This window comes from Actinomadura rayongensis, from assembly GCF_009831215.1.
Lineage (GTDB): Bacteria > Actinomycetota > Actinomycetes > Streptosporangiales > Streptosporangiaceae > Spirillospora > Spirillospora rayongensis.
Genome location: NZ_WUTW01000002.1, coordinates 1,581,821 through 1,639,491, shown reverse-complemented (window position 1 = coordinate 1,639,491; position 57,671 = coordinate 1,581,821). Strand labels below are relative to the sequence as shown.

The following is a 57,671-nucleotide window of genomic DNA, read 5'->3' as shown; positions in this document are numbered from 1 at the left end:
GGTTCGACATCTAGCCGGTCGGAGTCCTCGATCGACCGGTAGTAGCTGATGTGCGCGTTGATGAGCTGCATCCAGACCTCCGTGAGGATCGTGCCTGGCGCATGCGGGGGCGCGAACAGGCCGGAGGGCTCGGCTGAATGCCTCGGGATATGGTCTGGATGCGGATCAAGACGGACCCCGATGCTCGCGCTATCCCGCATACGTCGGGGCCTCGCGTTCAGAAGGGCAGCATACTCCAACCAAGGGACGATTTCGAGAGCGCTACCGCTATCCAGACACGCGCACCGAGCTGGTCCACATGGGCATCAAGTTGGGCAACCTGGGCAGGATCATTCTTGCGGGCTCGGCCCACAACGCTTTAGATCCATTTGAACCCCTAGGTCCGATTCGAGTTCGGACGCCGTGGGCATCCGCCGGATCTTCGGATGCGGTGCAACAGCACCTACCTGTTGCCGACGGGCTAGCGAAGGCGGCGACGGCGGTGGCTGACGGACGGTTGATATCGCGGGAGCGCAGCGAGCCGTGATCGGATTGATTTTTGAGGTCAAGTCCGGTGTGGCGTCGAGCGGCCAGTTCGGCCGGACGAGTATGGTCAGGGACAGGAGTGGGACTCCCGGCGCTGCGGACGCCGTTCCTGCGGCCTTCCCGGTGGAGGCCACCGTACAGGTGAAAGGGGTTTAACCACCCCGACCGCATAAGGCCGACTTATGTCGATCAGAAACGTCATGCCGATGCTTCGAACTGCGCTGACCGGGCGGCGCGTGATTCGGAGATGTCCATGTCCAAAGACAGACTCGCCGTACGCCGCAGCCGCTACACCCTCCAGCACTACGGGCACGCGAAGGAATCACTCCTGCGCGACGGCCGTCACCTCGGAGCCGTCCCGCGCGCGACCCCGCACCAGGCGTTCCTCGAAGCGCACGTACTGGAGCGCATCGGGGACTGGAACCCCGCCCTGTGGCGGCCCGACATCCTGGGGTTCGGACTCGTCTGGGTCGACCCCGCGCCCAACGCTATCGAACTCGGCATCCCGACCCGTTTCCTGCCCGATATCGCGGCCACGCTCATCCCGATGTGCATACGCGACGAACTCGCCGACGCCACCGACAGCGGTCCCGCCGAGGTCTACGGGCTACCAGGGCTGCGGTATCGGCTCGACGGCGACGCCGTCGTCCTCCACATCCCCGGAATCAGCGGCAGGATCACCATCCCCCTGGCCAGCCCCGACCTGTGGGAGAAAGCACTCCTCATCGCCCGGGCCGAGTGGGACGACACCGTCGTCATCCTCTGGGACCTCCGCCCCGACACCTGGCACCCCGCCGAACGCGCCTGCACCGCGCGCTGGCCTGACCGGTACGCCCTCGGCGGCCTCTACTACCAGACCAGCCGGCTTGCCTCCGACGTCCTGCGGCGTCTCCCCGGCCTCTGCAAGCCGTACGCCACCCACGACATGTGGTTCAACTTCGGCCGGGACGAGGGCTACCACATCGAGTTCGAGTGGCAGAACAGCGGCCCGCCCCGCGACGTTCTCGACCTCCTCCTCGACCGCAAGGACGGTCTCAACGTCAGCCTCGACACCTGTCCGCACAGCAAACCCGTCAGCTACCTCTACAGCGACGACTGCACCTGCGTCCGCTTGCTCAGCAGCACCGGCGGTCTGCTCGACCTGCGCCACCTCCGCTATTCCCCAGCCACCCGCGAAGCCGTGAAGAACGCCGAGCCCCCACGACGAAGCCACACGATCGAACGGCGCCTGGAGCTGGAACGCAAGTACGACTACCCATCCTCGGAGAAGTTTATCGAGCCCTGAGCCGGAATCACGACCGCACCCGGAATCAGGCGTCCTTGAACATCGCGAACCCTCGCGACGACCCTGTTTGTGAAAATGCGTCAGCCGGGGCCGACCGCTGGCCCCGGCTGACACGCCTCACCAATCCAGCGACGCCAGACTGGGCTGCCGGTAGATCGTCGCGAACGCGGGAGTTCCCTCACCCACGAAAGCCCCCGCCACGTTCATCTCCATCATCTCGTGGGCTTCGATCTCATCCATGCCGTCCTCGACAAGGATTTGAACGCACTTTCCGTAGTCGTAGAGGATCACTTCCCTGTGGACGTTACCGGCCCACCAGCCCGACACGACGCCCAAAATCGCTTCGGAAAATCCGTCGGCTAGAAGGAACCCGTCTGCGGGATCGAACGAGTCGATTAGCTCTTGGGCCGTCGTGAGACGCCGAGCATTACCGCGTACATCGCTGCGCGGTTCGTTCGCTTCGTGCTGGACTCGCGTCAATTTAGACCCCCAAGTTTAACCAAGTACGGAAACATGCACGTGGTCGAAATGATTTTGGGTGATGCTTCCGCGGTCTTCCATGTGGCGCCAGCATTTGCAGATGCTGGGGTTCCAGATTCGCTGTTGCCAGATGACGTACTTGACTTGCAGTCTCTGATAGTTCGCGATGACATAGTCAGCCGTCCGGTTTCCCAAGGCTTCCCCACTGCCACTGGGCGCTCGGCCTCCGGAGCTCAGCATCAGGTCTGCGGCATGCCCGGTCCCGTGGTCTTGCGGGTCGCCAGGCCGGGCGCACCCGATCGTCGTGTACGGCCCCAGCACCGTGTCCACCTCGTCGATCAGGGCTCGGGTCACCTGCTTGCAACCCGAGACCCCCACGCGAGGACTGCGGCGCTTGAAGGAGCCCGGAGGAGCGCGCTTTCCCGCCTGATCGCTGGGAGTGCAGATCGCCTCTAGCGGCCTGGAACCCTTCGCATCCCGGCCGTATTTGTTCGCCCACGACAGTACGAGACTGACGTACGAGTCCAGATGGTTGTACGCGTAGATTGCCTTCCTCAGGTCTGTCGGCGCACCGGAGGCGCGCAAGTAGTTCGCCGCGCTCGGAATGGCGTCCTCTGGGTCGTACCTGATCTTCCTTCCGTCGTGGTTTCCATCGACTCCGTACTGCTCCCAGGTGTCTTTGAGAAACTGCATGGGGCCGCCCGCTCCCGCGTAGTTCTCGCCTGCGTGGACACCCTTCATATTGCTCCGTCCGTGATCGCTTTCGATTTTGCCGATTCCGGCGATCACGGTCCAGGGGATCCCATAGTCCTCGCCGGCCTCACGGTAAAGCTTCAAGTAGGGAGTGGGGATCTGCTGGGATTCCTGGGTCGTCGACGGCTGCTCTAGTGTCGAACAGCCCGAGGATGTCGGCTGCGGGGTGGCGATGAGCGACAGTGGGACGAGTATCACGACGACGAATACAAGGATGATTCCGCCAGCGAGCGCGACGAAGACGAAGCCGCCAGCGCCTTTTCCTTGGCTCACTAGTCCGCGATCCAGAGATCGTCGGCTTCCGCGTCGTCAACGGGCTCGATGTCCGACACACGCCAAACGTCGGATCTGAGCAGCCAGACCGCGTAGTCGTGGACGTAGGTCCGCCGGGTCGAAGTCGTCACGACCTGATCGACCCGGACCGTGACCATCAGTGCCCGACGACCCACCGACTGCAGGGCACGCACGTTGGCGTGACCCACCGCGACCTCATGCACCATCACCCGCGCGACAAGCAGCCCCTGCGTACTCGCGGACTTGGCCAACAGCGAGAGCAGATCCGCCGTGCAGTAGCGCTTCAGCCGCCCGAGGTATGCAGTCGAGCTTTCGTCATAGCGCCAGGTTTCGTACGCCCCGGCGAACGCCCCGGCGACGTTGACGGCCTCGGCGAGCTCGTGCTGGTCGAGCGGTAGCACCCGCTCTAGCTTGAGCTCCGAGGCTGCGGGCGAACGGGCGCCGACGGCTGGCGCCCCGGAGCATCCGGCCGACCCCAGCATCGTGGCGCCCACCAGCCAGACCCATCTCTTGCGCATGCTCTCTCCCGTTCGACATGAGGCGTCGAACAGGCGAAGACCGATTCGCTGGAGAACGTGACCGAACGGCCCCTTGCCCGCGGCGGCGTAAGGGGCCGCGCTCCGAAGGCGTTCTTCGTCACACCCAGCGCGGAAGCCGCTGGCCCGCCGAGGGCTGCGATCGGAAGGGCGTCCGTCTCGGCAACAGCGTGCCTGGACGAGATCGTCGTCGTGTCTCCGCCGGGCCAACCGATGAGCACGCGAGACGCAGAACGCCCATGCCGCGCGAGCCTGCGGAAGATCGTCTCCAGGCCAGGCGTAGGCCGGCGCCAGAGCACGCGCGGACGCAGGCCGACGGGATCACCGCCTCGTGGCCGAGCGCGGAGATGCGCGTTGACCAGCAGCCCCAAACAGCCACGAACTACACCAGTCGGTAACAAAGTTCCCAAGAAGGATTGAATGCCACATAGCTGGTCAATACGATCGTCGCCCCAGGTCAAGCGGGCTGAGCGGGGACTGAGAGGCGTGAACGCGCCTCGGAAACCAGTCCGCGATGCCTACTGCCCATCGTGAGCAGCCGGGCGGGTTCTCCGGTACCAGGGGCGTGCTCTTCGGTAGCGCCGCCCCTGCACCGTCCCCGTCCGCTCGCGCGGCAGAGGGTCAGGCCGTGAACGAGTTCGTCCTCGCGAGCAGTAGGAGGTTTGTCTTGGCCCGCGCGACCACGGCGTCGAAAGACCGGATCGAGACGGGTGGGTTGGGTGCTGCTGCGGTTGTGCCCGCGTTGCCCCGCCAGCGCAGCAACCGAGTGCTTTTCCTCGGGGTCGCACTCGCCGGGCTCGGCGCTCTCGTCGGCTGGTTCGCGTTCACGAGCGTGAACAAGCAGGTTCCGGTGGTCGTCGCCGTGCGGGATGTTCCGTTGGGCACCGTCCTGACCTCCAACGACCTGGGAACGTCGCTCGTCTCCGCCGATGCCAAGGTCGCGACCGTTCCGGGCAGGCAGCTCAAGGCGCTGGTGGGTACGGTGGCGGCGACCGATCTACGCAAGGGCGCTCTGCTCGTCCCCTCGCAGGTGACGACGGCTTTGAGACCGGCGACCGGGCAGGCGCTCGTCGCCGTGGCGCTGAAGTCGACGCAGTTGCCCGCACGCGGTCTTCGGAGCGGCGACCGCGTTCTGGTCGTCCCGACGCCCGGTCAGGGCGGGCAGGGAGATGCCGCAGCTGGCGACAAGCCGGCGCTGGCCGCACCGGTCACCGCGACCGTGGATCGGACGAGTGCCGTCGGAACGCAGGGCACCGTCGTTGTCGATCTGATCGTCGACTCCACTGCAAGCGTGTCGGTGAGCCAACAGGCGTCCACCGGGCGAATCGCTCTGATCCTCCAGCCCAGGACGTCCTGATGGCGATGATCGCCGTGACTTCGCCCGGCGGAGCGCCAGGGGCGACAACCACCGCACTCGCCTGGACCCTCGCCTGGCCGCGGGAAGCATTGCTCGTCGAGTGCTCACCCGGCGGCGGGACGATCGTCCCGGGATTCTTCCGAGGCCAGCTTCCGCGCGACCTGGCGCAGCGCGGCTTGTGGAACGTGAACCTTGCCGTAGTCGAGAACGGTCTTGCAGGCGCAAGCCACACGTTCGGCGAACAAGTCGTGGAGTTGCACGCGCAGCCTCAACGGCTCCTCCTACCCGGCCTCACCGACCCGTTCCTCGCACCGCAGCTGTCCCCGAGCTGGCCAATGCTCTCCAAGCTGTTCAAGGGACTGCCGTACGACGTCCTGGTCGACGTCGGTCCCCTCGGACCGCAAGCACCGTTCAGCCTTCTGGCCGACGCGGATCTGGTGATGCTCGTGATGCGGCCGACGCTGGCGCAGACCGCGGCAGCGGTCCCACGCCTGGAAAATCTGCGGCGAGCACTCGGCCCGACGGCTGACCTTGGCCTGTGCGTGATCGGATCAGCCAACCCTCACGTGCGCGACGCGCTGAACTACAGCGTGGAGGACGTGCGCCGCCAACTGGGCGAGATCGGCGTGACCCTGACGGTCGCCGATGATCCCAAATCGGCTGGCAGGCTGTCTGATGGTCTAGCCGGCCCGCGGAACATCGAGCTCGCGCCGCTGATGCGAGACGTTCGACGCACCGTCGACATCCTCGACAAGCACGTCGCCACGAAGATGCGGCAGCTCGCGGTCTCCTCACGCGACGACACCGCTCGGCGAGTTCCCTCCGACCTTGCCCAGGGTGGTGCGCGGTGAGCTGGAACACCGGCTGGCCGACCCAGCATGGCGGGACGTTCGGCGGCTGGCCCAGCGCACCGACCGTTCCCGCGAGTCCGCCGTCCGCCGCCGTCCCGAAGCCGATCGGGACGGCGGACGCAGACATCAACGGCTTGGACGCGGCCGTGCAACGGCGAGCCGTCAGAGAGATCAACGCGGCGATCGACGAGCAGATCAGCCAGGGCGCGAATCCCGACGACGCCGTCGAGATGATCGACGCCGCGGTCCGCACCTGGATCAACTCGGCGGCAGGGTCGGGAGACTTCGCCCTGACGCCCATGCTGCACCGGCAGCTCGCCGTCGCCGTCCACAATGAGCGCTACGGGCTCGGCCGCCTCCAGCCGCTGGTCGACGATCCCGAAGTCGAGAACATCGACGCCAACGGCTTCGACCAGGTGTGGGTCAGCTACTCCGACGGCCGCGTCGAGCAAGCGGCGCCGATCGCGGACAACGACGTGCATCTCATCGAGATGATCCGGCGCTGGTCGGCGTTCCTGGGGCAGAGCTCTCGCGAGTTCTCCAGCGCCAACCCCAAAGTCCGGCTGACCCTCCCCGACGGTTCTCGCATGACGGCCGTCATGGGCGTGACCCCTCGTCCCCACCTCGCCGTCCGCAAACACCGGATGGTCGACGTCACGCTGGACGACCTGGTCCAGAGCGGCACCATCGACCTGACGATGCGCGCGTTCCTGGGCGCGGCCGTCCGAGCCAAGAAGAACGTCATCGTGTCGGGCGGCATGGGCAGCGGCAAGACCACGATGCTCCGCGCGCTCGCCGCCGAGCTCCCCGTCGATGAGCGCATCGTCACCATCGAGTCGGAGTACGAACTCGGGCTCCACACGGTCCCGCACCGCCACTCGAACGTCGTCCCGATGGAGAGCCGGCCCGCGAACGCCGAAGGCTTCGGGGCCGTCAGCCTCGAAGAGCTGATCGAACTGGCCTTCCGGCTGAACGCCCGGCGGATCATCGTCGGCGAAGTCTTGGGCGCTGAGCTGCTGCCGATGTTGACGGCGATGAAGCACGGCGGGGAAGGCAGCCTCTGCACGCTGCACGCCAACGAGGCCGCCGAAGTCTTCAGCCGGATGCTGATCTTGGCCAACTCCGGGACGCCAACCGGCCTGTCCCGCCCGGAAACGCTCTACAGCCTCGTGGGTACCGCAGTGGACTTCGTCGTCCAGCTGGGCCATCGGACCGTGAGCGAGGGGGGCGAACGGGTCAACCAGCGATTCGTCACCGAGGTCCTCGAAGTGCTCCCACCCGGTGAAGGGACGGAACCGGCTCGCACCCAAGTGTTCGCTCCGGGCCCGGACGGACGGGCCGTCCCGCGCTTCATGCCTTCGTGCATCGACGATCTGGTGTCCGTCGGCGGGCTCGATGGGAGACTGCCCGCGCAACTGTGGGCGTACTCCACCACGCCGGACGGTGTGCGGTGAGCACCGCGTTGGCCGGTGCGCTGGCCGGCTGCTGCGTGATCGTCGGCTTGTTCATCGCCGTGGGCGGTGTCCGAGGCACGCTGGTCCTTCCGGCGAGAAGACGACGCGCCGGATCCCGGTGGCTCTCCGACCGCCGACTCCAAGGGCGGTTGGTGGCGGCCATCGTCGCTGGGCTGGCCGTCCTCCTCCTGGTCGGGTGGCCGGTCGCCGGTCTCGTGGCCGGGCTCGCGACGTACTTCCTTCCGGGGATGCTGTCCGGACGGACGGCCAAGGAGCGCATCGCCCGGCTCGCGGGAATCGAGACCTGGATCCGGCAGATCGGCGACGGTCTCTCGGGCAACGCGAGCCTGGAGGAAGCGCTGCTGTCCTCCGCCGAGCATCCCCCGCCCGTTCTCGCGGCCGAGGTTCGCGCGCTCGCCCGTCGCCTGCGCATGGGCGTTCCGGTCGCGGACGCGCTGCAAGCTTTCGCCGATGACGTCGACCACGAGGTCGGTGACATGGCCGTCGGTGCGCTGACTTTCGCCGCCGAGGCGCGCGGCGGCGGGCTGCGCCAGGTTCTGACCGACCTCGCGCGGACGGTGGCCCGCACCGTCGAGACGGAACAGCAGATCGACGCGGAGCGGGCCACGCACCGAGTCACCGCGCGCGGCGTCATCGTCGCGCTGTGCGCGTTCAGCGCGTTCGCCCTGCTCAACACCGACTACGTGGCGCCCTTCGGGAGCCCGTCCGGCCAGGTGATGCTCGGGTTCGTCGGCGCGCTGTGGGCCGTGGCGGTCCGCTGGATCCACAAGCTGGCCAACCCAGGACCCGGCTACCGGTTCCTGCGAGACGGGAGGCGGAAATGACCGGGATGCTGCTGGCCGGGTTGCTGGTCGGGCTCGGAGCGTACCTGATCATCCGGCAGACGCTGCCCGCTCAGCCGTCACTGGACGCGGCCCTGAAGCGCATATCGAGCCCGGAGTTGCCCGCACCCGAAGGAACCAACGATTGGCGAACCCGTGCTGCGCATCGGCTCGCCGCCCGGATCGACGGCAGCGCGCTGGACGTGCGGATTCCGCGCAAAGATCTGGCCATCCTCGATCGGACCGTCGAGTCGTACCTCGTCCAGAAAATCACGTTGGTCCTGGCCGGGCTGCTGTTCCCCTCGCTTCTCTGCCTCCTCGTGCAGGCGCCGCTGCCGGTCTCGGTGCTGGCGACGCTCGTGTTCACCGCGTACCTGTTCGTCATCCCTGACGCCGCCATCAAGAGCCAGGCCAAGGACGCCCGGCACGAGTTTCGGGTCGCGCTGACCTCTTACCTCGAACTGATCGGCCTGGCCTCATCAGCCGGGAAAGGGCCGACGGAAGCGCTCGAAGCTCCCGCCCAGATCGGACACGGCTGGGTGTTCGCGCGCTTGGCGTCCGTCCTGGACCCCGCTCGCCGGGGAACTCGCGACACCTGGAGCGAACTCGAACGGCTCGCCGACGAGATCGGCGTCCAGGAACTCGCCGACATCGCCGTGATCTCGCGCCGCGCCGGCGCTCAAGGAGCTCGCGTGCTCGACAGCATCCGCGCCAAGGCGGCCTCCCTCCGCGCTGACCAGCACGCCATCGCCCTCACCAAGGCCAAGAGCGCCACCGAGACCATGACTGTGCCGATGGTCCTCATCGTCATCGGCTTCATGATCCTCATCGGATTTCCCGCATTCAGCCGCATCGGCGGATGAACAGACCCATGAAAGGCCATCTCATGCGCATCTTCGTTCTCGCCGGTTGGGTGTCCGACCTGTTGCGTGCTCGGCGCGACGCGCTCCTCAACGGGGCCAACGACAAGGGCGGGCTGAGCCTTGAATGGCTGCTCGTCGTCGGCTTCCTGGTCGTCGCGGCCGGCGTCGTCGCGGTCGCCTACGGCGGCCGGATCCGCGAACTCCTCGCCAACCTCGGGGGCTAGCGGCGTGACCATCCGACGGCAGGATCCGGGGAGCAAAGGAACTCGGGCACGGGATCGGGGCGCGATGAGCCTCGAATTCCTGATCGTCTTCCCCTCCGTGCTCTTGGCCGTCCTGGTCGCGCTCAACGCGGGGCTGTGGTTCCACGCGAGGAACATCGCTCTGTCGGCTGCCGAAGAAGGCGTTCGGGTCGCCCGCACCCATGCGGAGCCGGGCGACGGTGTCCAAGCCGCGCGAAGGTTCGCGATCGAGTCGGGTGACGGCATCCTCATCCAGCCGAAGGCGACGCTCGGCGGGAACGCCGACACGGTCGAGATCACGGTGACCGGCGAGGCGGTCTCCCTCGTCCCCGGTCTGACCCTGTCCATCAGCCAGACCGCTCGCGCACCGCGCGAGCGCTTCACCGTTCCGGGCGCTCCATGAGCGGCCGGACGAAGAACTCCGACCGGGGGTCGATGGCGCTCGAAACCGTCATCCTCGCGCCGGTCACGCTGCTGGGCATCGTCCTCGTCGTCGCCTTCGGCCGGGCGACGATCGCCCACGGCGCGGTAGAAGCCGCTGCCCGCGACGCAGCACGGCAGGCGTCGCTCTCGCGCACCGTTGACGACGCCCAGAACTCCGCCCGCACCAGTGCCTTGGCCGCGTTGCGGCGCGGCGACCTCCGTTGCGCTCCCCAGGTCGACGTCAACGCCGACGGCCTGAACCGAGAACCGGGAGAACGCGCGGTCGTGACCGTCACCGTCGTCTGCACGGTCGACCTGGCCGACATCGCGCTTCCAGGCGTTCCCGGCTCGACAACCCTGCGAGCCACCTTCACCTCGCCCATCGACCCCTACCGGGCCTAGAACATGATCAACTTTCTGCGGTACCGAACGGCGCTCATGGCGGACAACGACCGGGGCGGTATCAGCCTCTTCGTGATCACCACCGCCATCGCGATCATCCTCGCGGCTGGCCTCGTCGCAGACGGCGGGCGCAAACTGCGCGCCGCCAGCGAAGCAACCGCCGTCGCCGAAGAAGCAGCACGAGCAGGCGCCGGCCAGCTCGACACCGATCAACTGCGGGCGAACGGTGCCTGGCGGGTCAGCGCCGACGACGCAATCGCCGCCGCCAACCACTACCTCACGAGCGGCGGATACACCGGGACCGCCGCTGTCGTGGACGACGGCCAAAGCGTCCGCGTCACGGTCACCATCACCAGACCCACCCTCATCATCCAGGCGATCGGGATCGACAACGTCACCGTCACCAAGACCGCCGAAGCCGACCTGGTCCACGGCGTGAACGGAGAAGGCCAATGACCTCCACATCCCAACGTCCCGCAAGGTCAGCCGGAATCATTCTCCGCGGCGCGCTCGCCCTGCTGCTCTTGGGGACGCTTCTCATAGGCATCCCGCTGGCATTGCTTCTCCTGGCCGGGTCTCCCGTGCCGGATCATGTACCGACAGTCGACGGGGTTGCCTCGGGCCTGACCAGCCGCGATGACGGTTCGTTGTTCATCGGCGCGGTCGAGATCATCACCTGGCTCGCCTGGGGCGCGTTCGCGTTGAGCTGCCTGACGGAGCTTGCTGCGTTCCTTCGAGGTCGGCAGGCCCCCTCTCTGCCCGCGTTGAACGGGACTCAGCGCCTTGCTGCGTATCTGATCGCCTCGATCGCGATGGCGTTCACCGCTGCTTCGGCTCAGGCGGCAACCGCTGCGACCTCCCCTGCGCACGCCGCAGAAAGGGCGCCGTCGACAGAGGCGCCCGCTCCACAGGCAGCTGACCAGAAGAACCACGATCTCCCGACGATCCATGTCGTGAGGCCGGGCGAAAGCCTTTGGGGGATCGCAGAGGAAGAGCTCGGTGACGGAGATCGCTACAAGGAAGTCTTCAACGCCAGCAGGGATATCAAGCAGCCGAGGGGCATACCCAAGCTGACGAACCCCCGCCTCATCCACCCCGGCGAAAGGCTCGCGATTCCACGAGACGAGCCGGTCAAAAAGAAGCCCGCACCCCACGGCGAGCACGGACAAAAAAAGACGAAATCTTCGGGGCACCAGAGCACGACGGACAGAGGCGAACACCCGGCAGACACACCCACGCCACACGCATCACCACCTGCGCCCACGCCCAACCCGCCAACAGATGCACCCACTCCACCAGCAGCCGCGCCCGCCTCTCCGGAGGTGAAGGCGGTCCCGGCAGAGCAAACCGATTCGACGGTTCCCGCCGCGATGCTCTACAGCGGCCTGGCGGCTTCCGGCCTCGTCGGGCTCCTTGCGATGAAGCGATTGATCCAGCAACGGCGACGCAAGCCCGGACAACGCATCCGGATGCCCGAGGCCATGAGCGACAGCGAATGGACCATCCGGACGAGCGAAACCCCAGACGTCGCCGAGCTCTTGGACCGGTCCCTGCGGACCCTGGGCAAGCACGTCTGCGAGGCCGGCGGCGCTCTTCCCCGGATTCGGGGGATCAAGCTTCACGACCGGGACATCGAACTCTTCCTCTCGGACGACATCCCCGCCGCGCTACCCACCTCGCCGTTTCAGAGCGCGGGCGAAGGGACACTGGTCCTGGATCCGGAACAGGTCCTGCCCGCCGACGAGCTCGGCGAAGGCCCGGCTCCCTATCCGACGCTGGTCACGCTAGGTTCGGCCGGAGACCGTTCCGCGGTGCTCGTCGACTTGGAGGTCGTCGGCACCATCGGCCTGGTCGGAAGCCCGGAGGACACCGTAGAGGTCCTGACCGCCGCGGCCGTCGAACTGGCAACGAGCCGGCTGGCCGATCACCTGGACATCCTCGTCGTCGGATTCGTGCCCGAACTGCCCGCCGTCCTCTCCAGCGGACGACTCAAGTACATGAGCACGGTTGCCGACGCGCTTGCCCACCTGGAGAACCACGCCCGCGACGTTGCGGAAAGCCTTGCCGACGCCGAGCTGAGCCAGGCCCGGCACGCACGCGCCACCGCCGTCGCGGAAGGAGCCTGGAACCCCGTGGTTCTACTTTCCGTGGTGGCCTTCGACAACGACCAGTTCGCCGCACTTCAAGCGCTGATCCCCGGTCAAGGCGCGCTGGGCGCCATGGTCCGCGTGCCCGGCGAAGGAACGGCCACCACCGCCGGACTCGTCCTTCCAGCGGCGTCCGGCGAGCTCGTCAACCTGCCTGGCGTCGCGCCGATCGCCCTGCACCGCGTCACCTCGCCGTCCTACGAGGAACTCCTCGACGACTTCACCGCCGCGAGCGACGTCGAAAGCATCCCCGACCCTCGGTGGCGCGACGTCCCACCCGAGCCGGACGACCACAGCGAACACCCCGAGACGCACGCCTCTCGACCTGCACTCGTCCTCCTCCCCGCACTGCAATCCTCGAAAGAGCCGGCCCTCCCTCAAAACTCGGCGACTTCGACCCCAGCCGAACCCGCAAAGACGCCAGAGACCAGCGAGCTCACCGAGTCCTCGCAGGAGAACGAGGCCACCGAGCCGTCGCAGGACGCCACGGCAACGCCGTACATCCGAGTGCTCGGCCGCATCGAAGTCCAGGGACGGGACGTCAACGACCTGGAGCCCGGCAAGCGGGGACTCCTGGTCGAACTGGCGGTATTCCTTCGCCTCGGCGAGAACCCCAGCGGCGAACAGCTCAGCCGTGCCCTGGGCGGAGCACGCGGCGCATGGTCGGCCTCGACGCGCGTATCCAACGTCTCCCGACTCCGCGCCTGGCTCGGGAAGGATTCCGATGGCAACAACTACGTGCCGACCCAACGCAACCGGCAGATCTACTCGATCGAGAACATCGGCTGCGACTGGACCGACTTCGAGAACCTGGCCACCCGGGGCCTACGCGCTCTCGCCAAGGGCAACGCTGAAGTCGGCGAACACGACCTGCAACGAGCTTTCGCCCTCGTCAAGGGACGGCCGTTCGCCTCGGCCGGACCGGACCGCTACGTCTGGGCCGAGCACATCAAGCAAGAGATGATCGCCGGAATCGTGGACGTCGCCCACGTCCTCGCACTCATAAACCTCGACGCCGGACGCTACGCCGCCGCCCGCACAGTCGTCACCAAGGGCCTCGACATCGAACCCGGATCCGAGCTGCTCTACCGAGACTGGTTCCGCGCCGAGCACCAAGCCGGCAACCGCCAGGGCCTCAACGACGCCGCCGAACGACTCCTCCGCAGCCTCCACGACCTCGGCCTCGAAATGGAACCCGAGACAGCAGAACTCCTCGACCGCTACCTAAACAATCCCTTCCAAGAACGCAAGTCTTCAAGACCCACAAGTCTGTAATCAAATATGCAAACAATGAGCACAGGTCCGCACTCTATGGAGTCCGCGATCCACAATTCTTTGCGCATCCACCCTTGGCAGCCAAAGAAAGTGCGACAGCTGCGGATCTGGCGCGAAGAGCACCGTGACCGCCTGGCCGATCTTCGCCGACCCGACCGATTTACCACGTACCGGCTCGGATTGGACCGCGGTCGCCGCCGCATCCCGGCTACGCTCTCGCCGTGGACCGCTACGCCTGGATACCCGAACACCAGCAGCATGCCGCCTACAGCCTCGCGCATGCCGACAACCTGATCGAACGCGCTGGCCGCCTCGTGCTCGAACACACTCGTAAAGGGACGGTGACCTTGGACGACGTCGTCTCCGGCACCACCGTCGCCCTGACGGTGACCGGGGTGGCTCCCCTCCCGCAGGCCGTGGCGCGGTTGACCTCGGACGCGCTCAACCAACTGCGGTCAACCCTGGAACATGTCCTGTACGCCGAGGTCGAGCACCGGGTCGAGGTACCGCTGACCAACGAGCAGGCTCGCAGCCTGGAGATACCCGCCACGCTGGCCGCCGACAAGCTCCGCGACTGGGCGACGAGGAAGCCAAGGAAGGAGATTGCGGTCCTACAGCCCGAGACGGATCTGTACCGGCGGATCGCTCATTTGCAGCCGTTCCAGCGCAGGGACTCCGACGCCCACCCGCTGAAGGTTCTGGCCGAGTACACTAACCACTCCAAGCACCGTGCGCCAGCGGTCGCGGCCGTCCAGGTCGGCGCCACGATTCCCGACCAACCCTCCGATGGATTTCAAGTTGTTGAGCCTCCCGGCCACCCCATCCAAGTCGGCGATATTTTGGCTAGAGGTCCGGTCGGCCGCATCTCCACAGGGAGTCTGTTTCCTAAAGTTTCGATCTTGCGTCCCCATTCTCGTACGTGGCACATCCTGATCCACGAACTGCGCGACCTTGAATCCTGGGTTCGCCGGATCGCCCTGCCCATGCTGATCACCGGCACAACCGAGGTCGATCCGCTGCCGCCCCACTTGGACATCACAGTCGGCCATGCCGATTTCGGCACTGCGCTCGCGGCAGCGGACCCTGTTCCCGCCGCAGACCGCCTCGACGAAATCCTTAAAGCTGGGATCGCCCGCGAGGCGCTCCCTGACCTCCTGCGCACGCACCCCGACGGCGCACAGCACGGCCAGGCTCTCAGCGCATGGGCCGCCTCACTGAGCGACGACGAAGCCGTTCAGAAACTCGAACGTTTGAAAAACTGCGACCCACGCACCCTCAACACCGTCGTCCGTACCATGATCGATGAGGCGCTGAAAGTCTGATCGGCTGGCGCGCAGGGTGCCTGCCATGTTCGAACATTGGCGCCCCGTAAGGGCTACCCGTCCCCGGCACCGGTTCACCAGACGGCAGTCGGAAAATCGCCGTCCGACCGATGGCCTCGCCGCTACGGTGCCGGACGTGGATCCCATCGCCGTCACCGGCCTCAGCGCATCTTTCATCAGCACCGGCATCAGCATCTTGGCCTGGAGGGCGGCGCACCGCTCGTCGACGGCTGACCAGGCGACGAGCCGGATCGAAGCGGACCGTCGGCACGGCGAACTGACTCCGCGCTTCACCGTCGTCGCACGGCCGGGCAACCTAGACCATGTCGATCTGTGGGTCGAGCTGTCCGGGCCGGTCGAGCTAGGCGGTCTTGACGGCATCACCATCAGCGTTCGCGACGACATTCCCGGGCGCACGCCGGTATCCCCAGCCGGACCGACCGCCGAAGAGATCGCGGCACAGGTCTGGGCAACCCACCAGTTCGTCCACGGTGGAGACGGCGCCGATGAGCACGGCCGCAGCGTCAATTGCGGCCCCCTTCGAGTCGGCCAGCGCCGCCAGTTCGTCCTGAAGCCCACTCGGCCGGCCCACTGGATGTCCGAGTCCGTGTCCGCCGAATCATGGCAGGCCGAGCGCGCAGAGCATCCTTTCGTGCTTGAGTTGGTCTGCCGCAAGGAAGGCTCGCCGGACTGGACCGTGCCGATCAAGGTGGAGCTGCCATAGGCGATGGACGGCACCTAATTTTGGCGACGACTGACGGTGGCTACGGTCCGGCGATGGCGGCGGCATTGTAGTGCGCGCGGGCCTCGGCCTGGAGGATCTCACGGTCGCGGGGGTGCTGGTCGGCAAGCTCGTCGCGTGCGTCAGCGACGCAAAGCAGTCCGCTGCGATCTGCTGGCGGGTGATGCCGATCACGGGCCGTCAGTGAACCTTTCTCAGACGGCGTGCGGGGCGCGTTCGCGGAGAGGTGGTGATCGAATTCGTCGCACAGGCGGGTCTAGCGTTCGTTGCTTGGTCAGATCTCCGCCCCAGGCTGCCACACCATGGAAACCTGGGCAGGACGAGCCCCCGGACTTCCTCCAGTTCCACTTGAAAAACCGTTGGCCGTGCTCAGCCAATGCTCTTGCAATTCGATGAGTCGGCCATGCGTGGCTTCGGCCTGTTCAATCACGTGGAGGGCTTGCCCACGGGCGCGGTCGGCTTCGTTGATGGTCTCCATAAGCCTGACGATCTGGCGTAGCAGCCCGATCTGGCCGCCGCTCCTTCCAGCTCCAGCTGATGCAGTGCTGATGACCACGGCGACACCCCGTAGATCGAAGCGCTCGTCCTTCCGGCGGCTCTGGCGGCCGATGCCGTGCCCGTGACCTGGATGGGAAAGGACATCGGCGTCTGCTTGGGCGAACTGCGCCGAACGGGCAAGCACGTCGGCAGCGCGGGCAAGCGTACGCGGCCGGTTGCGTTCCACCTGGACGGACCACATCGACAGCACACCGGCCGCCTCGCGCGCTGCAAGCGCCCACAATGCGGGCTGATCTACCGGAACCGTGATCAGCAGGGCGCGGACCTCGGAGAGCACGGCAACGGTCTGTCTCCACGTCCCGGCGTTGTAGCCCCCGGTAGGAAGGACCTTGCCTGGGCTAGCGCCGGCCCACGCCGCACGAGTTTCGGGGTTCTGCTCGGGCTTCTGCTCGGGCCAATGGTCTTGGCGGAGTCGAATGAGGGTGAGTTCGCGGTGGAGCCGACCGCCGCCGAACCAGATCGTCTTCTGGCCGGGTTTCGGCCTGAACGCGACGGAGTAGCCGACCACCTGGTTCCGTCCACCTACGGCATACCGGGGACGCACGAGGATGCCGAGCTCCCGCAGACTCCGAACGAACTCGGCTTCGTCCCGGGCAACCGCGAGAGCCGCCCGGACGTAGCGCGCGAGCTGGATCTGGTCCGGTTCGGCCTTGCCTTCCCTGCGAGAATGTTCGATCTGCGCCCGGGACACATCGGGCTTGCCCACGCTGGCGCGGTTCTTGCCCAACCTGCCCCCGACCTTGCCCAGCCCATAGCGCTCGGTGTTCTCGACCTCGGCGCACAGCTCGGAGAGCTTGCGCAGCTCATGGGGCCGGCGCGCGGTGCTGCCGTCTTCGCGGACGAGGTTGACGACCAGGTGGACGTGTTCATTGCCCCGCACCGATTGGCCGTGGTGGACCGCCAGCCACCGGCACGGGGCCTGGTCTCCGTAGTCGAAGCCCATCTTCTTCATCGTTGCCCGGGCGATCTCGGCCCACGCCGCATCGCTCAGACGCCGCGCCAGCGTCGATTCCTCAGGGCGAAGGGACAGCGTGCAATGCCAGATATGGCCCTGCGGCAAAGTGATCCCCATCGCCCGGCGATGTGTGTCCAGCGACAGGCCCAGCGCCTTGATCTCTGCGCTCTGGGTCAGATGGTGCAGGCGAGCCCCGTCCGGAACCTCCAACGTCTCCGACGCGGCGATCACCCTCTGGTTGGTGTGCTCAATGAACCGGCCCGGCCCGAACAGGTACACCACCAGCCCGACCGGCTTCTTACCGAAGACTCGCCTGCCGCCCCGCTTCTTAATGTCGACGTTCGCGATCACGACGGCGCCAACTCCGACGCTGCTCGCTCCAGACGGTCTAGGACGCGCTCTACCGCCTCCAGGGTCGCGGGGAGCTGATCGGGGACCTCTCCGGTCGCGTGGGCGATCCTCGCCAGCTGGTTGAGGTTATTCCCCATCGCAGCGACGAGCCGGCGCGTCCCCAGCAGCTCGATCACGATCGCCCGACGTTCGGTCGCGGTCCTCGCGCTACCCGCCAGAGCCGCCTCAACCAGCAGCCGGGAAATGCTCACCCCGGAAGCGTCGGCTCTCCGAGACACCTTCGCCCGCTGTTCATCGGTGAGCCGGACCTTCAGCTCATGCTTTCGGCCACCCGGCTGCTTCGCTAGTCGCTTCTCTGCCACCCCTGGCCTCTTCCCTGTGACCAACCTGTGTCGCAGAAAAGAAGAGCTCACAGCCCACGGCTGTGACAGAGCCAGCGCAGCGACCCCGAAGGGGACCCAGGGCCGCCCACGGCCGTCCGCAATACAGGGCCCTGTATTGCACATCTTGCTCCTGCAAGGCAAGCCACGTCGCATAGCCTCCGCCGCGAGCGATCAGAGCATGATCGAAATGCGTTCACCAGCGGAACCGTGGAAGCACGCGATCGAGTCCAGCGAACCCGCCTGAAAGAGCGTGTCGGTCGCCTCGTCGACGTTCCTCCCGTTCCTGCGTCATGAAGGAGCGCCGACTGCTAAGAACCGTCCTCTTCAGGAACGACGCGGCTTACGTTCGGCCACACGTGCAGCGATGGTTCAGATGGCTCCTTAGTTGAGTGCCTGTCCCTCGGCGACTCTGACCGGGAGCGTGGCGGACCGCGCGATGTCGGGCAGGGGCGTTGGTGTGGTGGGGTTGGCGCTGCTGGTCCACGTCGCTTGCCAGACGACCGTGACGGTCATCGAGAACGCCGAGTTCGGCTGGTGGGCCGATGACCGAAGGTAGCGATGCGTGCAGGGTCGGCCGCCGACGTCGCGGGCGCTCCACGGCACGCCCGGTCCTTGGCAGCTTTCCTCTCCGCCGTCTCCCGGACGCAGGACAAGCCGGACCGGCTTCGCGGTGACCTGCGCCCACACCGGGCCCGCGGTAGCCCGCTTGGTGATCGGTTTCCAGGTCGCCGCGTCCACCCACACCCAGACCGCAACTCCGACCGCCGAGTCGGCCCCGCGTGGGGGTGCGGTCTCGGGGCGTGGGAACGGCGGGTTCAACACCTTCAGCGCGCGTTGCAGCAACTGCGCAGGAGTGGGCCTGCCGACGGTGCAGGCCGGCGGGAGCGGCTCGCCGCGGTTGGCGAGTTCGGAGCAGAGCTTGTTGAGAGCTTCCCGGTCCCCAGGGTCACTGTGTGGTTTTCCGGAGTCCTGCGGGTTGCCCGGACGCTTGCCCGGAGACTCCACAGGGCATTTGTACTCGGGTACACCGTCGGGGTTCGTGCTCCAGTAGCACCCTGTCCTCGCTGTCCCTGCTGTCCCCGCGGTGCCGGTACCGATCACCGTCAGCGCTCCGATTGCCGCTATCGAAAGCGCCCTGCCGATCACGCCCACGGTCAGCATTTCTTCTTCGACTCGGCGAAGTCCAGAGCGAACCACCGGCCATCGGGCGTGCGCACGAAGGTCATGGTCACGCTACGGCGGGCGCTTCCCCGGCTGCCCTTGACGACCTTGCCGGTCCGGCTGTCCCTGATCACGACGCCGCTCGCGTCCTGGCAGTCGGCAACGTAAGCGCGGCTGTCCTTGCCGTTGCCCGCGACCTTAACGCTCGTGATGTGTGGAATGAAGCGGCCCTCGATCACCTGATGCTTCTGGCGGCGCAGCTCGGCGTAACCGACCTGATAGGTCAGGAAGGGGTCCGCCAGATACCTCGCCAGGAAGTTCCGCAGCGACCGCCTGTCCGGCTGGGCCCGTGACTCCACCATCACCTCCCAGTACCGGACGTAGGCCGCGCGCACCGAGTCCTCGGCCGAAAGCGACGTCGAGGGCACCGTGGACGCTGAGGTCGAACCCGTCGAAGCCGGTGACGGCAACGTCACCGGCTTGGAGCGATCCACGCCGTGGCCGCATCCCGCAGCCAGCAGCAGCAGGGCCACCCCGGCAGGCAACCGCCAACGGTCTCGCCACCGCGCGTCCCCGATCGGCATAGCTCACCCCACGGCTAGATGATCACTTAGAGTGATGCGAATCCCGACAATCAATATCATATGGTCGAGATCAGGGCGGGTTGCTGACCATCGGCAGCCTCACTGCCGCCTTCCAACGGCGGCGGAGACGCCAGAGGGGCGCCCGAAGGCGCCCCTCTGGCGAGTCAGCTGGCCCGTAACCGGCTCATGGACGAACGTTCCGGTCTTGTAGTCGGTCTTGCGGCTCGCTCGGCTGGGCCGAAGCGCAGCGCTTCGGCCCAGCGAGCAGTTGTGGGTGACGCGACCTACGAAGGGTCCGCAGGATCGACACGGCGCAGCCGGTTGATCTCTTCAGCCTTGGAGAGCACTTCGCCCCACGCCTCATCGGCGTCGTCCGGGTTCTGGCGACCGAAGTTGTCTCTCAGCGCGGCGACCATCTGGGCGAACACTTCGTCCGGATCGGTGTACCAGGCTTCTCCGGTCTCATCGCCGTACTCGTCGTCCCAGCTGACCACGTTGTCGACGACGACCTTGGCCAGGTTGTCGCCCTCCGAGAGGTAGTGAAGGAGATCGCGAAGGAGGCGTTCGGCACCGCTGGCATCCTCGACGATCTCCTTGATCCTGCGTCGTCCCGACTCGATGTAGGAGCGGTCGCTCGCCTTCGTTGCCATGCTGGCTTCCAGTACCGCGAGAGCGTGGTCCAGCCCCCCTTCGATTTCGGCGAGCCGATTCATCAGCTCCGCGTCCTGGTTGTTGTTGTCCGCCACGCAGGCAAGGGCTTTTCCCCAGAGGCGCGTGATCTCGAAGGCCGCCTCGACGATATCCTCGGTCCCGTAGTGGCGCGCATCCTCCTTGACCGTCAGCCAAGCAGCGCCAGTTCCACCGGCTCGGCCGCCGATCTGGGTGTCGGCGAGCTCGACGGCGTCGAAGGACGGAACGAGCACCGAAGAAGTCGGAAGCAGTGCCCCTCCATCGAACCGACGCGCTTCCGCCAGTCCGCGTTCAATTTTCACGCCGATGCGCTGAAGAACCTCGCAGGCATCGCTGAAAGGCTCACGCGACTCGCGTTGCGTCTCCGACTGGGCGAGCTTGGTCTCGTGTTGATCGTTGCTGTTGCTCACGTGGGGTCCTCCCGTTTCGCGTGCGGTGATGATGAAGGCGGAGCGCCACACCCCTTCCTTCTACAATAATCATACCCTAATTTTTTCGGTTAACAAGTGGCTAGCGGATGTTTGGTGATCAGCTTCAACAGGAATCCGGCAGCAACGCGACGCCCGACTGCTCGGCGACGGTGGCCGCGCAGAGGTCGCTACCTAGTCGCAGCGGGTGTTGACACCGAGACCAGCCACGCCCATGCACGCAGAAGGCGATGAGCAGGAACTATGTCGGCACCGACCGGCCGTCGCCGACGCCTGAGGCGACCGGGTCGGTAGCAATGGTGCGCTGGCACTGTTCACCGGCACGCTCTGCGTTCCCGATCACCGGACGGGTCGCACGACGCCCACCAGCCGCTCGGCGGCCTGCACGCACCGGAACGGTTGCCCGAAAGCGGGGTCGATGCGGTGTGGGCGCGCATAGGGTGCCGTCTCGTGACGAAGACTGCGCTGGTGCTGTGGGACGTGGACAACACTCTGATCGCGAACGGCGGGGTGAGTAAGGACAACTACGGTGCGGCCTTCTCCAGGTTGACCGGACGGCGGCCCGAGCACCGGGCCGTGACCGGGGGCAGCACGGACTTCCTGATCATCGCCGACCTGTGCGAACGGCACGGGATCACCTTCACCGACGACATGGCCAAACGGCTGCCCGCCGCCCTGCACGAAGCTATGGACGAGCGCCGCGAGGAGCTGGCGCGGCGCGGGCGTGAGCTGCCCGGTGCGCGGGCCGCGCTCGCCGCGCTGGCCGAGGACGAGCGGGTCGTGCAGTCGGTGCTGACCGGCAACCTCGCCCACAACGCGTTCGTCAAGGTGGACACGTTCGGGCTGGCCGGGCCGCTGGACTTCGCCGTCGGCGGCTACGGAGACGACGACCGGGTCCGCGCCAACCTCGTCGCCGTGGCGCAGGACCGTGCCGGAGCCAAGTACGGAGCGTCCTTCGCCCGAGCGAACACGGTCCTGATCGGTGACACGCCCAACGACGTGCGCGCCGGCGTCAACGGCGGCGCGAAGGTGCTGGCCGTGGCCTCGGGCAAGGACAGCGCGGAGGTCCTGGCGCGGGAGGGCGCGGATATCGTGCTGCCGGACCTCGCCGACACCGACGCGTTCCTGGCGGCCGTCAAGACCCTGCTGGACGCTGCGCGCTGATCGCGGCTCCGGTCCGTTGCTGCCAGAACGTGCTCTCCTCGATCGGGCGGGCCGTCTCCCACACCCGCTCGAACGAGTTGATGTAGGTCTCGAAGAACGTCCCGCCGGGCATTCGACGCAGATGCAGGATCGGCGCCAGGTAGCCGTAGGTGCCATAGGCGTGCTGGTTGATCAGCATCTGGTCGTCGTAGCGGAAGATCGAGTTATAAAGGCTCGTGCGGTGCAGCAGGAACGTGATCCCCGGGACCCCCACGAGCGGGCTGTAGTAGGCCAGCGCCATCCGGATGCGCGCCGGTATGGCCTCGTACAGTCGCTCTTCGACGCCCCGCAGTTCCATCTCGGGGCTGTCGGGGTCGCCCATGAGGATGCGGACCCGCACGCCCTGCGACGCCTTCCGACGGATCAGGGGGATCGACTCGGGGTTCTCCTCCGGCAGGAAGAGGCTGGCGTTAGCGAACAGCCACAGCTCCTCGCGGACGTCTGCGAGTAGATCCATCCACAGGCGACGCGGCGTGCTGGACCGGTGCGGGTAAAGCTCCACGACTTCTGAGCGGGCGGCGTCGGCGCTCGGCGGGGTCTCCAGCTCGGGCCACAGGTAGCTCGCCTTGACTCCGAGCAGTCCAGCCGCGGCGCGGGCCGCCGAGCGGCGCGGCGTCACGTCCTTGGTGATCCACCGCTGGACGCTCTTGGGGTCGATGCCGACGTGCTCGGCGACCTCCTTGGCGGTAAGCCCTCGTTCCTCGATCGCCGCGCGCAGGCGTTCATTCACATCAGCCGCCGGGAAGTTAGGGGACGTTTCCGCCGAAAGGCTAACGTCCCCCAGCGCCCGCGTAGCGAGGTTTCTACGTCCTCGCAGCTCAGATCGAATAGAGCACGACGACACCGCGTTCCCGGCGCGTGACAGACATTTCGACCCGGCGACCAGGACGTGGTGAGACTCGGTAGGGGGCACGGCGACACGGCCGGACCGCAACTGAGCGCGACGAACCCGTCGACGGGTTGAACGGTCGCCTCTGCTGCCGGGATCACGTCCGTCGACGGCTGATGTCCCGCAGCGTCAACCGTTCTCCTCCGTTCACGGAAAGGCGCGCGCCCATGACCCAGCTCTGGATCGACTACCTGAACTACGAACACGGCGGACGCTCGGACCCCAATTACTTCGGAGACGGCGGACGGTTCTCGTTCGACGGCCTCGTCCGGATCATGAAGCCTGGGCACTGGCCCGACGTCCTGGTGGTCGGCGAGGGCGACCGCTGGCGGTTCAACGGCGGCGAGGGCATGTGGGCCGCGGCGCGTGCGATGCGTCGTGCGGGCGGCCCGGCGTACACGCCGCTGCCCGGGAGCCTCCCGAGGGAGGCCGGGCCGGTCGCGCCAACCATCTTCGTGAACCCGCAGGCGGTCGAAGTGCTTCGGTGGTACGACGACCGGGCTCCGGACTTCATGAGCCGCAACCGCAACACCTTGCGCGCACAGATCCCCGGACGGCCCGAGAGCGATGAGTTCATCGTCATCGCCCATCACGGCGACATCCACAGCGGTGACCAGCGCCTCGAAGACGCCCGGGGGTTCGACCGGTTCGCCAACCCCGACTGGCCGCCGTGCGCCATCGTGGGCGACTGGGAGACGCCCCTTTCGGGGCCTCGGTGGGAACCGGAAGACCTGAACGCTCCCGGCGTGTACGAGCCGCACAGCCTCGGCTGGCGAACGCGGTTTCAGCACGGCCCCGCGCAGGCCGGCCCGCACGTCGTGGACACCCAAGCGCTGGACTACCTGTGCGGCTATTGGCAGGACGGCGACCCTGTCGGCGGCCGGGTCGGTGGCCTGGGGTTCAGCGACGTGGCGGAGATCGAAGGGGACTTCACCCCGACCCAGATCGCACGCCCCAACGGACGCCAGTCCCTCACCATCGACCGCGCCGTCCTGAACCCGCCCGCCCGCGACGCCTACGTCACCGGCAGCTACCACGTTCACCCGATCGACCAGGACAACCCGGGCTCCGACCACGCGCGCATCTCGTTCGCCCTGGACCTGTGAGCGTCCTGGACGCCTGAGACGACGTCGCCGCGTCCCCTCCGATGAGGCTCCTCCGGGCGACATGGCGACCCGGAGGGCTCCGGCCTCCGCCGTTCCCCGGGGAGGCCGGAGCACCCCTTTCTCCGCCAGCACACCTTTGGCGATCTCCCCAGCCGAACCCGGCGGTACCGGCCACGGCCCTGCAAGGAGCACCGCATGCTCAACCAGCCCTTGGACGCCATCACCAGCGTCCCGTCCTCCGCACGCGGCTACGACTGGCTACTGGGCGGCAAAGACCACTACGACGTCGACCGCCGCCTGGTCCTGGACATCCTCTCCCGGTTCCCCGCCAACCTCGACGCGGCGCGGGCCAACCGGCGGTTCCTGCGCCGAGCGGTGCGCCACCTGGTCCAAGCGCACGGCGTGCAGCAGTTCATCGACCTGGGCTGCGGGCTGCCGACCAGCCGCAACGTCCACCAGATCGCGCAGGAGATCGACCCGCAGGCGCGCGTGGTGTACGTGGACAACGACCCGGTCGTGCTGGCGCACGGCCGTGCGCTCCTGGCCGACGACACCGGCAGGACCGTGGTCGTCACCGCCGACTTCCGGGACGCCAGATCGGTCCTGGACGATCCAGCGGTCGAACAGCTCATCGACTTCCACGAACCGTTCGCCGTCCTGCTCTTCAGCGTCGGACATCACCTGCCGGACGAGGACGAACCCCGCCAGAGCATCGACACGCTCCTCACCGCCGGGCCGCGCGTGAACTACCTCGCGTTCTCACAGGCCGTGGACGAGGACGCCGAACGCGGCGCGCACATGGCCGACGCGTTCAGCGAGGCCGGCATCCTCTGGCAGACCCGCACCCCCGCTCAGGTGGACGAACTGCTGACGGGCCTGGACGCGGTCGGGCCGGGCCGCCTGATGAACGTGGCCCACTGGCTGCCCGACCCGCACGAACCGCCACTGCCGCCCGTCCCGGACGAACTGAAGCCCTACGTCGGAGCGTCGCACCGCACCCCCGGCGCCTACGAGTACGGAGGCGTGCTGCGCCTCCCCTAAACCCGGCCGCGCCGTCGAGCCGCACCGCGGCGAACCCAACCGAGCACGCCTGCCTTCACCTTCCGCACCGAGGAACACGACCACTTCATGCCGATCCGCTCGATCTCCCCGTCGCGACCGCCGCTTCCCGCCGCCGCAGCCTACGGGCGCCTGCTGGCTGTTACCGCCGTGCTGTTCGGCCCGGATATGGGAGGCGCCGCCGCTGAGTTCGCACGCCTGCTCGGTGCCGAGAACGCGCACTGGCCGCAGCCGCCGGGCAACTCGTCCGCTCCCAGCATCATCGTCGCGTCGGCGTGGCTGCTGTGGATGGTCCGCCGCCGTCACGGCGCCCGAACCCGCTGGGCGGGTGGCCTGTCGGCGGCGGCTCTGCTGGCGGGCGCCGTGCTCGCGCCGCTCACCGCAAGCATCGCCGAGGCCGTCGGCGTGGTCCTGCTGACCGTCGTGGGCGGCGCGCTGGCCTTGGCCGTGATCGTGGACGCGGGGATGGCGCCGTCCGCCCTGGGGTTCATCCCGGCGAAAGGCCGGCGAGGACGGCGAAGGCCGACCCCGCTCACCAGCCGCGAAGGCGCAGCTCAAGCGGGCATGGCGCTCAGCGTCTCCCTCGCGGGCTTCCTGGTGACCGACGTCCTGGAGAACTGGCTGTGGAGCCTGCCGTGGCCGCGCATGACCGAATCCCAAGGCCAGGTGCTGGATCTGCACGGCGCCGTGCAGTACGCCGCGAACGTTCTCGCCGCAGGGGCGCGCGAGGAAGTCCCTCTGCTCGCGCTGCCCGTGGTTCTGCTGACGGCGGCGCGCCGTCCCGCCTGGGAGATCTACGCCGTCGCCTGCACACTCCGCATCACGCCGCATCTGTACTTCGGATTCCCCGCACTCGCCGTCGCGGCCTTCACCTGCACGCACGTGTGGATCTTCCAGCGCACGCGACGCGCCGAGCCGATCATCGCCGGCCACACCCTCAGCAACGCCCTCGCCGCATACGCCCCCGCCGCGGCACTCGTGACGCTGGCCGCCAGCGCCGCGCCCGCCGCGCTCGTCCTGCTGTCGGGACGGCTCGGCCGCCCGCCACGCCTGGGCACGCACGTGAACACCACCGCCAGGCCGACGGAGAAGGAGGGCGCGGCGTGAGTATTGTCGGAATGATGCAGGAGCTGGCGCAGGTCCGCGCTGTCGCGATCGACTACGGCGGAACGATCACCGACTCCAGCCAGCCCATCGACCCCAAGCTGCGGATGCGGCCGGTGCTTCCCTTGGCCGTCGCTGCGTTCCACCAGCTCGCCGAGATGGGGTACGCGCTGGTCCTGGCGTCCAACACCCGCCCGGACCAGGACCGCATCAAAGCCCTGGAGCAAGCGGGCGTCCTTCACCTCTTCCGCGAGGATTCCGTTCTGGAGTCGGCCAAGCTCGGCATCGCGAAGCCCTCCCCAGCGTTCTTCGACCGCGTGCTGGACGCGGCCGGGAACCTCGAACCTGAACACGTGTTGATGGTCGGCAACAACCGTGAACACGACATCGCACCGGCCACGGCGAAAGGCATGATCGCCGCGCTGATCGAACGACCGGACGGGCTCATCCCGCCTCCGCTACCGCCACGCGCGTTCCGCCTCGTCGCGTTCGCCGCGCTTCCACCGGTCCTGCGAGCAGCCCGCCAGTACAGAGGCCGGTAGTACCGTGCGCTCGCAAACCGGCGAACAGAACACGATCGCAGATCAGCACGAGGTAGCGGCGAACCCCTGCCCGGTCTGCGGACATCACACGATCATCCTGGTCCAACCCGTCGAAGACGCTGAACCGGAGCGCGGACCAACGCCGATCGAGCAGATCGTCCAGCTCATGGCCGAGGACTTCGCCAACCCCAAACTCACGCTAGACGACATCGCCGAAGCAGGCGGCGTCAGCAGACGTCAAGCAGAACTTCTTTGCGCCCGTCACCTCGGACGCAACCCGATCGCGCTGCTCCGCACGATCCGCCTATTCCACGCCCGCAACGCGCTTGTGATCGGACAGCGTCCGGCTACACGAGTTCAACACGTGGCTAGCGGTGTCGGATACCGCCACCAGGGCAGATTCGCGAAGCACTACGCACACGAGTACGGGGAGCCGCCTTCAGCGACACTCGCCCGAAAGCCGGTCGACTCCTTCCCCGGGCTGACGGACGCCGACGGTCCTGTGGTGATCACGCGCATCGCCGCGATCCTCGGCCGGTCGAGCCGGGCTGCGACTGACTCGGCCTCTTCGCTGAAGCGTTGACGCAGGCGCGATCCGCCGCTGGCAAGGAAGAGCCGCAACCGTGCGCAGGACACACCGCAAGCGGATTGCAGCCGTCCAGGAACCGCCCTCATGACCGGTCCCACTGGCGCGACGTGCCGTTGCGCCGCCGCCGGGAACTGTGCGGAATGGTGCGCTCACCCTGGATCTGTGGCCCGGCCCTCCGCGCCATGTCCGGCTGTCCCGCCCTGATGACGAGATCATCGCGTGCGCAGTCGCGTTCGAGCTCGTACGAGCGAAGGCACGGGAGTCGACCATCGTCCGAGTAGAGCAGTCGATGTTGCATTGGTGTAAATATTTAGGGTATGATTTTTGATGAGGGGTGTGGCGCCCCGACCTCACATCACCGCACGTTTCGTTCTGGAGGAAGCAACATGACCGCTCCCGAGAACCCGATCCTCGCCCGGATCCGCGGGCTGCTTGCCCATGCGGAAAGTACCGGCAACGTCCAGGAAGCGGAGGCGTTCACGGCAAAGGCTGTCGGCCTGATGGCGAAGTACGGCATCGAACACGCAATGCTCAGCGATGTCGAACCCGAAACGGACACCATCGGAGACAGTGAGCGCATCCGGCTACACGCGCCCTACGCACTCGACAAGGTCACCCTCCTCCACCACGTGGCGGAGGCGCTTGGGTGCAAGATGGTCTTCTACAAGGCCGGGCCGACGTACAGCGCCACCGTCTTCGGCTACGAATCAGATAGAGAGCGCGTGAACTTGTTGTTCACCTCTCTGCTGGTTCAGGCCACGCACGCGATGGCCGCGACGCAAGTTCCCTTTGGCGAGAGCGTCAAAGCGTTCCGCCGGACTTGGTACCAGGGATTCGCAATCGCAGTTCACGAGCGACTCAAGGTCGCCGAAAACCACGCGAGGCAGCAGGCAGAAGCGGGATCGGCCACCGCAACCGCAGGGACACGGTCTACTGCACTTGTGCTTGCAGATCGGGCGGACCGTGTCCAGGACGCCTGGAGGGAACGCACCCAGGGCATCAAGGCGATCTCGCGCAAGCTCTCGGGGAGCGGACGCATGGCTGGTTACAGGGATGGACAGCGAGCCGATCTCGGCAACCGCCGAGCACTTGACCGTTCGCACCACTAGCGGACCCCCATCTCCTGTGGCCCGCTGATCTCCGGGCCACAGGAGGCAATCTCAAGCCGCTGACGCCGGGCCCCGAGTGTGGCGCTCGGGGCCCGGCGTCCTTTCCACCGCGCGCCCCTGGAGCAACCTCATGCCAGAACCCGTCTACTTCAACTCCCCCCTCTACCTGACGCCCCCGTCGACTGAGGCGATCCGAGAGCACATCCGTGCCGGACGGCTCGGCATGATCGCCACGCCCAGGCAAGGCAATCTCATCGAGGACAGCTACCTGTGGTGCGCCGACAACGGCGTCTTCGGCAACACATACCCCGGCGACCTTGAGTTCCTGCGCTACCTCACGACGCTGAGAGCTCATGCCGAACGCTGCCTCTTCGTGGTTGCCCCCGACGTTGTCGCGGACCACTTCGCGACCTGGGACCGGTCTCGCCGCATGCTCGGCAATATCCGCGAGCTCGGATTCCCGGCGGCGCTCGCGGCACAGAACGGCATGGAGCTTGACAACTGGTACCTCTGGGACGAGTTCGACGCTCTCTTCATCGGCGGCGACACCAGCTGGAAGCTCGGCAAGCATGCCGCCCGCCTTGCCCAGGTTGCCCGGGACATGGGCAAGCACGTCCACGTCGGGCGTGTGAACAGCGAGCAGCGGTACGTCTACGCGGCCGAGGAGTGTCGCGCGCACTCTGTGGACGGGACCTACCTGACTTACGGGCCCGATCGGAACCTTCCGAACGTCCTCTCCTGGGCGCGCAAGGTCGGCACTCACGACGCCCTGTTCTAGGCAATCTCCACCACGAACGGCGAACTCGCTACGAGGAATCAGCCGGCCGGGCGCGTGTGGCGCGCATCCGGCTAGCCCACCGCACCACTTTCAAAAGGCGGCAAACCTTGAGAACGTCAGGAGCACCCACCGGCGCGGACCCGGACGTCCCCGACCTTGCCTGGTACGACATCATCTTGTTCAGTTCCTCCGGGGGCAAGGATTCCCAAGCCGCGCTCGACGTGCTCGCGCAGCACGCCAGAGCCGCTGGGGTGATGCATCGGATCGTCGTTGTCCATGCCGATCTCGGCGAGATGGAATGGGAGGGGGCTAAGGAGCTTGCCCAGGAACATGCCCGAGACTATGGCTTGCGTTTTGAGACCGTGAGCCGGTACACGAAGTTCGGTAACCCTCAAACGCTGCTGGAGCAGATAGAAGCCCGACGCAGGTTTCCAGACTCCAAGCGCCGGTACTGCTCAAGCGATCACAAGCGTGGGCCGATTCGCACGGTCATGACCTACCTCACCAGCGAGACGAGAGGTGAAGGGATCGTTGACCGGCCGGTTCGGATCCTCAATGTTATGGGGATGCGCGCGGAAGAGTCCGCCGATCGCGCCTTGAAAGTCTCCTTTCGGCACGACGGAGGCAAGACTTGCACCTGCCCTTCGTGCCAGGGCAAGGAAAGATCGGAACGGGGCAATGGCGCCAGCAACAGCCGCAGATACGTTGACGAGTGGCTACCGGTCCACTCATGGACCGTAGGGCAGATCTGGGAGCGCATTCACCAGGCGGGAACGCGCTACCACTGGGCCTACGACACCGGCCTCGCCCGGCTCAGTTGCTGCTTCTGCGTCTTGGCGCCAAAGAACGCGCTAGTGCTCGCCGCACAGTTGAACCCTCAGCTCGCCGCCGAGTACGCCGCGGTCGAGGAGCGGATCGGACATTCTTTCAAGGTGGACCTATCTATGGCAGAGGTCATCGAGATTGCGCAGAGCACAGCGCGGGCGCGCTCCGTCCTCGACTGGAAGGACTGACAGCGAGGCTCTCCAAGCCTCTGACGAGCGTCCAGCGAGTGCCCGCTCCGTCCTGAGCCGGGGAGCTTCGGTGGACAGGGGTGGGCCGATGGGATCCGCGTCCCTGAGGATGCGGGTGGCGTCCCATCGGCCCGGTTACTCCACCGCACGCCCCCGGACAAGCCGGGGATCAGAGGAGCATCTGCCAGGATACTGGTGCCTTGCCGGCCTGCATCCGGCGTTGGCATGGTGAGGAAAGGTAGGCGATGATCCGCGCAGGACGGACGGTCCTCAACGCTGAAGAGGTCGCGACGGCGTGCGGCTACCCTTCCCTACGCGCGGCCAAGGCCGCCGGGCTCTTCGAGGAGCCGTCGTTTCCGCGCCCGGTGAACCAGCATGGCGACAAGCCGGGCTACAAGATGCTCTGGGACCAAGAGCAGATCCTTGCCCACCGTGAAGACCGCCCGGTGCCGGCGGTGCCTGCCGCGGACAGTCCCGACGATCTGCTGGACGCCCACGAGTCCGCCGGCCTCTGGGGAATCAGCCGAGCGACGTGGGACACCTACGCCAAGAAGACGCCGCACTTGATCCCGACGCATCGGCTAATTCACGGCGTAAAGTTCTGGCGCCGACAAGACCTCATCCAGTTCCCTCGCCCCGGCAAGGGCGCCGGCGCCGGACGACGCCCAGGATCAACCGACACGAGACCGCGGACCAGGCAAGGCAAGGACGAGCGCCTCACCCAGGTCGCCGAACTCCTGGCCGACGCCGCGGCGGAAGGCGTGGACCTGTCGCCCGCGGACATTGCCGCGCGGCTCGGAATCAGCAAGCCTTACGCCCGCAGCCTGCTACAGGAAGCGTCGGCGCCATCCTGACCATGCCGAGCGGCATCCGTCGATGAGAGTTGGAAGGCGGTCGGCCGATTCATGAGGCGCCACGGCGCACCGGTTCTCTGAGACTGAATCTTGCCGAGGCGGGCGGCCCACGTGCGGTGTGTGCGCGTGGCTCGTTGCCCGGCCCGCTCAACGCGCGCTCAGGCTAGTCGGTACCTTCGGCATGCGGGGAGCGGCTATCCCACCATGATGGGATCGAACATGCGTTCGGTACCGTGTCGTTGTGATGTCCTTCGCCGCCTCGCCATTCGTGTGCCCGCTCGGGCACGACCTCGGACCTCGGCGGGTGACGGTCGGCTGGTCGCCGTGCGCCTGCCCAAGGTCGCTGCGCAACAACGGCGGCCTGGGCGGGCACCAGGTGTACGAGTGTCTGCGCTGCGCGACCGAGTGCAGGATGAGCACCGTTCGCTACGACCCACCATGCCCCGGCCGCAACCAGAAAACGGTCCCTCTGAACCGGTGAAGACCAGGTTCACCGGTCGGCGACCGGATGCGGACGTTCGGGACTCGGTGGTGAACGCTGGCTGGAGCGGGTGCGTCTGACCGACATGAGGTTGGTGGGATGGCTGGTGAGGCGGCGTGCGAGTGGCCCGGAGATGCGGCGTCCCGCGCGGATGATGCCGATGTGGGCGTCGTTGGGCGGGACGTTCGTCACGGCGGTGGCGGTCGCCGGCGGTGCGTTGTGGGTGGGGCTGGATCTCCTGGACGTGCATGGTGTGCGGCGCGAGCGGCAGATCAGCTCCTCGGTGTTGTTCGACCTGGTGAAGCTGTCGTTCGCGGTGGTCGCGGGGTTGGGCGGCCTGGTAGCGCTCGTGGTCGCCTACCGGAAGCAGCGCACCGAGGAGAACGCAGCCCTGCGCGAGAACACCAAGCTGCACAGCGACCGGTTCACGTCGGCCGTCGCCCAGCTCGGCGACTCATCCCCGGCGATCCAGCTCGGCGGCGTCCACGCCCTGGCCGGCCTGGCCGACGATGCCCCCACCCGCCAGCTACGGCAAACGTGCATTGACGTGCTGTGCGCCTACCTCCGGCTACCGTATGACCCCGAGCCCAGCCACCACCCCGGCGACGGGCAAGACCCGGCCGAGCTCGCCCGCGCCCGTACCGTCTACCGCGCCTTGCGCGAGGTCCGGCACACCATCATCCGCATCATCGGGAACCATCTACGCGACGACGCCACGGTCGTCTCCTGGCAGGGCCACGACTTCGACTTCACCGATGTCGTCTTCGATGGCGGCGACCTTAGCCAAGCCGTCTTCACCGGCGGCACCGTCTCCTTCCGTAAGGCCCGGTTCGTGGACGGCACGATCGACCTCAATTACGCCCGCTTCGCAAGCGATGTGGTCAATTTCGGAGGAGCGAGGTTTGAGGGCGGCAGGATCAACTTCCTTGGCGCCGCGTTCACGGGCGGCGCGGTCATCTTCAGTCACGCCCGGTTCGAGGGCGGCACGGTCACCTTCGGGAGTGCCTATTTCGAGGGCGGCATGGCCACCTTCAGGCTCGCCGAGTTCAGGGGCGGCAAGGTCGACTTCGGGAGAGCCCGGTTCGAGGGCGGCAAGGTCGACTTCGGGAGAGCCCGGTTCGAGGGCGGCAAGGTCGACTTCGGTAGCGCCAAGTTCAAAGGCGGCACGGTCGACTTCGGAAGTGCCCTGTTCATGGGCGGCAAGGTCGACTTCGGTAGCGCCGAGTTCAGGGGCGGCACAGTCCACTTCGAGAGGGCCCGGTTCGAGGGCGGCGCGGTCAACTTTGCGCGTGCGATGGGCCAGCGTCCTATGGGTCTGCCGGACGGGATAGGTGAACAACTAGACCGCAGCGGGTGACCGACGGGTGCCGTCTTCGAGTCCGGTCATCGCTGTCACTGAGCATGGCACGACGGAAAGCGGAGGCGCGTAGGTGACGATCGAGCGTCCTAGACGACACGTCTCCAGACGACGAAAGGTCCTCTCCTGCGGAGGGGATCTTCGACGTGCAGCCGGTCAGATGTCGAAAGCGCCGGCCTTGACGCTGGCGACCAGCGTCGCCATCCCGCCCTTGCCGACGCTCAGGTGTCCGCGGGAGGGGTTCTTGCTGTCCCGGATTCCGACGTAGGCGGCACCGAGGGCGGCCAGCTCGACGCACTGACCGGAGGTACCGCCGGAGTGGCTGCTCTTGCGCCACGTCAGCTCGACCGTGTTCAAAGCGACTCCATGACTTCGCGGATCAACTGTGCCGAGTCCGCAGCAGACAATGCCACCTCTCGGATCAGCTCGAACCCTACCGCCATCTCCGTCACCGCAGGACCCGCCTCGGTGAGCGTTCCGCGCCCGCCGATGCTGTCCTGGTAGCCGACGTCCTGGGAGTCGTTGAAGCCCAGCATCACGAAGCTGGTCTCCGGGAACGACTGGGCCTCGGCCTGCACCACGTAGAACGTGATGTTGGGTTCCTGGGACCACTTGAGGATCGCTTCGAGCTGCCGACGGGTGATCTCCCGGCTGCCGACGACCTTCCGGATCGCGTTCTCCTCCAGGACCACGATCACCGTGGGTGGTTCCTCGCCCTCCAGGACGGCCTGGCGCTCCAACCGGGTCTGGACCAGTTCCTCCAGGCGGTCCGGTCGGCGCCCGGCCTTGAGTACTTCGCGGGCGTACTCCTCGGTCTGGAAGAGGCCGGGCACGATGAACTGGTCGTAGATCCGGATCAGGGTCGCGCGGCCCTCTTCGTCGACGTACTCCCAGAACCCCGGGGGCAGCCCCACCTCCTCGGCGATCCGCGGCAAGAGCGCCTCGAAGAACATCGGGAGGCCGAAGACGACGTCGAGCTTTTTCGCGAGCTTCCTGCTCGGACGGCGCCTCTTGGTCTCCACCATGCCGATGTACTTGCCCGTGTAGTCGACCCTCTCGGCCAACGCGTCCTGCGACAAGCCGTGCTCGTCCCGCAACCGCTTCATGTGGAAGATGAAGAAGTCGCGGGCGCTCGTCATGGGATCAATTTCCGGCATCGGGGGCCTTCCGGACACACCAACAAGCTTTTGTAGGTGAACTGTAGCCGCATCGGCGTTACCTGTAGGCGTTGTTCCCTGGCACTCAGTAGCAGCGAAGCGAAGAGTTGTCCATGAAGACGGACACCGATCGCAGAAATCGCACCCGAGGCGAGACCCCGCATGAGCAACGTAAAGCCGCGCCACGCCGCGACCGCAACGCCCTCCGCCACGACGACCCCGCCGCCCAACGACCGCGTCGTGCGGCTCACCAACCTCGCCCAAGCGACGAGGACCGCCTACCCCGCGATCTCCTGCAAGGTCGTGGACACCGCGACAGGGCTCCCCCCACTGCTGCACGCGTCGTTCCGCGACCGCTCGGAGGAGGTCGGTTGCGATATGGACCGGGGCGGGTGGCGTTTCGTCTGGGGTTTCGACCCGCGCAACGCGATCGGCCTGGCCGAAGACGTCGACCGCGCCGTGCAAGCCCTCGCCCGCATCCTGGGCGCGGAGGCCGACGCATGATGACCCCCGACGACCTCGCCGAACTGTTCTGGGGCCTCCTCGCCTACACGGTGATCGTCTTCGCCGGGGGCTGGCTGTTCGGGCCGCTCGTCCTCCAGCCCGCCCTGCGGCGGCTCGCGCGCTGGTGGAAGTCGACGTGACCGCCGAAGCGCTGCGCCTGCTGCAGCAGGTCGAGCGCGCCGCCGAGGCGCGCGGCGTGTCCTGCGGCGTCCTGATCCGCTACGGGGAGTTCCCCCTTTTCTACGCCGTCGCCTACGGCGACGGCCCGGCGACGCACCGCAAGATCGAGGTTGCCGTCCTCGGCGACTGCTTCGCCATCTACCACGACGAAGGCAGTCCCCGCATCGGCGAAGTCCTGGCGCCGGTCAGCGCCCCAGACGACGTCGCCGACATCGTCGTCCAGCGGCTCGCGCCGGACCCAGCGGCTCCCCGCCCGGAATACCGGGCGGGCAGCGACCACCCCCAACCGCTCCTGAGCCCGGCCACGGCCGGAACCTCCCGACGCGAGAGGAACGATCATGCCCCGACTGCTGAAAGCCCTGTCCTGGAACACCAAGGACGGCGGCGCGGTCGATGAGGACGGCGTTCCCGCGAACCGCTGGCGCGACCAAGTCAAGCTCATCGCGGCGCAGGAACCCGACGTCGTCTTCCTCCAGGAGATGCGCGACTTCGCCGACCAAGCCGTCCGCGCCCGGTGGGAAGACGAGCTAGCGGCGCACGGACGGCCGCTCCGGCTGCTGGTCGCGCCGTCCAGCGACCGCAACCACACCGTGCTCGGCTACGACCCCGCGTGTATCCGGCTGGAGCACTGGGACGATCGCTGGTCCCACCTGACGGCGATGGGGTTCGGTGTCGCCACCGTCGTCGCGGCGAGCCCCGACTCGCCCATCCCCGACGGGATGCGTCTGCGGCTCGCCTCCCTTCACCTGTTCCCCGGCTCCCGCTTGAAGGCGCTCCAGGACGCCGAGCTGATCATCGGACGGCTGTGGCGCAAAGGCGGCCAGCACGCAATCGTCGGGGGAGACGTGAACTACTGCCCCGAAGGCGATCCGGAGCCGATGTGGGAACGGCTGCCCCGCAACGTCCAGATGGCCCGGTGCGAAGAGCGCACGCACCCGACCGACGTCCTGCGCGCTGACTTCTCCATCGCCCGAAAGCTAGAGGCCGGCAGGCTGGTCGACGTCGCCCGCGCGCTCTACCTGACGGACGGCGACGACGCCCATCTCGACGCGACCGGGCAGCTCCGGGTCCGCGTCGACCAGTTCCACGTGACCGAGCCCCTGCGGCGGGCGATCCGCAACTATCACCGGCTCGACACCACGACGAGCGACCACAGCCCCATCGTCTCCGAATACGACCTGGCCAGCGCCGACACCCCGCGCCAGCGCGCCCTAGAGCTACGACCGGCGCGGCTGTGAGCCAAGCCGGAAATCCCCCGGGCGTCCGGCTGCGGCGCCGGTCCCCGGCCTACGGCCGGAACCGCGACCTGCGGCTGGTCACCTCCCCTCCGGAAGACCACCGACGAAACGAGGACTCCTTGACCAGCTTGCGTATCGGCACGTGGAACCTGCTCGAAGGCGGTCTCGACGGGACGGACGCGTCCCGCCTGGAACGTCAGATCGACCTCCTCGCCGAACTCGACCTCGACCTCCTGGGGCTCCAGGAGGCGACCTGGAGGCACCGCGGCGCGGAGATGCTCCACCACGTCGCCCACCGGCTCGGCATGACGGCCCGGGTCCTGACGCCGAGCAACCACCACGCGTGTGCGCTGGCGACCTTCGTCCGCGAACGCCCCGGCGTCCGCGTCGTCGGCGAAGCCCATGACACCAGCGGGTCGTGGTGGCACGCGCTCGCTCACGTCGAGGTCGACGTCGACGGCATCGGCACCTTCGACTTCCTTAACACCCATCTGGCGCCTTCCTCAGAGGACCAGCGCGCCAGAGAAGGACAGCAGCTCGGCCTCTACAAGAACTGCCGCGCCATCCTCCTGGGCGACATGAACGCGGTCCCCGCCACCGACCCTCTCCCGAGCCCGGACGACACCGACGACGGACGTGCGCACGGCAAACGCGACCGCCGCGCGGCGCAGGCCATAGCTCGCGCCGGGTTCGTTGACGTCGGTGCATCCGTCGGCGATACGACCCCGACTGTCGGTCACATCGAGCCCGGCAAGCTCGCCTACCGGTGCGACCGCATCATGCACAACAACCTCCCCGTCGAACACGTCACGCACGAGGTGATCTCGTGCGTGGACAACGCGACGGGCAGCGGCCATGACTATCTGTCCGATCACAGCCCCGTCGTCGCGACGCTTCAGTTCGGCGCTGCGGCCGAGAAAGCGGCATAACATCCCAGGTTTCCCGCATACCCCACTATGCCCGGAGGTGACACGAACAGTCGGCTCGCGGTGTCTCGCTGAAACGGAGCGGGGACGTTCGCATCACCGCTGAACGTCCCCAAGCGTCCCCGTAACGCGGTTTCCGCGTCCCCGCCGTGCGACTTCAATAGATGAGCCTGCGCGGTTCACCGGTTGCGCACCGGTGAGGGTCGCGGTTCCGCACCTGGCGACCGGCCAGACCGGATATGCGAGGCGAACCGGGCGGCGTCACTGGCGACGCTGGTTTTCGGGCGTGCGGAAAGGACCCCGGAACCGTTTCGCACAAAAGCTCACGTAATGGCATCGCGGCCCCAAAGGCTGCACGTGAACGCGGCACAAGGCGTTTCGCCGTCCGGTGAGCCTGCCGTCGGGCACCATTGCGCGGTGGGACGCCGTCGGCATCGGCAGCTAGGCCGAACCCGGTCGTCGCGCGTGGCCTGAAGGAACGCCAAGTCGCCCGAACCGGGGCAACTCGGATATGGGGAGAGGAACAACATGAGCGTCGACACGATGGGCAGCGAAGATCTGCGGAACGCGATGGTCGACAGGCTGGCGGCCGATCACACCGCGAAGGGCCTCGTGCTGCGGCCGGAAGTGGAGGCGGCGCTGCGGACGGTGCCCCGCGAGCTGTACGCGCCTGGCGTGCCGGCCGAAGAGGCATACGAGAACACCGCGATCGTGACCAAACGGCGCGGCGACGAGAGCATCTCCTCGGTGTCGGCGCCGTTCCTGATCGCCGAGATGATCGGCCAAGCCGCCGACGCGCTCGACGGCCTGGAGGGGCGTCACGTGCTGGAGATCGGCAGTGGCGGCTACAACGCCTCACTGCTGGCCGAACTCGTCGGTGCGTCCGGATCGGTGACGACCGTCGACATCGACCCGGAGGTGACCGACCGGGCCTCGGCGTGCCTGGCCGCAGCGGGCTACGAAAGCGTGAAGGTGGTGTGCTCGGACGCCGAGTATCCGATCGAGCCGGGGCGCCGCTATGACCTGATCATCGTCACGGTCGGGGCGTGGGACGTCCCGCCCGCGTGGCGGGACCAGCTCACCGACGACGGCGTCCTGGTCGTTCCGCTGCGCACGTTCGGGATGACCCGTTCGTGGACGCTGCGCCCGTCGGGGAACGGCCTGGTCAGCGAGAGCCACCGGCTGTGCGGGTTCGTTCCCATGCAGGGCGACGGCGCCCACGAGATTCGCTACGTCGACATCGCCGAAGGCGTTCATCTGCGTCTGGACGAAGACGAGAAGGTCGACGCCGCCGCCGTCGAAGGCATCCTGAGCCGGCCCGTGGTGGAGGCGTGGGCCGGGGTGAGTCTTCCGCCCCGGACGGTTCTGGCCGACCTGGACCTGTGGCTGGCGACCCGGCTGCGCGAGGGGTTCGTGGTGCTCTCCGCCCAGCAGGAGGCCGTCGACTCAGGCATCGTCGCCCCGGCCTGGCGGTTCGGGACCCCCGCCAACCTCAGCGAAGGCGATGGCGGCATCACCCTCACCTACCGGTCGGCCCTGCGCTGGACCGACCGGATGTTCGATCTCGGCGCCCGCGCGCACGGTCCCGACGCCGAGGCGACCGTCGCGCGCATGGCCGGGCACATGCGCGCGTGGGTGGACGCCGGCAGCCCGGCACCGACCCTGCACGTCCTCCCCGCCGACACCCCCGACGGCGACCTGCCGGACGGGGCGGTACTGGACAAGCGGCGCAGCCGCATGTCCGTGACCTTCACCCCCCAGGAGAACCACGAGAAGGGAGTCCAGTGATGGATGAGGAGAACCCGCCGCTCGACACCGAGCTGAACCTGCGCCTGGTCGACGCCGGGCCGGTGGCGAGCGGGTACGCCACCAGCACCGACGACAACTGCGGCTCGGGCAACACGGGCTCGGACGCCTGCTCGGGCGGCTGACGCCGACCCGGTCCCACGAGCCCGGCCCGCAGCGGGCCGGGCTCGTCCCGTCGTTCGCTGTCGCTCAGCCTTCCGAACGGTGAGGGAATCATGTACCACGCGGTGCCCGGTGCGGCGTTGGTCCGCGCCGCCGCCCACCCCGCCGACCTGGTACTGCCGACGTGGCCCGACCTGACCGCCGACCAGCCCGACGCATGGGTCGGCTGGCTGCGCGAGGCGTGGGCGCTCCCGGGATTCTCGGCGGCGATGACGGCCGCCACACCGCAGCTAACCGCACAAATCGTTCACACCCTGGACGCCACTCCAACCGCCGGACAGAAGATCGGGCGGCGAGAGGTGCGCACGCTACGCCGGCTGGTCGAGGCGACGGTCCGGTACCTGCTGCGGTGGACGACCCGCCCCACGCCGTTCGGCCGCTTCGCGGGCGTGGCGCCAGTCGGATTCGGTGTCCAGGCAGCGGTCCGCTGGGACGGCCACCACCACGCCGTGGTCCGTCCCGACGACCGCTGGGTCACCGAGTCCGCCACCGCAGCCGAACGGGACTTGCCGACGCTTCGCTCGGTCGCGGTGATGACGAACGCGCTGGGGCACGCGCGCGGCGGGATGTGGGTCCTGCCGTGCGCCCGCATGACCGACGGCCGGTTCTGGGATGTCGAGATCGAGCTGACCGAGCCGGTACGCACGGCCGTGGAAGCGGCGGCTTCCCCGGTTGCCTTCACAACGCTGGCCGCGCGGGTGGGCCGCGACCTGCCGGGCGGTGTCGCGGCGGCCGAGCGGCTGCTGGCCGCGTTGGTCGAGGCAGGAGTGCTGCTGTCGCAGATCCGGCCGCCGATGACCGTGACTGACCCGGCCGCCCACCTGAACCACCACGTCCCCGACCGCGCCCGGCAACCCGAACCAGGCGACAGGATCGCGGTCGACCTGCGCGTCGGCTGCTCGGTGACGCTCCCGCCCCCCGTCGTCGCCCAAGCGCAGGACGCGGCCGAGACGCTGGCCGCCGTGGCGCCACGGTTGCCGGGCTGGGCCGACTACCACGCCGCGTTCCTGGAACGGTGGGGGCCAGGCGCGGCCGTGCCGCTGCGGGAAGTTGTGGCCGCGCTCGGGTTCCCCGCCGGATACCGCAGCTCACCCCACCGACGCGGACCGGCCATTTTCGGGCCTCGCGATGCGCTGCTTGCCGACCTCGCCCAGCGCGCGGCTCTGGACCTCGGCAGCGGCGGCGACGCCGAGATCGTGTTAGACGACGAACTGGTCGCGTCGCTGCGCGGCGACGACGATCGGCCACCGATTCCACACACCGAACTGCGGTTCACCCTCGCCGCCGACCAGGCCGCCGACCTGGACAAAGGGGCGTTCACGCTGACGGTCACGAGCGGAGCCAGGCACGCCGGAGTCACCGCCGCGCGGTTCCTGCACCTGCTCACCCCCGGCGAGCGGGAACAGTTTCGCCGCGCCTACCAGCGTCTCCCGACCGCTATGCCGGGCTCGGGCCTGGTGCAGCTATCCGGCCCGCCCTTGGACGCCCGGATGGCGACCGTCGCCCGCACACCCGAACTCCTGCCGGTGCTGCCGGTCGGAGACTTCCACCCCGACGCAGCGTGGACCCTGGCGGACCTGGCCGTCGCCGGGGACAGCCACCGGCTATGGCTGGTGTCGCGCACCACCGGGCAGCCGGTCGAACCGCTGCTGTTCAACAGCGTGCGGCTGCAAAACCTTCAACAGCCGCTCGTCCGGTTCCTGACCGAGATCTGGACGGCGTGGACGGCACCATGCGCTCCGTTCGACTGGGGCCGAGCGAGCAGCCTGTCGTTCCTGCCGCGCGTCCGGCGGGGCCGCGCGATTCTGCACCCGGCCCGCTGGGTCGTCCACGGGACCGAGCTTCCCGACCGGGCGGCGACGTGGCCGCAGTGGCGGACGGCCTGGCGGCGGCACCGCGACCACCACCGGATTCCGCGCTACGTCCTGTTCGGCGGCGACGACGTCCGGTTACGCCTGGACATGGAGGAGCCCGCGCATCTGGCGGTGCTGCGGAGCCACCTCGACCGGCATCCGAACGCGGTCCTCACCGAGGCGCCCGGCCCGGCGGGATGGATCGCTGGACGGGCAGCCGAACTCATGCTCACCCTCGCCCGCACGCCGTCATCGGACCGGCTTCGTCCAGCCCGACCCGCCACCACCCTCCACCATCGGCCCGGACGGTCCCGGTGGCTGGACGCGCGGCTGTACGGCACGGTCGAACGCATCGTCGCCCGGCTCGCCACTCGGCCCGGCCTTCCCACAGGCTGGTGGTTCCTGCGCTACCCCGACCCGCAGCCCCACATGCGGCTACGCGTTCCGTTCCCCGCCGGGACGGAGCTTGCCAGCGCGTTCGCCGAAGCCGCCGACGACCTCGCCCGGTGGGCGGAAGAACTCGCCGAAGACGGCCTGCTGCACGACTACACCCTGAACACCTACCGGCCCGAAACACGCCACGGAACCGGCCCCACCCTCCGCGCGGCCGAAGCGGTGTTCGCCGCCGACTCCAGCGCGGTCGTCCGGCGGCTGCCCGGCGACCGGGAGGCCGCGACCGCCGGCGGGATGCGCGCCATCGCCGATGCCTTCACCGGCGACGGCGCACGCTGGCTGGCCGAGCACGTGCCGCACCGCGGCGGCCCGCGCCTGGACCCCGCCCAACTCGACCGAGCGCGCCGTCCCGTCGCTGACGACGCCGTGGCCCGAACGCTGGCCCGATACCGATTCCTCGTGGACCAGGACGGCTTGGACCCCGACCAGGTCCTGGCCGACCTGCTCCATCTGCACCACGCCCGGATGATCGGTGCCGACATGGCTTCCGAGCGGCACTGCCTGCGCTTGGCCCGTACCGTCGCCCGCACCGACCTGATCCGAAGGGCACCGAGGGAGCTGCCGTGACCGCCGGACAGTCCCTCGCCGAGGGAGCGGCCGGAATCGCGCTCTGGCACCTGGAGAGCGGCCAGCGGGCGCAAGCCCGTGCGGCATTGGAGCACGCCGTGGCGGACGGCGTCAGCGTCGCGGGCGGCGCCAGCCTCTACTACGGCGCTCCGGCGCTCGCCTACGTCCTGACGACGGCCACGGCAGCGTCCGGTCTGCCGGGCTTGACGCAGGCCACGGCCGTCGCAGTCGACGGCACCCGGAGGGTGGTCCACGACCGGCTGGAGGCCGCGCACCGCCGTATCGACCGGCGTGAGCGACCCGAGTACGCCGAGTACGACCTGATCCGTGGGCTGACCGGGCTCGGCGTCGTCCTACGCCGCATCGGCGAACCCGACCTGCTCCGCAAGGTCCTGGACTACCTCGTCCGGCTCACCGAACCCCTCGACGGCCTACCCGGCTGGTGGAACCGCACCGGCCCCCACCGCGACCGCACAGACTGGGCCGGAGGGCACAGCAACCACGGAATCGCCCACGGAATCCCCGGCCCGCTCGCCCTGCTCTCCCTCACCCACCTCGACGGCACCCACGTCCCCGGCCACCTCGACGCCATCGCACGGATAACCGCGTGGCTGGACGCCTGGGAGCAGCACACCGACAACGGTTCCGCATGGTGGCCGCAGTGGCTCAGCCGCGACGAAATGCAACGCGGCCAGCCGAACCAGCCCGGCCCGCTACGCCCGTCCTGGTGCTACGGAACGCCCGGTATCGCCCGCGCCCAGCAACTCGCCGGCCGAGCCGTCAGCGACGCCCATCGCCAGCGCCACGCCGAAGCCGCCTTCACCGCCTGCGCGCAAGATCCTACCCAGACACGACGCCTCACCGACCGCAGCCTGTGCCACGGCACCGCCGGACTCCTGGCGACCGGCCGCCGCATCGCCGCCGACGCCTCAACCCCGATACCGCAAAGCCCGCTGGTACGCCTGCACGCCAACAGCGGCCCAGACGACGAACCGGCCGGCTTCCTCGACGGCGCGGCCGGCGCGGTCCTGGCCACCGCGACGACGACGACCTCATGGGACGCCTGCCTCCTGCTCTACTGAAAGGCACACCAATCGTGGACGACCGCTGGACGCAGGTGAACATCGCCTATCCCGGCCGCAGCACGCGCGAACGCGAACGCCACGCCGTCGCCCACCTCGACCAGATTCTCCCCAGCGCCGAGGCCGCCGGGCTCATCACGGCGTGGTGGTTCATCCGCAAAGGCCGCTGGCGCATCCGATACCGCCTCGCCGACCAGACCCGCGAACAGAACGCCGACCCGCTGCACCCGCTGCTCATCCACGGCGTCACCTGGACCCGCGACATCTACGAGCCCGAGATCCACGCCTTCGGCGGCTCCGCCAGCATGCGCGCCGCGCACACCCTGTTCCACCATGACAGCGCGCACCTGCTCACCTACCTCGCCACCAACCCCGCCGACCGACGCGAAAGATCGCTGGTGCTATGCACCGCCCTCATGCGCGCGGCAGGGCTGGACTGGGCCGAGCAAGGCGACGTGTGGGCGCGTATTGCCGAACAACGTGCGGGACTACGCACCGAACCGCGCGACCCGCAAGCGCACCCGGGATCGTGGGCAGCATTCACCTGCGGCGTGCAGCACCTTCTGCGCGGCGCCGCACGCCCCGACCGCATCGGCACCGAATGGCTCGCCGCCTTCGAGAACGCAGGCCGAGCGCTTCGCACGCTTCGCGAAGACGGCGACCTCACCCGAGGAGTGCGCGCGGTGATCACCCAGCACGTGATCTTCCACTGGAACAGAATCGGGCTCCGCGCGACCGCGCAGGCCACCCTCGCGCAGGCGGCGAAGGAAGCCGTCTTTGGTAGCCCGCCTCGCCAGCGAATGAACGCGGGAAGTCACCGACCTGCGAACCCATCGTGACACCCCGACCTAGGATGCGAGCGATGGACACCGCCATTCCCGAAGTCCTGCACGCCCGGCTGGTCGACGGCCTCGTCAGCGGCGGTCACGTCCGCGCACCCGCCGTCGAGACGGCCATGCGGACGGTGCCCCGCCACCTCTTCCTGCCGCAGACACCGGTCGAGGACGCCTACGCCGACCGGATCGTGGTCACCAAGCGGTTCGCCGACGGCACCTCGCTCAGCTCCGCCAGCCAGCCCAGCGTCGTCGCAGCGATGCTCGAACAAGCCGCCGTGCAACCCGGCGAACGCGTGCTGGAGATCGGCGCGGGCACCGGGTACAACGCCGCGCTCCTGCGGGAGCTGGTCGGCGACGGCGGCCGGGTCGCCACCATCGACATCGACCCCGACGTGACCCGCGAAGCCCACGAGAACCTGACGGCCGCCGGATACGACGACGTCCACGTGGCGACGGGCGACGGCGCGGACGGCGTTCCCACCGACGCCCCCTACGACCTGATCATCGTCACCAGCGGCGCGTGGGACATCCCCGCCGGCTGGTGGGCGCAACTCGCCGAACACGGCCGGATCGTCGTCCCCCTGCGCTGGCGCGGCCTCACCCGCTCCCTCGCCCTCGACTACCACGGCGGGATCATCCCCCAGCTCACGAGCCGGTCGATGCTGCTGTGCGGCTTCATCTCGATGCGAGGCGACAGCGACGGCGAACGCATCATCGACATCGCCGACGACGTCGCGCTGCACGTGGACCAAGACCTGCCACTCGACGCCGACACGCTGCGCGGGGTCCTGGACCGGCCGCGCACCGAGTCCTGGGCCGACGCGATCATCGGCGGCGACGTGCCCTTCGACGGGATCTGGCTGCGGCTGTCCATAGCCGACCCCGGAACCTGCCGGATCAAGGCGCAGCGTTCGGCCGTTGACGCAGAGCGGGCGACGCCCGCGATCCCCGGCCTCAGCCCCGCCGTCGCCGAGGGTGACTCGCTCGCCTACCTGGCTTCACGCCGCGCCGAAGACGGGACTGGCTGGCAGATGGGCGCGATCGGCCACGGTCCCCGCGGGGCCGAGCTCGCCGGCCGCCTCGTCCGGCAGATCGACCTCTGGCACGAGGACCGCGCGGCTCAGCCGTCGGTCGCCCTCTTCCCCGCCGGAACACCCGACGACCAACGCACCGGCGACGTCGTCATCAACAAGCGCGACAGCCGCATGACCTTCACCTGGTGAGCGACCGCGACGGCGCGCTCCTGTCTCACGCGGACTGCTCGTAGCGGAACCGCGCTGGTTGCTGCCGCAGTTCGTCCCCCACCGCAGCTCGTACGCGTGGCGGCATGGGTACATCGAATCACCGCAATGCAGTCGCCGAACCGGTTCATCCCGCCGAAAGCGCGCTCGTTAGATGAATTCGCGGACCTGATGGGCTGGCTTTACTTGCCGTCGCAACCCGCACCGTCGGCCGGTGGGCCGGTCGAGGCGGTACGGCGTGCGGGGTGGTGGGCTCCGCGGGGCGGTTTGGCCGGCTTAGGGGTCGCGTCGGGCAGGTCGAGTAGGACCGTGGTCAGGCCAGCGAGTTCGGCGCGCGACGCCATGCCGACATCTCCGGTGAGCAGAGTGACTTCTCGACCCGCTAGGGCCTGGAACGCGACCGCTCGCGCGATGATCTCGTCGTCGGCGCGGGGCAGCCGGACATGGCCCGCAGGGTCGGGCCACAAATCCAGCGTGAGCGCACCGTTCCGCACAGTCCCCGGCGACGACACTTGGCCGCGCTCACGGACCGTGCCGCGCGGCAGCAGCCCAGCCATCTGCTTGATCGTCTCTCGGGCGTTGGTCTTGGCCGCGCCCTGACCGCGGTCCTTGAGCCGGTCCAACTCGTCCAGAACGGGCAAGGGAAGCACTAGGTGGACGTCCTGCCCGGGTACCGCGTGAGCGTCGGCGCCGACGTCCCAGTCCTTCAACCGGTCTCGATGGTGGCAGAACACGTTCGCGTCGGCCACCACCAACCGCCCAGCCCGGTCAGCGCGCTCCAGCAGGGCGCTCCACTGCTCCAAGGTTTTAACGGCCTGCTGGAGGTGGTGGACATGCTCCTCGATCTCCAGGGTGAGCATCTCCCGGATCGGTCCGCTGCCCGGCTGATCCACTGGCAGCAGCCCCGCCGCAGACTCAACGAACTTGACCGGGATCTGCATTGAGAGCAGCGCGTTGTACCGGTCGGTGAGCACAAGCCGCTGTATGTCGGCCTCACTGATCTGCCAGCGCAACTGCGTGCGCGCGGCGTTGACCCACCTGTGATACTCCCGGTGCAACGCGTACGGACCGTGCTGGCTGCTCGCCAGGTTCTGCGCTTCGGTAACGAGCCGATTCATCACTTGCAGGACATGACTACGGTCCCCACCGGGTCCCAGCGTGATCAGCATGACCCCACAGTGCATCAGCGCACTCCCCGCAGACCACCGCTTTCCTCCCACCCCTGCCTTCGTCCCGCTCGTCCCTGCATCCAGCGCGTACGGCAGCCCCAGACGATCCGCGACGAGGTCAGATTTCCCCACCGAGCTCCGCATCTGATTCGTCTTCGCGGATCCGCTGGGTCAGAGCCGGTGAGGTCGCTCGTGGTGATGGCCGGAGACTGTCGGTGCCGGACGGCACTATGGAGGGGTGTATGTCACCCTGTTCGCTAGCCGGAACGGCTATCTCGACCACAGCCTCCAGGCGACTGTCGAGGATATCGAGCAGCGTCTTCGGAAGTGGAAAGCCGACGCGCTGCTGAACGCCTCCGAGCACGATGTCATCGAAACCCTCATCGGCCTTGGCACCGTCGCCTGCCCGGTACTGCTCCGCGAGGAGATCTACACCCTCGAAATGACCGAAGAGGAGCGGCAGTACGTCGAGTTCGGGGACCGCATCACCCGCCGGGTCACGGTCATGACGTTCGTCGTCCCCTACGAGGGCGAGGAGTACGTCTTCCGCGTCCGTCCAACGGCCACCACTCTCAACCCGCCCCGAGTCGCCGAGCTCAACTCCCGCGACCTTCGTATCGTCTTGGACATCGGCGCGATGGAAACCGAGCAGCTTCGCCGCCAGTTCCACGAGCAGCTTGACAGCATCGACATGTACCTCGCCTGGGCTCGCACCGACATCGACCGGCACAACCAGCGGATCCGCAGCCTCGTGCCCCAGCTCGTCGCTCAGCGCAAAGCCGAACTCCTCGCCCAACGCAATCTTCAAGCCGAGCTCGGCTTCCCGATCCGGCGCCGCGCCGACGCCGGCACCTACAGCGTCCCCGTGAAACGCCGTGAGATCCGCCCCACGGAGCACTCGGGGTCGCGGGCCGGAAGCAAGCCGTTCACTCCCGAGCCGGCGATGGCCGACGCCGACTACGAAGCGGCCTTGCAAGCGCTGGGCCATCAGCGCAACGCGCTGGAGCGCAGTCCGGCCGTTGCAGTCGGCATGGACGAGGAGGCGATCCGCAACCTCCTCCTGGTCAACCTCAACGCCCAATTCGAGGGCGCGGCAACCGGAGAGACGTTCAACGCCTCCGGCAAGACCGACATCCTCGTCCGCGTCCAGGACCGGAACATCTTCATCGGCGAATGCAAGTTCTGGAACGGCCCCCAGTCGGCCTCCGACGCCCTCGACCAGCTCCTGGGCTACCTCACCTGGCGGGACACCAAAGCCGCGCTGCTCCTGTTCATCAAGAACAAAGATGTCAGCGCAGCCGTGAAATCCGCCGCAGTGACCATAGACGCCCACCCCAACACCAAACGGCGCGGACACCAGAACACCGATGAACGAATCGACTTCGTCCTGCACGCCAACGGTGACTCGAACCGAGAGATCCGCCTCGCGCTCCTGCCGTTCGCCCTGCCCGCCGACGCCACCAGCCGCTTCAAAAGAAAAACCCAGAGCCAAGACGCCGACAACTAAAAGGCCACCGCGCAGAAGGGCGCCCGACAAACACGTACGGTCTGGCATGACCAACTCGACTCGCGACTGGCGACACGGGCCCCATCCGCCATAGCAGAGGCAGCGTTTGTATTAATGCTTAGGCTAGGGATATGGTCCGTTCATTGAAAATCTATGTTCACTGCCTCAGCTTCGACGTTATCGGAATCGGCTAGAACTCACTCCCCACCGTCGGACTTGTGCTCGCCCGTACGGCGGATCCGCCCATGAGCGCCAAGGAAGTCGATCATCACTTTCACCGCCGCGCCGACGTCCCATTGACTTGGTGCCCTACCGCGGTGCGCCGCGTCGTTTCGAAGGCGGTTCAGCCATCGCAGCCGGTCGACGGAAACGGCGAGCTGAAGTCCGGAGTGCTCGGCAATCGAGATGTAGTCGCCGAGCGCCGTCCGTTCGCCGATGCGCCCCTGCTGTTTTGCCGGCAATTGGTCAGTGACAGTACGAACGTACTGACCGAGGGCGATCTCAAGTGCGGTAGCGGCATCGATGATCGCGCGCCTGTTGGCGTGGCGTCTTTGCGCCGCTCGTGCATCACGGCTCAGAACTTCTTCTAGAGGTGGCTGCTTGCCATCGCGGACGAACCCAAGAATATCGGCCCATTCCCGAGCGCGAAGTGGGTGGACACGAGGCGTAGTAAGCCTGAAGCCTATAGCGCGATCGTCCGATGGCTCAATAAACACGAGCCCAGTGCCGACCAACTCGGCGTCATAGACACGGTGATTTGGATCAAGATCCTGGCCGGTCACGACCTCAACCCAGGTACGCACTTCATCGAACCAGCTATTGACGTACTCGGCGAGCTGATTGTCCGGGGTGAACCACGACCTGTGATCATAGGTTGGGCCATCGACGTCTATCATTGCCACGCGATGTAGCGCGGTCGCCGGTTTGAGTGACTCCGGAATGTGGGCGTCATATTCCTGCGCCCACACAACTTGGTCGCCGGCCAGTTCCGTGCGCAACGAGATCCCGGGCACGTCAGGAGGGCCGCCGAGCGGTGGCTGGTCAGTGGGCAGCACAACGTTGAATTTGAGCTCACCGTAACCAGTGGAGTACTTGGCATCCAGTGCGTCGCGCATCACCCAGATGTGCATCGGCAACTCGAAGACCGCGCTTACATCCATGTCGCCCCGATCTGCTGCAACACATCGCCCCCGAACCACTGCTTGCAACGCACCACAAGGACTCTAGGCGGACGGACGAACCTTTGGCCACTCAGTTTGCGCGGCTGAGAGTTCTTCGCCGGGCAGATCTGTCGGATCAGCGTCGGCCTGTGCTGAGCCGGAAGCGCAGCCCGGCACGTGACCCAACGACCATTACTGGCTGCGCCGGCCAGCATCCGGCGGTGGGTGTTGGTAACGGAGGCGCATCCGAGCAGTCTCGCCGAAGTTCCAGCTTGTGATCGCATTGGGACGGCGAAGATCAAGCAGGGCGGCCCCCACGTCGCCCCGGCGTGCCATGTAGAGCGGCGTCATCTCTGCGCATGGGGGTCACCGCCGATGCGGAGGTTGTTGTCGGCCCTATGCTGAGTGCCCCAGCGCTTCCGGGAGGCACGCGTGTACGCCCTTGAGGATCTTCGGAACAAGGTCCGCACCCCGCGGTCGCGGAAGTACGTTGACGAGGCCGTCCGTGCCTACAACGCAGCTGCCTACCGGTCAGCGATCATGGCGACGTGGATCGCTGTGGCCGCGGACCTCATCGACAAGATTCGAACCCTGGCTGTGGCCGGTGAGAGTGCTGCGAAGGCGCTGCAAAACACCCTTGAGACTGCGATTCAGCGGAACGACATCGCGGGGCTTCAGCGTTTCGAGCGCGAGCTCCTCGACGTGGCCAAGGATCGGCTGCACCTCTTGGGTGAACGCGAGCATACGGAGCTTGAGCGCCTGTACCGAGATCGGCACCTCTGTGCGCACCCTGCCTTTTCCAACGAGGACGACGGCCTGTTCTCTCCGACTCCGGAGCTCGTACGCGCACACATGACTGCGGCAGTGGACGGCCTGCTTTCGCAGGGACCGGTCGTGGGGCGGAAGGCAATCGAACGCTTCAAGCGGGAGATCACAGCAGATTCGTTCCCATCTCGCGATGAGGCGCTGCGGGAGTACCTCCTGTCGAGCTATCTCCAACCGGGGACACAGCCCCTCAGGGCGAACCTGATCAAAGTCGTGTTCAAGATGGCGATCCAGGTTGAGCTAGACCCACCGGTCCGGTGGAGAGCTGTCCGAACCGCTCAAGCACTCCAAGTACTTGTTCCACGTGAATGGGAAGAGCACGCGCATGATCTCATTGACAGGCTTCAGGATGACTGGGGTGACGATGTTCTCCTTTGTGTGGTAACCGGCCTCTGCCATGTTCCGGGAGTTTGGGAGGAGCTTCGGCCTGGTCCCCGCAATAAACTTGAACAGCTCTTTTGCGGAGAGCTACCGCTGGAGGTGATCGTCCATCTCGCGGATCCACTACCTCCAGCACCGTTGGACAAGCTCATGGCAAGGCACTTGGACGATTTGATCGCGAAAGGATTCGTGGCTGAAATCGCAATATCCGGCGACCCCGATCCTCGGCTTGTGGCACCTTTGATCGAAATCCTCCGCAAGGTCACCAGCTACCAGCACGGGGCTGACGTACTGGAGTGGATAGCCGCCTTGGCGCAAGTGATCACGCCGGACCAGTTGCGAGAGATCATTCAGATCAGCATGGATAATTCGCAGATCCGCGATGCCTTCATCGGCCGAAGGGCTCTTCGGACGTTGCGGTCGGCCACCGAGGAACGAGGGCAGGTCTTCGCCGATGCGTGGCAGGTGTGGGAAGCAGGTACCCAACCGACCGAAACGTGAGCCAGCTTCGGGCACCCGGCCGCAAACCGTGTGCGAGCGGGCAAGCGTGGAAAGCTTCGCTGCCACGGCATGGTCGAGATAGTGCGTCTCTGCGCCCGTTGCGGCGTCTGCTACTCTCAGTCACTGCCGCCCCGACCACGGGAGCGGGTGGAGAGATCGTGTGCCCCGCGGGTCGGAGCCGAAGAATCGCCCGGGGATCTCCGTCTCAGTTTCCGTCTCATTCGTGGTCGTTCGGAGCCGTTCGCGAACGTTCAACGAATCACGTTTCCGCACGTCAGGGACTAGGGCGGACGTCGGCGAACCATGATCCTCAGAATTGGAAAGCGTGTTGGGTGCAAGCCCTCACGAGTTCGAATCTCGTATCCTCCGCCGCTCTGACCTGCACAGAGTCACAGCCGGTACCGATTTCGGTACCGGCTGTTTTCATGTACCGGTTGCAGTTGTGGTTGCATTTCAACCCCATCAAGCGGATGACCAGGCGCACGCCGCCCAGATCAGCATCGACCAACCCACTCGATCACGACGGCTTCTACCGCTCTGAACAGCGGAAACAGGCGATCGACGAATGTTGCCAGAGCACCGCCCGGTAGCAGAGCGCACGCCCAGGAAGCGTGCGTCCCGAGCCATCTCGGCCATCGTCCGAACGTCAAGCCGATCTCCCATCGGCGAGTCCCTGAAACGGAGGCAACATGTAGCTATCCTTCGCGCGAGGGCAACTCACGGCGAGGGTGGGCAGTCCATCGGCCGCGGCTTTGTAGAGGGCGACGAGCAGGTGGGTGCGGGCGGCGGTGAGGTCGTGGACGGAGCCCTGGTTCGACGTCGGACACCCACAGGGGCAGGCTGTTGGGGGCGGACAGGGCCTGGACGCTGCCGGCGGGGTGGTGGGTTTTGCCGGAGTACCACAGGTCGATCGGCTCGCCCTTGACGCTGAGGGTCTGCTCGGCGTTCCGGTCGGCGGACAGCAGGGTCCCGTCCATGATCAGGTGGGTGTGGCCGTCGGCTCGCGCCCGGTCAAGGGCGTCGTGTAGATCTGGTGCCTGATCTGCGAGGATGTCGACGCCTTCGTCCACGTAGCGGTAGGCGGTGGCTCGTGAGATGCGATGATCGCGGCCGAGTCCGGGGATGTCTCTGTCGCCGCGGAACCAGCGCAGCACCAGGACAGCCTGCCAGAACGGGTCAAGTGCCCGGCTGTCCTTGGGAGTGCCGCGCGGTCGCCGTTCGGCCAGCAGAAGGCGGGCAACATGGCAAACGAGGTCACGAGAGACGTCGAGCGTGGCACGATGGGCAATCGCGTGGAGCCTTCAGGAAGACGCGAAGAGTAGCTGTGGCGGCCTCTTCCGACCGGGGTTCCACGTCTTGCTTCAGGCCTTCGACAGCCCAGCCCGGAACACCGGCCTTCTGCTCCAGAAATCCCAGCTGACCGAACTATCCCGCTGAGATCACCTCAGTGGAGCAAATCGCGTGGGGAAACGCTTCGAATTCGAACCTCTAATTGGGAATGTAGAAGGCAGGTTCGTAGCCTTCGGCCGCAAGATCTTCGTAAGTCTGGGTTGTGGGGACGCGGTCCCAGACTCCTCCGAGGAGTACAGCGAATCCGGCAGGTGTGGCGAGGAAGAGGTGTAGGACCGGCGGTCTGACAGTGCGCGCGATTTCCCGAGCGAGGTCGCGGATGGCGAGTGCTAGGCCGTAGGCGTGGTTCAGACCCGAGATGCTCGCGTTCGACGTCCCCGAAGCTGGCCGGACTGTCACCAAAGGAATATCACGGCCGGTTGAAGCGAGATACCGTTGGACGTCCGCAGTCAGGTCGGTAGCGATCGCGATGGCCAGGGCGACGTCCTGACCGGCCAGCAGTTCACCGGGCGGGCGGGAAAGCGAGATCGGCGCGGGGTCCACGGGGTGGGTCGGCCGGACCCAGAGTTCTCCGTCTTTGATCTTGGCGATGGTGAATCCCGCGGTCTCCTGGAACACGACACCTGCGGTGAACCAGGTGGGCAGGCGCATGGTCCCGGTGACGAGAACGCGTCGGGATCGGATACCTCGCAGCGCGCGTTGTGCATCGACGAGTTGTGGCCGGAGGACGGTTTCCCACTCTTGCGGGTTGTGCAGGCCCCGGCGGTTGCGGGCTTCGCTGCCGCGGAAGCGGTCCACCCAGTTGAGGCTGATCGCAGCGTCGGGATGTGCGACGTACTCGTCGAGCGAGTTGATCGCGAGGATGGTGAAAGGGTCCGCCGCATGGAGGCCGAGGCGGTCGACCGCTGCGCCGATGTCCTCGGCTCTCCGCTCGACCCGGTTCGTTTTCACCCATTCTCGGACCTCGGCGATGCCGAGTCGGTAAGCGGTGTCGTCGGCGCGGACTCCGGCGGCGTAGCTGATCTCGGCGATGTGGTCTCGCCAGACGGCTTCGGAGGCGTCGGTGCGCAGCCGCAGGTCGGCGAGGAAGTCGAAGAGTTCGTCACCGGTACAGCCCAAGTGCGCAATGAGACGGTCGCGCCCTGCAAGGGCGGGCGTCGACGTCGCGTATCTGAGCCGTTCGCTGAGCCGGTCATTGCGATCCCGCAGGGTCAAGACCGGATCGGCGGGATCGATGGAGCGGGTGGTGACCAAGGTCAGCTGGGGGCGCTCTTCGTTCCGGGACAGTTCGGTCCGGGCCTGGTGGAATCTCTGCAGGATGCTCGATCGCCCCGACCGGGTGGGTTCGCACAGCCAGTCGAGTGTCGCAGGCCGTTCTGCGGATACCGCCGCCTTCACCTGGTTGTACTCGTTCGGGCCACGGGTCTTGGCGATCACTACGTCATCGACGTTGCCGGCATTGATGGCCTCCACGGTGACGCCGCTGACCCCGGCGTGCGGTACCAGGGTGCGCAGCCCGGCATGCCAGGCGACGGCATACTGCACATCGTCCCCGGTGATGCGGGCGCCGCTCGCGCTCGGGAGGTTCTCGTTGAGCGTGGGCTTCATGGCTGTGCCGTGAACGGCGGCGTCGGCGGGCAGATGAGGATCTGCTCGGCGATGAGCTCGGCGGTGATGGGACGGGTGGGGTACGCGGCCAGGCAGGTCGCCGCAAGGACCCGGTCGACCAGGTCAGAGTAGGTGTGGCCGTAGCCGCGGTCCCCTGGCCCGGTCAGGTCCACCAGATGCTTCACGTCCGAGGGGCTGAGCGGGACTCCTTCGAAGAGGTCCGTGAGGATGGCGGTGCGCTGGTTCTCGTCGGGTCGGCTGAAGTCGAACTCCGCGGCGGCCCGGCGGCGGATCGCAGGGTCGAGGGCTCCGATCCGGTTGGTGCACATGATCACCAGCACGCCGGACGCCTCCGTGGCGACCTGGCTGATGCCGCGGATCAACGCGTTCACCCCGGCCCGGTCCTCATGGTGCATCTGACTGGCCTCGCGCGACTGGGCCAGAGCGTCGGCCTGGTCGATGACGAGGATTGTAGGTCGCTTCGATCCGGCGGCCCGGGCGTCGTGAAGGATGACGTCGAACGCCGTCCCGATCAGCCGGGTCATCTCACCGACAGCACCGGTACCGCGGGCGCGGAGGCTCAGCCGCTTCACCCGCACGTCGATGCGGTGCCGACGGGCGATGGCGTCGGCGAAGGTCTCCGCCAACGTGGTCTTTCCGGTGCCCACGTCGCCAGCAAAAATGATCAGCGGCGGGCGGTGAGCCAGCCGGGCCACCGCGGGCAGCACCGTCTGATGGGTGCGGAGGCTCCACTCCTCCAGCAGGTCCGGCTGGAGGATCAGCTCGGCTTCCTTCGCCAGGCGGGTCTTGATGTGGTCGAGCCCGACCAGCCGGGCATAGCGCTGCTGGGCGAACGGATCGGGAAGGTCGAGGTCGTCGTCGAACAAGTCCTGGTTAGTCGTCATAGCGGTCTGTACGTGCTCCTGGTGAATCCCGATCCGTTGGCCGAGTAAGTACGGTCGGAGGTGTGGTAGCCGCCCATATAACCGGGGGCGGCGGCGTTGACGCGCGAGAAGGGCAGGCCTTTGATGAAGTCGTCTCGGTCGGCACCGGTCAGCTGCGACCACTTCGAGCTGTAGAACAGATAGCTCGTGAAGACGGCCCCGGCGGTGTCGGCATGGCGGTAGATCCCGCCGGCTCGATCGTCGGCGACCAAGGTCCCGTCGACGCTGGCGTACTCCAGGGTGAGAATCCAGTTCCCGCTGCGCTTGAACCCGTAGATGACCTTGTTAACGTAGCCGCCGTAGGACAACAGCGCCGCCTCCAGGGCGTAGTCCTCGATCTCGGTGGCAGAGGGCTTGCCGTAGTAGCGCTGGACCTGCCGCAGGTCGGTGGCGATCTTCGAGGCGACATACTTGGCCGAGGCCAGGCTGTAGGTCTGCGACTCGGTGCGTGTGTAGGACGTGGTCATCGCTAGCCTCGGAACCTGCTGCCGAGCACGACCTGCCAGCACTTCACCGCTTGGTCCTTCGTCGTGGCGAAGCTCGCCTCGGTGATCGCGTCCAGGGCCGCTTCCGCCGCGTCAACGATTCGGATGCGATCCCGGGCCTCGTAGAGGCGGGCGGTGTTGTTCTCCGGGTTGATCGGATCGAAGATCTCGATCTCCCCGATGCGCTCCGTCGGCAGAGCCGAGGCCGGGTAGTAGGTGTCGAACGCGATCCGCTCGCGCAGATCGGTCCGCACGATGTAGTCGAAGAACCCCTCCAGCGCGGCAACGTAGTCGGTGAAGTCGACGCGTCCGGTGTCCAGCAGATGCGCGCAGATCAGCTCGATCATGAACGACTTGAACCGGAACTTGTCCCCCGAACTGCTGCTCATGTCCTGTTCGCGCACCCACCACTTCACCAGGCGCACCACCTGAGCCCAGTCTTCAGGACAGGCGTTCTTCCGGGCCTGAACGAAGTCCAGGTGCACACGGACGCTGGTGAGCAACCAGTCCGTCCGGTCGACAGCGTCCTTGGCGACCAGGTAGCCCCGGTCATCGGGGTCGCCTTCGTAGAGCACCGGCACGACGTCGACATGGGTGCCGCTGGTCTTGAAGAAGACGTTGACGCAGTGCGTGCCCGGCGTGATCTGCGACGGGTCGAGCAACCCCCGGTACGCCTCACGAAGGCATTCGGCGATCCACTCGACGAGTTCGGCCTCCTCTGCCGGGGCGTCGTCGCGCTTGACGTAGATTGCCACATCGAAGTCGTTGAAGGTGAGGAGGGCGGTCCCCTTGGCCACGGACCCCGCGTGGAGCATCTTGACCAGCGAGAACCCGGGGTTCCCCGCAATGTGTGACTTCAGTCGATCGCGAAGCGTGTTCACCTGCTTGCGCTTCTCGGTCGCCGTGTCCCGCGGCAGGTTGACCGCGCGCTTCGCGAAGTCCTTCAGGTCGACATGCGTGATCTTCAGTTCCACATCCATTCCCCCTGTCATCGGCACACCAGGATCGCCCCCAACGACCCCGCCACCTCAGATTTGAACATCATCTTCTCTGACTTCGGTAGAGTACACCCACAGCGAGCCCGCAAGACCAACCCACTTCATGGGCAAACATTCTGTACAGATCTATCAATTTGACTCACCAGTAACCAAGGCATGCCTAAGATGTGAGCGGACTGAACAAGCAAGATCGAGCCGTCCGCCTGCCAGCGGACCGGACCCGCCCGGAGACGAGACGTGGACGACCCGTACCTGGACCCCCGCAACGTCGCGGCCCTGTTCGACCGCACCAGACTGCGGCTGGCACGGGAGCTTCGAGGGCTCACCCAGGTGCAACTAGCCCGGGAGGCCGGCTCCGTCACCGCGGCGTCGATCAGCCAGTTCGAGAACGGGCACACCAAGCCCGCCGCCTCGACCTTGCGCCGACTCTCAGTGGCCCTGCGCGTACCGCTACCCTTCTTCGCCGCCCCTTCCCGTCCTCCGGCCCAAGAGCAGATCAATGGATTCTTCCGAAGCCTCCGATCCACTTCCCCTCGGGATCGCCAGCAAGCACTGGCATTTGTCCATCTCGCGCGCGAACTCACCCTTGAACTCGAGAAATACGTCACACTACCGGATGTCAATCTGCCGCGCATTCCCATCGATGAATCGAACCCACTTCTTTCACAAGACATCGAGCAGGCCGCCGCGCAGGTGCGAAGCCACTGGAACGTTCCCCGGGGTCCGATCCCAGATGTAGTGAGACTCCTCGAAATAAACGGAGTCATAGTCGTTCGGTTTCGCGTCAGTATCGAAAAGGTCGATGCCTTCTGCGTTGACTTTCCGGACAGACCTGTCGTCGCTCTCGGTGCCGATAAGGGGCTGCGCGACCGCTCACGTTTCGACGCAGCTCATGAACTAGGCCATCTAATCCTGCACGGTGTCCATGGCCAGATCGGTGACAAGCTCACCGAAAACCAGGCCCATGAGTTCGCCGCCGCATTCCTCATGCCAGCAGACGAAATCAAACACGAGCTTCCAGATCGGCTCGATTGGCCATCATTTCTCCATCTGAAGGCAAAATGGCACGTCTCATTGGCCGCCCTCCTGGTCAGAGCGAGAACTCTCGGAGTCATGAGCGAGCACACCTACGCACAGGGATGGAAGGCTCTTTCCGTACGAGGATGGAGAAAGGTGGAACCGGGCCCACTGGGAAACCCCGAGGTTCCAGTCCTCCTTCATCGAGCGCTGAACCTCATGGAGAAAACGGGATTCTCATTCCAGGAGTTCATTGGCCGATCCGGGCTTCCCGAATCAGATATCAGGACTCTGCTCGACCGAGACATCGTGGAACGACCACGTGTGGAGTTCTGAGGTTGGACCTGAAAACCTTCATCGTGAACCCATTGTCCCCCAGATGAGTGTTCAAGCACCGGAAGACTGAGCGGCCCCAGGGCTTTCGCCACCCGTGAACTCGCATCCCCGCCCCGCCTGACCAGGCGAAACGCAAGCCTCGGCCCCTGCTGGGAACCGGGGCCTCGTCGTGTCTGGTTGCAGTTAAGCTCCTGAGGCCCAGCTAGGTGCTGTTACCGGGCCTTCTCCCTTCTTTTATGGCCCGCCACTAGCTGGACGGCCATCGTAATGACCGGGTCATCGGCGACGAAACACTATCCTGACGATAAGTAGTTGCCTAAATACTTATCGTCATATTCGTTGAGTGTCGGAATTTCTGAGTCCTCCGGAAGGGGACACCCGTGATCAAAGCTGTTCCG

General features: G+C 67.0%; 56 protein-coding genes (1 of these 56 cut by a window edge). 38 read left to right on the top strand and 18 right to left on the bottom strand.

The annotated features are described in order from the left end of the window. On the bottom strand, positions 1–71 hold the start of the coding sequence (locus tag GQ466_RS16505; RefSeq protein ID WP_161103703.1) for an ATP-dependent nuclease. Its footprint begins 1,864 nt before the window's first position; 71 of the gene's 1,935 nt are visible here — the first part of the coding sequence; its start codon is at positions 69–71; the stop codon falls past the left edge of the window. A gap of 707 nt (positions 72–778) precedes the next feature. On the opposite strand from GQ466_RS16505, the gene GQ466_RS16500 reads away from it, so the two are divergent. Continuing rightward, complete coding sequence (locus GQ466_RS16500) at positions 779–1,810, top strand: hypothetical protein (protein ID WP_161103702.1); 1,032 nt, start codon at positions 779–781, stop codon at positions 1,808–1,810. A gap of 117 nt (positions 1,811–1,927) precedes the next feature. Here the strand turns inward: GQ466_RS16500 and GQ466_RS16495 are convergent, their stop codons facing one another. From GQ466_RS16495 to GQ466_RS16485, 3 genes are read right to left on the bottom strand one after another with little or no spacing between them, the layout of a single operon-like run. After that, entirely contained in the window at positions 1,928–2,290 is a 363-nt protein-coding gene (locus GQ466_RS16495) for a hypothetical protein (RefSeq protein WP_202420468.1), read from the bottom strand. A gap of 15 nt (positions 2,291–2,305) precedes the next feature. Continuing rightward, a complete protein-coding gene (locus tag GQ466_RS32365) occupies positions 2,306–3,316 on the bottom strand; it encodes a lytic transglycosylase domain-containing protein (RefSeq protein WP_337193493.1) in 1,011 nt (336 codons plus the stop codon). Further along, positions 3,316–3,855, bottom strand: a complete 540-nt coding sequence (locus tag GQ466_RS16485; protein WP_161103701.1) for a hypothetical protein — start codon at positions 3,853–3,855, stop codon at positions 3,316–3,318. Before GQ466_RS16485 ends, GQ466_RS32365 begins: the two co-directional genes overlap by 1 nt. A gap of 646 nt (positions 3,856–4,501) precedes the next feature. Between GQ466_RS16485 and GQ466_RS16480 the strand changes: the two genes are divergently transcribed. The 12 genes from GQ466_RS16480 (at position 4,502) to GQ466_RS16425 (ending at position 15,775) form a co-directional block, all read left to right on the top strand. Further along, a complete protein-coding gene (locus GQ466_RS16480) occupies positions 4,502–5,230 on the top strand; it encodes an SAF domain-containing protein (RefSeq protein ID WP_161103700.1) in 729 nt (242 codons plus the stop codon). Then, positions 5,230–6,081, top strand: coding sequence for a CpaE/TadZ family protein (locus GQ466_RS16475; protein WP_161103699.1), 852 nt, complete (start codon positions 5,230–5,232; stop codon positions 6,079–6,081). The genes GQ466_RS16480 and GQ466_RS16475 overlap by 1 nt, the downstream gene beginning before the upstream one ends. A gap of 134 nt (positions 6,082–6,215) precedes the next feature. Next, complete coding sequence (locus tag GQ466_RS16470) at positions 6,216–7,535, top strand: TadA family conjugal transfer-associated ATPase (RefSeq protein WP_161103698.1); 1,320 nt, start codon at positions 6,216–6,218, stop codon at positions 7,533–7,535. A 152-nt stretch (positions 7,536–7,687) separates the two neighbouring features. Next, entirely contained in the window at positions 7,688–8,380 is a 693-nt protein-coding gene (locus GQ466_RS16465) for a type II secretion system F family protein (protein ID WP_161103697.1), read from the top strand. After that, positions 8,377–9,240, top strand: coding sequence for a type II secretion system F family protein (locus tag GQ466_RS16460; protein WP_161103696.1), 864 nt, complete (start codon positions 8,377–8,379; stop codon positions 9,238–9,240). The genes GQ466_RS16465 and GQ466_RS16460 overlap by 4 nt, the downstream gene beginning before the upstream one ends. 8 nt (positions 9,241–9,248) lie before the next feature. Continuing rightward, positions 9,249–9,464, top strand: coding sequence for a hypothetical protein (locus tag GQ466_RS16455; protein WP_161103695.1), 216 nt, complete (start codon positions 9,249–9,251; stop codon positions 9,462–9,464). Positions 9,465–9,528: 64 nt separating this feature from the next. Further along, positions 9,529–9,885, top strand: a complete 357-nt coding sequence (locus GQ466_RS16450; protein WP_161103694.1) for a TadE/TadG family type IV pilus assembly protein — start codon at positions 9,529–9,531, stop codon at positions 9,883–9,885. A 32-nt stretch (positions 9,886–9,917) separates the two neighbouring features. Then, the gene (locus tag GQ466_RS16445) at positions 9,918–10,307 is read left to right on the top strand and encodes a TadE/TadG family type IV pilus assembly protein (protein ID WP_202420467.1); all 390 of its coding nucleotides are present in this window, start codon (positions 9,918–9,920) and stop codon (positions 10,305–10,307) included. Between the two features lie 3 nt (positions 10,308–10,310). Next, on the top strand, positions 10,311–10,763 hold the full coding sequence (locus tag GQ466_RS16440; RefSeq protein WP_161103692.1) for a pilus assembly protein TadG-related protein: 453 nt from the start codon (positions 10,311–10,313) through the stop codon (positions 10,761–10,763). Then, positions 10,760–13,729 (top strand): BTAD domain-containing putative transcriptional regulator, encoded by a 2,970-nt coding sequence (locus GQ466_RS16435; protein WP_161103691.1) that lies wholly within the window; start codon positions 10,760–10,762, stop codon positions 13,727–13,729. Before GQ466_RS16440 ends, GQ466_RS16435 begins: the two co-directional genes overlap by 4 nt. 221 nt (positions 13,730–13,950) lie before the next feature. Further along, positions 13,951–15,051 carry a hypothetical protein gene (locus GQ466_RS16430; protein ID WP_161103690.1) on the top strand — a complete coding sequence of 367 codons (1,101 nt, stop codon included), beginning with the start codon at positions 13,951–13,953 and terminating at the stop codon, positions 15,049–15,051. Positions 15,052–15,187: 136 nt separating this feature from the next. Further along, complete coding sequence (locus tag GQ466_RS16425; protein ID WP_161103689.1) at positions 15,188–15,775, top strand: hypothetical protein; 588 nt, start codon at positions 15,188–15,190, stop codon at positions 15,773–15,775. A 292-nt stretch (positions 15,776–16,067) separates the two neighbouring features. Here GQ466_RS16425 and GQ466_RS16420 read toward each other — a convergent pair whose 3' ends face one another. The 4 genes from GQ466_RS16420 to GQ466_RS16405 all read right to left on the bottom strand — a co-directional run bounded on the left by GQ466_RS16420 (position 16,068) and on the right by GQ466_RS16405 (position 20,885). Beyond that, the gene (locus GQ466_RS16420; protein WP_161103688.1) at positions 16,068–17,657 is read right to left on the bottom strand and encodes a relaxase/mobilization nuclease domain-containing protein; all 1,590 of its coding nucleotides are present in this window, start codon (positions 17,655–17,657) and stop codon (positions 16,068–16,070) included. After that, positions 17,654–18,019, bottom strand: a complete 366-nt coding sequence (locus tag GQ466_RS32810; RefSeq protein ID WP_161103687.1) for a plasmid mobilization protein — start codon at positions 18,017–18,019, stop codon at positions 17,654–17,656. Before GQ466_RS32810 ends, GQ466_RS16420 begins: the two co-directional genes overlap by 4 nt. Before the next feature lie 1,175 nt (positions 18,020–19,194). Further along, on the bottom strand, positions 19,195–19,734 hold the full coding sequence (locus GQ466_RS16410) for a Tim44 domain-containing protein (protein ID WP_161103686.1): 540 nt from the start codon (positions 19,732–19,734) through the stop codon (positions 19,195–19,197). A 335-nt stretch (positions 19,735–20,069) separates the two neighbouring features. Beyond that, positions 20,070–20,885: a hypothetical protein gene (locus tag GQ466_RS16405; RefSeq protein WP_161103685.1), complete on the bottom strand. Its 816-nt coding sequence runs from the start codon at positions 20,883–20,885 to the stop codon at positions 20,070–20,072. A 468-nt stretch (positions 20,886–21,353) separates the two neighbouring features. Here GQ466_RS16405 and GQ466_RS16400 point away from each other — a divergent pair, with 468 nt between their 5' ends. Then, positions 21,354–22,067, top strand: coding sequence for an HAD hydrolase-like protein (locus GQ466_RS16400; RefSeq protein WP_202420466.1), 714 nt, complete (start codon positions 21,354–21,356; stop codon positions 22,065–22,067). On the opposite strand, the gene GQ466_RS16395 is transcribed toward GQ466_RS16400, so the two are convergent. Further along, on the bottom strand, positions 22,039–22,836 hold the full coding sequence (locus GQ466_RS16395; RefSeq protein WP_161103684.1) for a helix-turn-helix domain-containing protein: 798 nt from the start codon (positions 22,834–22,836) through the stop codon (positions 22,039–22,041). The two genes, GQ466_RS16400 and GQ466_RS16395, sit on opposite strands and share 29 nt — an antisense overlap. 326 nt (positions 22,837–23,162) lie before the next feature. Between GQ466_RS16395 and GQ466_RS16390 the strand changes: the two genes are divergently transcribed. The 10 genes from GQ466_RS16390 (at position 23,163) to GQ466_RS16345 (ending at position 32,987) form a co-directional block, all read left to right on the top strand. Then, a complete protein-coding gene (locus GQ466_RS16390; protein ID WP_161103683.1) occupies positions 23,163–24,101 on the top strand; it encodes a hypothetical protein in 939 nt (312 codons plus the stop codon). 195 nt (positions 24,102–24,296) lie between these two features. Further along, positions 24,297–25,142: an SAM-dependent methyltransferase gene (locus tag GQ466_RS16385; protein WP_161103682.1), complete on the top strand. Its 846-nt coding sequence runs from the start codon at positions 24,297–24,299 to the stop codon at positions 25,140–25,142. Between the two features lie 87 nt (positions 25,143–25,229). After that, positions 25,230–26,267, top strand: a complete 1,038-nt coding sequence (locus GQ466_RS16380) for a hypothetical protein (protein WP_161103681.1) — start codon at positions 25,230–25,232, stop codon at positions 26,265–26,267. A gap of 14 nt (positions 26,268–26,281) precedes the next feature. After that, positions 26,282–26,806, top strand: coding sequence for an HAD family hydrolase (locus GQ466_RS16375; RefSeq protein WP_161103680.1), 525 nt, complete (start codon positions 26,282–26,284; stop codon positions 26,804–26,806). Between the two features lie 4 nt (positions 26,807–26,810). Then, on the top strand, positions 26,811–27,389 hold the full coding sequence (locus GQ466_RS16370) for a helix-turn-helix domain-containing protein (RefSeq protein WP_161103679.1): 579 nt from the start codon (positions 26,811–26,813) through the stop codon (positions 27,387–27,389). 392 nt (positions 27,390–27,781) lie between these two features. Continuing rightward, complete coding sequence (locus GQ466_RS16365; RefSeq protein ID WP_202420465.1) at positions 27,782–28,504, top strand: DUF2786 domain-containing protein; 723 nt, start codon at positions 27,782–27,784, stop codon at positions 28,502–28,504. Positions 28,505–28,634: 130 nt separating this feature from the next. After that, on the top strand, positions 28,635–29,282 hold the full coding sequence (locus GQ466_RS16360) for a hypothetical protein (protein WP_202420464.1): 648 nt from the start codon (positions 28,635–28,637) through the stop codon (positions 29,280–29,282). 107 nt (positions 29,283–29,389) lie between these two features. Further along, positions 29,390–30,295, top strand: coding sequence for a phosphoadenosine phosphosulfate reductase domain-containing protein (locus GQ466_RS16355; RefSeq protein WP_161103677.1), 906 nt, complete (start codon positions 29,390–29,392; stop codon positions 30,293–30,295). A gap of 245 nt (positions 30,296–30,540) precedes the next feature. Beyond that, entirely contained in the window at positions 30,541–31,149 is a 609-nt protein-coding gene (locus tag GQ466_RS16350) for a hypothetical protein (RefSeq protein WP_161103676.1), read from the top strand. A gap of 551 nt (positions 31,150–31,700) precedes the next feature. After that, entirely contained in the window at positions 31,701–32,987 is a 1,287-nt protein-coding gene (locus GQ466_RS16345) for a pentapeptide repeat-containing protein (RefSeq protein ID WP_202420463.1), read from the top strand. Positions 32,988–33,143: 156 nt separating this feature from the next. Here the strand turns inward: GQ466_RS16345 and GQ466_RS16340 are convergent, their stop codons facing one another. Together GQ466_RS16340 and GQ466_RS16335 are read right to left on the bottom strand one after the other, a co-directional pair. Next, the gene (locus tag GQ466_RS16340; RefSeq protein ID WP_161103675.1) at positions 33,144–33,344 is read right to left on the bottom strand and encodes a DUF397 domain-containing protein; all 201 of its coding nucleotides are present in this window, start codon (positions 33,342–33,344) and stop codon (positions 33,144–33,146) included. Further along, positions 33,341–34,126 carry a helix-turn-helix domain-containing protein gene (locus tag GQ466_RS16335; RefSeq protein WP_161103674.1) on the bottom strand — a complete coding sequence of 262 codons (786 nt, stop codon included), beginning with the start codon at positions 34,124–34,126 and terminating at the stop codon, positions 33,341–33,343. Before GQ466_RS16335 ends, GQ466_RS16340 begins: the two co-directional genes overlap by 4 nt. Positions 34,127–34,306: 180 nt before the next feature. On the opposite strand from GQ466_RS16335, the gene GQ466_RS16330 reads away from it, so the two are divergent. From GQ466_RS16330 to fxlM (GQ466_RS16280), 11 genes are all read left to right on the top strand, one after another. Next, on the top strand, positions 34,307–34,648 hold the full coding sequence (locus GQ466_RS16330; RefSeq protein WP_161103673.1) for a hypothetical protein: 342 nt from the start codon (positions 34,307–34,309) through the stop codon (positions 34,646–34,648). Beyond that, positions 34,645–34,788 (top strand): hypothetical protein, encoded by a 144-nt coding sequence (locus GQ466_RS16325; protein WP_161103672.1) that lies wholly within the window; start codon positions 34,645–34,647, stop codon positions 34,786–34,788. The genes GQ466_RS16330 and GQ466_RS16325 overlap by 4 nt, the downstream gene beginning before the upstream one ends. After that, the gene (locus tag GQ466_RS16320) at positions 34,785–35,225 is read left to right on the top strand and encodes a hypothetical protein (protein ID WP_161103671.1); all 441 of its coding nucleotides are present in this window, start codon (positions 34,785–34,787) and stop codon (positions 35,223–35,225) included. Before GQ466_RS16325 ends, GQ466_RS16320 begins: the two co-directional genes overlap by 4 nt. After that, positions 35,167–36,066 carry an endonuclease/exonuclease/phosphatase family protein gene (locus GQ466_RS16315; protein ID WP_161103670.1) on the top strand — a complete coding sequence of 300 codons (900 nt, stop codon included), beginning with the start codon at positions 35,167–35,169 and terminating at the stop codon, positions 36,064–36,066. The genes GQ466_RS16320 and GQ466_RS16315 overlap by 59 nt, the downstream gene beginning before the upstream one ends. Before the next feature lie 119 nt (positions 36,067–36,185). Next, positions 36,186–36,995: an endonuclease/exonuclease/phosphatase family protein gene (locus GQ466_RS16310; RefSeq protein ID WP_161103669.1), complete on the top strand. Its 810-nt coding sequence runs from the start codon at positions 36,186–36,188 to the stop codon at positions 36,993–36,995. 525 nt (positions 36,996–37,520) lie between these two features. Then, positions 37,521–38,780 (top strand): methyltransferase, FxLD system, encoded by a 1,260-nt coding sequence (gene fxlM, locus GQ466_RS16305; protein ID WP_161103668.1) that lies wholly within the window; start codon positions 37,521–37,523, stop codon positions 38,778–38,780. Further along, entirely contained in the window at positions 38,780–38,923 is a 144-nt protein-coding gene (gene fxlA, locus GQ466_RS16300) for an FxLD family lanthipeptide (RefSeq protein WP_161103667.1), read from the top strand. Before fxlM (GQ466_RS16305) ends, fxlA begins: the two co-directional genes overlap by 1 nt. 90 nt (positions 38,924–39,013) lie before the next feature. After that, on the top strand, positions 39,014–41,833 hold the full coding sequence (locus GQ466_RS16295; RefSeq protein ID WP_161103666.1) for a lantibiotic dehydratase: 2,820 nt from the start codon (positions 39,014–39,016) through the stop codon (positions 41,831–41,833). Further along, positions 41,830–42,915 (top strand): lanthionine synthetase LanC family protein, encoded by a 1,086-nt coding sequence (locus GQ466_RS16290; RefSeq protein WP_161103665.1) that lies wholly within the window; start codon positions 41,830–41,832, stop codon positions 42,913–42,915. Before GQ466_RS16295 ends, GQ466_RS16290 begins: the two co-directional genes overlap by 4 nt. A gap of 14 nt (positions 42,916–42,929) precedes the next feature. Further along, a complete protein-coding gene (locus GQ466_RS16285) occupies positions 42,930–43,754 on the top strand; it encodes a thiopeptide-type bacteriocin biosynthesis protein (RefSeq protein ID WP_337193492.1) in 825 nt (274 codons plus the stop codon). A 23-nt stretch (positions 43,755–43,777) separates the two neighbouring features. Continuing rightward, positions 43,778–44,974 (top strand): methyltransferase, FxLD system, encoded by a 1,197-nt coding sequence (gene fxlM, locus GQ466_RS16280; protein WP_202420462.1) that lies wholly within the window; start codon positions 43,778–43,780, stop codon positions 44,972–44,974. A 200-nt stretch (positions 44,975–45,174) separates the two neighbouring features. On the opposite strand, the gene GQ466_RS16275 is transcribed toward fxlM (GQ466_RS16280), so the two are convergent. Continuing rightward, a complete protein-coding gene (locus tag GQ466_RS16275) occupies positions 45,175–46,161 on the bottom strand; it encodes a PIN domain-containing protein (RefSeq protein ID WP_161103662.1) in 987 nt (328 codons plus the stop codon). Positions 46,162–46,399: 238 nt separating this feature from the next. Here GQ466_RS16275 and GQ466_RS16270 point away from each other — a divergent pair, with 238 nt between their 5' ends. Beyond that, positions 46,400–47,668 carry a hypothetical protein gene (locus GQ466_RS16270; RefSeq protein WP_161103661.1) on the top strand — a complete coding sequence of 423 codons (1,269 nt, stop codon included), beginning with the start codon at positions 46,400–46,402 and terminating at the stop codon, positions 47,666–47,668. Positions 47,669–47,865: 197 nt separating this feature from the next. On the opposite strand, the gene GQ466_RS16265 is transcribed toward GQ466_RS16270, so the two are convergent. Continuing rightward, positions 47,866–48,798 carry a hypothetical protein gene (locus GQ466_RS16265; RefSeq protein ID WP_202420461.1) on the bottom strand — a complete coding sequence of 311 codons (933 nt, stop codon included), beginning with the start codon at positions 48,796–48,798 and terminating at the stop codon, positions 47,866–47,868. Between the two features lie 462 nt (positions 48,799–49,260). Here GQ466_RS16265 and GQ466_RS16260 point away from each other — a divergent pair, with 462 nt between their 5' ends. Continuing rightward, complete coding sequence (locus GQ466_RS16260) at positions 49,261–50,535, top strand: hypothetical protein (RefSeq protein ID WP_161103659.1); 1,275 nt, start codon at positions 49,261–49,263, stop codon at positions 50,533–50,535. A gap of 695 nt (positions 50,536–51,230) precedes the next feature. Here GQ466_RS16260 and GQ466_RS16255 read toward each other — a convergent pair. From GQ466_RS16255 to GQ466_RS16235, 5 genes are all read right to left on the bottom strand, one after another. Beyond that, positions 51,231–51,689 carry a transposase family protein gene (locus tag GQ466_RS16255; RefSeq protein WP_161103658.1) on the bottom strand — a complete coding sequence of 153 codons (459 nt, stop codon included), beginning with the start codon at positions 51,687–51,689 and terminating at the stop codon, positions 51,231–51,233. A gap of 334 nt (positions 51,690–52,023) precedes the next feature. After that, positions 52,024–53,493 (bottom strand): SAVED domain-containing protein, encoded by a 1,470-nt coding sequence (locus GQ466_RS16250; protein ID WP_161103657.1) that lies wholly within the window; start codon positions 53,491–53,493, stop codon positions 52,024–52,026. Further along, positions 53,490–54,380 carry an AAA family ATPase gene (locus GQ466_RS16245; protein WP_202420460.1) on the bottom strand — a complete coding sequence of 297 codons (891 nt, stop codon included), beginning with the start codon at positions 54,378–54,380 and terminating at the stop codon, positions 53,490–53,492. The genes GQ466_RS16250 and GQ466_RS16245 overlap by 4 nt, the downstream gene beginning before the upstream one ends. Before the next feature lie 14 nt (positions 54,381–54,394). Continuing rightward, a complete protein-coding gene (locus GQ466_RS16240) occupies positions 54,395–54,904 on the bottom strand; it encodes an HORMA-1 domain-containing protein (RefSeq protein ID WP_161103655.1) in 510 nt (169 codons plus the stop codon). Between the two features lie 2 nt (positions 54,905–54,906). Next, the gene (locus GQ466_RS16235) at positions 54,907–55,896 is read right to left on the bottom strand and encodes a CBASS oligonucleotide cyclase (protein WP_202420459.1); all 990 of its coding nucleotides are present in this window, start codon (positions 55,894–55,896) and stop codon (positions 54,907–54,909) included. A gap of 261 nt (positions 55,897–56,157) precedes the next feature. Here GQ466_RS16235 and GQ466_RS16230 point away from each other — a divergent pair, with 261 nt between their 5' ends. Beyond that, the gene (locus GQ466_RS16230; protein ID WP_161103654.1) at positions 56,158–57,273 is read left to right on the top strand and encodes an ImmA/IrrE family metallo-endopeptidase; all 1,116 of its coding nucleotides are present in this window, start codon (positions 56,158–56,160) and stop codon (positions 57,271–57,273) included. Positions 57,274–57,671 lie beyond the last annotated feature (398 nt).

Bases quoted from the DNA above. Each gene is read 5' to 3' on its own strand.
- GQ466_RS16450 (WP_161103694.1), top strand. From the start codon at position 9,529: ATGAGCCTCGAATTCCTGATCGTCTTCCCCTCCGTGCTCTTGGCCGTC.
- GQ466_RS16445 (WP_202420467.1), top strand. From the start codon at position 9,918: ATGGCGCTCGAAACCGTCATCCTCGCGCCGGTCACGCTGCTGGGCATC.
- GQ466_RS16385 (WP_161103682.1), top strand. From the start codon at position 24,297: ATGCTCAACCAGCCCTTGGACGCCATCACCAGCGTCCCGTCCTCCGCA.
- GQ466_RS16375 (WP_161103680.1), top strand. From the start codon at position 26,282: ATGCAGGAGCTGGCGCAGGTCCGCGCTGTCGCGATCGACTACGGCGGA.
- GQ466_RS16390 (WP_161103683.1), top strand. From the start codon at position 23,163: ATGACCCAGCTCTGGATCGACTACCTGAACTACGAACACGGCGGACGC.
- GQ466_RS16265 (WP_202420461.1), bottom strand. From the start codon at position 48,798: ATGCACATCTGGGTGATGCGCGACGCACTGGATGCCAAGTACTCCACT.
- GQ466_RS16350 (WP_161103676.1), top strand. From the start codon at position 30,541: ATGATCCGCGCAGGACGGACGGTCCTCAACGCTGAAGAGGTCGCGACG.
- GQ466_RS16460 (WP_161103696.1), top strand. From the start codon at position 8,377: ATGACCGGGATGCTGCTGGCCGGGTTGCTGGTCGGGCTCGGAGCGTAC.
- fxlA (WP_161103667.1), top strand. From the start codon at position 38,780: ATGGATGAGGAGAACCCGCCGCTCGACACCGAGCTGAACCTGCGCCTG.
- GQ466_RS16485 (WP_161103701.1), bottom strand. From the start codon at position 3,855: ATGCGCAAGAGATGGGTCTGGCTGGTGGGCGCCACGATGCTGGGGTCG.
- GQ466_RS16330 (WP_161103673.1), top strand. From the start codon at position 34,307: ATGAGCAACGTAAAGCCGCGCCACGCCGCGACCGCAACGCCCTCCGCC.
- GQ466_RS16250 (WP_161103657.1), bottom strand. From the start codon at position 53,493: ATGAAGCCCACGCTCAACGAGAACCTCCCGAGCGCGAGCGGCGCCCGC.
- GQ466_RS16360 (WP_202420464.1), top strand. From the start codon at position 28,635: ATGCCAGAACCCGTCTACTTCAACTCCCCCCTCTACCTGACGCCCCCG.
- GQ466_RS16455 (WP_161103695.1), top strand. From the start codon at position 9,249: ATGAAAGGCCATCTCATGCGCATCTTCGTTCTCGCCGGTTGGGTGTCC.
- GQ466_RS16240 (WP_161103655.1), bottom strand. From the start codon at position 54,904: ATGACCACGTCCTACACACGCACCGAGTCGCAGACCTACAGCCTGGCC.
- GQ466_RS16500 (WP_161103702.1), top strand. From the start codon at position 779: ATGTCCAAAGACAGACTCGCCGTACGCCGCAGCCGCTACACCCTCCAG.
- GQ466_RS16380 (WP_161103681.1), top strand. From the start codon at position 25,230: ATGCCGATCCGCTCGATCTCCCCGTCGCGACCGCCGCTTCCCGCCGCC.
- GQ466_RS16335 (WP_161103674.1), bottom strand. From the start codon at position 34,126: ATGACGAGCGCCCGCGACTTCTTCATCTTCCACATGAAGCGGTTGCGG.
- GQ466_RS16275 (WP_161103662.1), bottom strand. From the start codon at position 46,161: ATGCTGATCACGCTGGGACCCGGTGGGGACCGTAGTCATGTCCTGCAA.
- GQ466_RS16440 (WP_161103692.1), top strand. From the start codon at position 10,311: ATGATCAACTTTCTGCGGTACCGAACGGCGCTCATGGCGGACAACGAC.
- GQ466_RS16475 (WP_161103699.1), top strand. From the start codon at position 5,230: ATGGCGATGATCGCCGTGACTTCGCCCGGCGGAGCGCCAGGGGCGACA.
- GQ466_RS16315 (WP_161103670.1), top strand. From the start codon at position 35,167: ATGCCCCGACTGCTGAAAGCCCTGTCCTGGAACACCAAGGACGGCGGC.
- GQ466_RS16295 (WP_161103666.1), top strand. From the start codon at position 39,014: ATGTACCACGCGGTGCCCGGTGCGGCGTTGGTCCGCGCCGCCGCCCAC.
- GQ466_RS16325 (WP_161103672.1), top strand. From the start codon at position 34,645: ATGATGACCCCCGACGACCTCGCCGAACTGTTCTGGGGCCTCCTCGCC.
- GQ466_RS16435 (WP_161103691.1), top strand. From the start codon at position 10,760: ATGACCTCCACATCCCAACGTCCCGCAAGGTCAGCCGGAATCATTCTC.
- GQ466_RS16365 (WP_202420465.1), top strand. From the start codon at position 27,782: ATGACCGCTCCCGAGAACCCGATCCTCGCCCGGATCCGCGGGCTGCTT.
- fxlM (WP_161103668.1), top strand. From the start codon at position 37,521: ATGAGCGTCGACACGATGGGCAGCGAAGATCTGCGGAACGCGATGGTC.
- fxlM (WP_202420462.1), top strand. From the start codon at position 43,778: ATGGACACCGCCATTCCCGAAGTCCTGCACGCCCGGCTGGTCGACGGC.